This window comes from Methylotenera sp. (assembly GCF_036401095.1).
Taxonomy (GTDB): Bacteria; Pseudomonadota; Gammaproteobacteria; order Burkholderiales; family Methylophilaceae; genus Methylotenera.
On sequence record NZ_DASWWA010000021.1, the window covers coordinates 115,343 to 173,013 of the forward strand.

Annotated in this window: 53 protein-coding genes and 1 tRNA gene (2 of these 54 running past the window's edge); 33 read left to right on the forward strand and 21 right to left on the reverse strand. The window is 43.9% G+C overall.

Annotated elements, in window-relative coordinates; translation table 11 throughout:
- Both VGD82_RS10735 and VGD82_RS10740 read right to left on the reverse strand, forming a co-directional pair.
- Positions 1-253, reverse strand: partial view of a DMT family transporter gene (locus tag VGD82_RS10735; protein WP_331020384.1) — the 5' portion only. The gene continues 620 nt to the left of window position 1, outside the view; only the first 253 of its 873 coding nucleotides appear in the window; the start codon lies at positions 251-253; the stop codon falls past the left edge of the window.
- Between the two features lie 24 nt (positions 254-277).
- Entirely contained in the window at positions 278-1,387 is a 1,110-nt protein-coding gene (locus VGD82_RS10740) for an aromatic ring-hydroxylating dioxygenase subunit alpha (RefSeq protein ID WP_331020385.1), read from the reverse strand.
- Between the two features lie 346 nt (positions 1,388-1,733).
- Between VGD82_RS10740 and VGD82_RS10745 the strand changes: the two genes are divergently transcribed.
- The 3 genes from VGD82_RS10745 to VGD82_RS10755 all read left to right on the forward strand — a co-directional run bounded on the left by VGD82_RS10745 (position 1,734) and on the right by VGD82_RS10755 (position 5,210).
- Positions 1,734-2,915: an aspartate aminotransferase family protein gene (locus VGD82_RS10745; RefSeq protein WP_331020386.1), complete on the forward strand. Its 1,182-nt coding sequence runs from the start codon at positions 1,734-1,736 to the stop codon at positions 2,913-2,915.
- 59 nt (positions 2,916-2,974) lie between these two features.
- Complete coding sequence (gene argF / locus VGD82_RS10750; RefSeq protein WP_135276503.1) at positions 2,975-3,889, forward strand: ornithine carbamoyltransferase; 915 nt, start codon at positions 2,975-2,977, stop codon at positions 3,887-3,889.
- A 100-nt stretch (positions 3,890-3,989) separates the two neighbouring features.
- The gene (locus tag VGD82_RS10755) at positions 3,990-5,210 is read left to right on the forward strand and encodes an argininosuccinate synthase (protein ID WP_331020387.1); all 1,221 of its coding nucleotides are present in this window, start codon (positions 3,990-3,992) and stop codon (positions 5,208-5,210) included.
- Between the two features lie 177 nt (positions 5,211-5,387).
- On the opposite strand, the gene VGD82_RS10760 is transcribed toward VGD82_RS10755, so the two are convergent.
- Positions 5,388-6,665, reverse strand: a complete 1,278-nt coding sequence (locus VGD82_RS10760) for a carbonic anhydrase (protein ID WP_331020388.1) — start codon at positions 6,663-6,665, stop codon at positions 5,388-5,390.
- A gap of 287 nt (positions 6,666-6,952) precedes the next feature.
- Here VGD82_RS10760 and rnhA point away from each other — a divergent pair, with 287 nt between their 5' ends.
- Genes rnhA through rfbD form a run of 6 tightly spaced genes read left to right on the forward strand, consistent with a single transcriptional unit; the run spans position 6,953 to position 11,624 of the window.
- Complete coding sequence (gene rnhA / locus VGD82_RS10765) at positions 6,953-7,432, forward strand: ribonuclease HI (protein WP_331020389.1); 480 nt, start codon at positions 6,953-6,955, stop codon at positions 7,430-7,432.
- Complete coding sequence (dnaQ, locus tag VGD82_RS10770) at positions 7,429-8,112, forward strand: DNA polymerase III subunit epsilon (protein WP_331020390.1); 684 nt, start codon at positions 7,429-7,431, stop codon at positions 8,110-8,112. Before rnhA ends, dnaQ begins: the two co-directional genes overlap by 4 nt.
- Positions 8,113-8,166: 54 nt before the next feature.
- Complete coding sequence (gene rfbB, locus VGD82_RS10775) at positions 8,167-9,252, forward strand: dTDP-glucose 4,6-dehydratase (protein WP_331020391.1); 1,086 nt, start codon at positions 8,167-8,169, stop codon at positions 9,250-9,252.
- On the forward strand, positions 9,249-10,124 hold the full coding sequence (rfbA, locus tag VGD82_RS10780) for a glucose-1-phosphate thymidylyltransferase RfbA (RefSeq protein WP_331020392.1): 876 nt from the start codon (positions 9,249-9,251) through the stop codon (positions 10,122-10,124). Before rfbB ends, rfbA begins: the two co-directional genes overlap by 4 nt.
- On the forward strand, positions 10,125-10,685 hold the full coding sequence (gene rfbC, locus VGD82_RS10785; protein WP_331020393.1) for a dTDP-4-dehydrorhamnose 3,5-epimerase: 561 nt from the start codon (positions 10,125-10,127) through the stop codon (positions 10,683-10,685).
- Positions 10,686-10,700: 15 nt separating this feature from the next.
- Positions 10,701-11,624 carry a dTDP-4-dehydrorhamnose reductase gene (gene rfbD / locus VGD82_RS10790; protein ID WP_331020394.1) on the forward strand — a complete coding sequence of 308 codons (924 nt, stop codon included), beginning with the start codon at positions 10,701-10,703 and terminating at the stop codon, positions 11,622-11,624.
- On the opposite strand, the gene queD is transcribed toward rfbD, so the two are convergent.
- The 7 genes from queD to VGD82_RS10825 all read right to left on the reverse strand — a co-directional run bounded on the left by queD (position 11,625) and on the right by VGD82_RS10825 (position 19,185).
- Positions 11,625-12,065, reverse strand: a complete 441-nt coding sequence (gene queD, locus VGD82_RS10795) for a 6-carboxytetrahydropterin synthase QueD (protein WP_331020483.1) — start codon at positions 12,063-12,065, stop codon at positions 11,625-11,627.
- A 128-nt stretch (positions 12,066-12,193) separates the two neighbouring features.
- Positions 12,194-13,957, reverse strand: a complete 1,764-nt coding sequence (locus tag VGD82_RS10800) for a GGDEF domain-containing phosphodiesterase (RefSeq protein ID WP_331020395.1) — start codon at positions 13,955-13,957, stop codon at positions 12,194-12,196.
- Between the two features lie 17 nt (positions 13,958-13,974).
- Entirely contained in the window at positions 13,975-15,582 is a 1,608-nt protein-coding gene (locus VGD82_RS10805) for an HD-GYP domain-containing protein (protein ID WP_331020396.1), read from the reverse strand.
- A gap of 161 nt (positions 15,583-15,743) precedes the next feature.
- Positions 15,744-16,667: a histone deacetylase family protein gene (locus VGD82_RS10810; protein WP_331020397.1), complete on the reverse strand. Its 924-nt coding sequence runs from the start codon at positions 16,665-16,667 to the stop codon at positions 15,744-15,746.
- A gap of 20 nt (positions 16,668-16,687) precedes the next feature.
- The gene (gene rsgA / locus VGD82_RS10815) at positions 16,688-17,659 is read right to left on the reverse strand and encodes a ribosome small subunit-dependent GTPase A (RefSeq protein ID WP_331020398.1); all 972 of its coding nucleotides are present in this window, start codon (positions 17,657-17,659) and stop codon (positions 16,688-16,690) included.
- The gene (locus VGD82_RS10820; protein ID WP_331020399.1) at positions 17,601-17,909 is read right to left on the reverse strand and encodes a c-type cytochrome; all 309 of its coding nucleotides are present in this window, start codon (positions 17,907-17,909) and stop codon (positions 17,601-17,603) included. The genes rsgA and VGD82_RS10820 overlap by 59 nt, the downstream gene beginning before the upstream one ends.
- A 25-nt stretch (positions 17,910-17,934) precedes the next feature.
- On the reverse strand, positions 17,935-19,185 hold the full coding sequence (locus VGD82_RS10825; protein ID WP_331020400.1) for a M48 family metallopeptidase: 1,251 nt from the start codon (positions 19,183-19,185) through the stop codon (positions 17,935-17,937).
- A 110-nt stretch (positions 19,186-19,295) separates the two neighbouring features.
- Between VGD82_RS10825 and orn the strand changes: the two genes are divergently transcribed.
- A complete protein-coding gene (gene orn / locus VGD82_RS10830; protein WP_209308726.1) occupies positions 19,296-19,856 on the forward strand; it encodes an oligoribonuclease in 561 nt (186 codons plus the stop codon).
- Positions 19,857-20,045: 189 nt separating this feature from the next.
- On the opposite strand, the gene glgA is transcribed toward orn, so the two are convergent.
- Positions 20,046-21,503 carry a glycogen synthase GlgA gene (gene glgA, locus VGD82_RS10835; RefSeq protein WP_331020401.1) on the reverse strand — a complete coding sequence of 486 codons (1,458 nt, stop codon included), beginning with the start codon at positions 21,501-21,503 and terminating at the stop codon, positions 20,046-20,048.
- A gap of 95 nt (positions 21,504-21,598) precedes the next feature.
- Between glgA and crcB the strand changes: the two genes are divergently transcribed.
- Together crcB and VGD82_RS10845 are read left to right on the forward strand one after the other, a co-directional pair.
- The gene (crcB, locus tag VGD82_RS10840) at positions 21,599-21,994 is read left to right on the forward strand and encodes a fluoride efflux transporter CrcB (protein WP_331020402.1); all 396 of its coding nucleotides are present in this window, start codon (positions 21,599-21,601) and stop codon (positions 21,992-21,994) included.
- 75 nt (positions 21,995-22,069) lie between these two features.
- Positions 22,070-22,630 (forward strand): glutathione peroxidase, encoded by a 561-nt coding sequence (locus tag VGD82_RS10845; RefSeq protein ID WP_331020403.1) that lies wholly within the window; start codon positions 22,070-22,072, stop codon positions 22,628-22,630.
- A gap of 71 nt (positions 22,631-22,701) precedes the next feature.
- Here VGD82_RS10845 and VGD82_RS10850 read toward each other — a convergent pair whose 3' ends face one another.
- Together VGD82_RS10850 and ppsA are read right to left on the reverse strand one after the other, a co-directional pair.
- Entirely contained in the window at positions 22,702-23,517 is an 816-nt protein-coding gene (locus VGD82_RS10850) for a pyruvate, water dikinase regulatory protein (RefSeq protein ID WP_331020404.1), read from the reverse strand.
- A gap of 26 nt (positions 23,518-23,543) precedes the next feature.
- Positions 23,544-25,913 (reverse strand): phosphoenolpyruvate synthase, encoded by a 2,370-nt coding sequence (gene ppsA, locus VGD82_RS10855; protein WP_331020405.1) that lies wholly within the window; start codon positions 25,911-25,913, stop codon positions 23,544-23,546.
- A gap of 405 nt (positions 25,914-26,318) precedes the next feature.
- Between ppsA and VGD82_RS10860 the strand changes: the two genes are divergently transcribed.
- The 11 genes from VGD82_RS10860 (at position 26,319) to hxlB (ending at position 37,997) form a co-directional block, all read left to right on the forward strand.
- A complete protein-coding gene (locus VGD82_RS10860; protein WP_331020406.1) occupies positions 26,319-27,308 on the forward strand; it encodes a beta-ribofuranosylaminobenzene 5'-phosphate synthase family protein in 990 nt (329 codons plus the stop codon).
- Between the two features lie 62 nt (positions 27,309-27,370).
- Positions 27,371-28,288 (forward strand): NAD(P)-dependent methylenetetrahydromethanopterin dehydrogenase, encoded by a 918-nt coding sequence (locus VGD82_RS10865; RefSeq protein ID WP_135276430.1) that lies wholly within the window; start codon positions 27,371-27,373, stop codon positions 28,286-28,288.
- Positions 28,289-28,386: 98 nt separating this feature from the next.
- Positions 28,387-29,451: an ATP-grasp domain-containing protein gene (locus VGD82_RS10870; protein ID WP_331020407.1), complete on the forward strand. Its 1,065-nt coding sequence runs from the start codon at positions 28,387-28,389 to the stop codon at positions 29,449-29,451.
- A gap of 44 nt (positions 29,452-29,495) precedes the next feature.
- Complete coding sequence (gene mch / locus VGD82_RS10875; protein WP_331020408.1) at positions 29,496-30,476, forward strand: methenyltetrahydromethanopterin cyclohydrolase; 981 nt, start codon at positions 29,496-29,498, stop codon at positions 30,474-30,476.
- Between the two features lie 54 nt (positions 30,477-30,530).
- Complete coding sequence (locus tag VGD82_RS10880) at positions 30,531-31,421, forward strand: RimK family alpha-L-glutamate ligase (protein ID WP_331020409.1); 891 nt, start codon at positions 30,531-30,533, stop codon at positions 31,419-31,421.
- Between the two features lie 2 nt (positions 31,422-31,423).
- Entirely contained in the window at positions 31,424-32,278 is an 855-nt protein-coding gene (locus VGD82_RS10885; RefSeq protein WP_331020410.1) for a triphosphoribosyl-dephospho-CoA synthase, read from the forward strand.
- A 123-nt stretch (positions 32,279-32,401) separates the two neighbouring features.
- Positions 32,402-33,088 (forward strand): response regulator transcription factor, encoded by a 687-nt coding sequence (locus VGD82_RS10890; protein WP_331020411.1) that lies wholly within the window; start codon positions 32,402-32,404, stop codon positions 33,086-33,088.
- A gap of 270 nt (positions 33,089-33,358) precedes the next feature.
- Entirely contained in the window at positions 33,359-35,395 is a 2,037-nt protein-coding gene (locus tag VGD82_RS10895) for a CHASE2 domain-containing protein (RefSeq protein WP_331020412.1), read from the forward strand.
- Positions 35,396-35,480: 85 nt separating this feature from the next.
- Positions 35,481-36,434, forward strand: a complete 954-nt coding sequence (gene tal, locus VGD82_RS10900; RefSeq protein ID WP_331020413.1) for a transaldolase — start codon at positions 35,481-35,483, stop codon at positions 36,432-36,434.
- Positions 36,435-36,698: 264 nt separating this feature from the next.
- Positions 36,699-37,331: a 3-hexulose-6-phosphate synthase gene (gene hxlA / locus VGD82_RS10905; RefSeq protein WP_331020414.1), complete on the forward strand. Its 633-nt coding sequence runs from the start codon at positions 36,699-36,701 to the stop codon at positions 37,329-37,331.
- A gap of 126 nt (positions 37,332-37,457) precedes the next feature.
- Positions 37,458-37,997 (forward strand): 6-phospho-3-hexuloisomerase, encoded by a 540-nt coding sequence (gene hxlB, locus VGD82_RS10910; protein ID WP_294841027.1) that lies wholly within the window; start codon positions 37,458-37,460, stop codon positions 37,995-37,997.
- 76 nt (positions 37,998-38,073) lie between these two features.
- Here hxlB and VGD82_RS10915 read toward each other — a convergent pair whose 3' ends face one another.
- A complete protein-coding gene (locus tag VGD82_RS10915; RefSeq protein ID WP_331020415.1) occupies positions 38,074-38,802 on the reverse strand; it encodes a HisA/HisF-related TIM barrel protein in 729 nt (242 codons plus the stop codon).
- A 294-nt stretch (positions 38,803-39,096) separates the two neighbouring features.
- Between VGD82_RS10915 and VGD82_RS10920 the strand changes: the two genes are divergently transcribed.
- Genes VGD82_RS10920 through VGD82_RS10940 form a run of 5 tightly spaced genes read left to right on the forward strand, consistent with a single transcriptional unit; the run spans position 39,097 to position 43,625 of the window.
- A complete protein-coding gene (locus VGD82_RS10920; RefSeq protein ID WP_331020416.1) occupies positions 39,097-40,065 on the forward strand; it encodes an ATP-grasp domain-containing protein in 969 nt (322 codons plus the stop codon).
- Positions 40,062-41,114 carry a hydantoinase/oxoprolinase family protein gene (locus tag VGD82_RS10925; RefSeq protein ID WP_331020417.1) on the forward strand — a complete coding sequence of 351 codons (1,053 nt, stop codon included), beginning with the start codon at positions 40,062-40,064 and terminating at the stop codon, positions 41,112-41,114. The genes VGD82_RS10920 and VGD82_RS10925 overlap by 4 nt, the downstream gene beginning before the upstream one ends.
- Positions 41,111-42,538, forward strand: coding sequence for an aminodeoxychorismate synthase component I (gene pabB / locus VGD82_RS10930; protein ID WP_331020418.1), 1,428 nt, complete (start codon positions 41,111-41,113; stop codon positions 42,536-42,538). The genes VGD82_RS10925 and pabB overlap by 4 nt, the downstream gene beginning before the upstream one ends.
- Positions 42,539-42,572: 34 nt before the next feature.
- Positions 42,573-43,220, forward strand: coding sequence for a uridylate kinase (locus VGD82_RS10935; protein WP_331020419.1), 648 nt, complete (start codon positions 42,573-42,575; stop codon positions 43,218-43,220).
- Between the two features lie 27 nt (positions 43,221-43,247).
- Positions 43,248-43,625: a 4a-hydroxytetrahydrobiopterin dehydratase gene (locus VGD82_RS10940; protein ID WP_331020420.1), complete on the forward strand. Its 378-nt coding sequence runs from the start codon at positions 43,248-43,250 to the stop codon at positions 43,623-43,625.
- Between the two features lie 50 nt (positions 43,626-43,675).
- On the opposite strand, the gene VGD82_RS10945 is transcribed toward VGD82_RS10940, so the two are convergent.
- From VGD82_RS10945 to VGD82_RS10960, 4 genes are all read right to left on the reverse strand, one after another.
- Positions 43,676-46,807, reverse strand: coding sequence for an efflux RND transporter permease subunit (locus tag VGD82_RS10945; RefSeq protein WP_331020421.1), 3,132 nt, complete (start codon positions 46,805-46,807; stop codon positions 43,676-43,678).
- Positions 46,808-46,961: 154 nt separating this feature from the next.
- The gene (locus tag VGD82_RS10950; RefSeq protein WP_331020422.1) at positions 46,962-48,026 is read right to left on the reverse strand and encodes a hypothetical protein; all 1,065 of its coding nucleotides are present in this window, start codon (positions 48,024-48,026) and stop codon (positions 46,962-46,964) included.
- Between the two features lie 46 nt (positions 48,027-48,072).
- Positions 48,073-49,482: a TolC family protein gene (locus tag VGD82_RS10955; protein ID WP_331020423.1), complete on the reverse strand. Its 1,410-nt coding sequence runs from the start codon at positions 49,480-49,482 to the stop codon at positions 48,073-48,075.
- A gap of 66 nt (positions 49,483-49,548) precedes the next feature.
- On the reverse strand, positions 49,549-49,797 hold the full coding sequence (locus VGD82_RS10960; RefSeq protein ID WP_135276447.1) for a hypothetical protein: 249 nt from the start codon (positions 49,795-49,797) through the stop codon (positions 49,549-49,551).
- A 224-nt stretch (positions 49,798-50,021) separates the two neighbouring features.
- Between VGD82_RS10960 and VGD82_RS10965 the strand changes: the two genes are divergently transcribed.
- Positions 50,022-50,106, forward strand: a tRNA-Leu gene (locus tag VGD82_RS10965).
- A 132-nt stretch (positions 50,107-50,238) separates the two neighbouring features.
- Here the strand turns inward: VGD82_RS10965 and VGD82_RS10970 are convergent.
- Complete coding sequence (locus tag VGD82_RS10970; protein ID WP_331020424.1) at positions 50,239-51,648, reverse strand: HAMP domain-containing sensor histidine kinase; 1,410 nt, start codon at positions 51,646-51,648, stop codon at positions 50,239-50,241.
- A gap of 23 nt (positions 51,649-51,671) precedes the next feature.
- Complete coding sequence (locus VGD82_RS10975; RefSeq protein WP_331020425.1) at positions 51,672-52,379, reverse strand: response regulator transcription factor; 708 nt, start codon at positions 52,377-52,379, stop codon at positions 51,672-51,674.
- A 197-nt stretch (positions 52,380-52,576) separates the two neighbouring features.
- Between VGD82_RS10975 and VGD82_RS10980 the strand changes: the two genes are divergently transcribed.
- Entirely contained in the window at positions 52,577-53,107 is a 531-nt protein-coding gene (locus tag VGD82_RS10980) for a Spy/CpxP family protein refolding chaperone (RefSeq protein ID WP_331020426.1), read from the forward strand.
- Between the two features lie 130 nt (positions 53,108-53,237).
- Here VGD82_RS10980 and VGD82_RS10985 read toward each other — a convergent pair whose 3' ends face one another.
- Positions 53,238-53,876: a hypothetical protein gene (locus VGD82_RS10985; RefSeq protein WP_331020427.1), complete on the reverse strand. Its 639-nt coding sequence runs from the start codon at positions 53,874-53,876 to the stop codon at positions 53,238-53,240.
- Positions 53,877-54,631: 755 nt separating this feature from the next.
- On the opposite strand from VGD82_RS10985, the gene tig reads away from it, so the two are divergent.
- The 3 genes from tig to clpX form a co-directional block, all read left to right on the forward strand.
- Positions 54,632-55,936: a trigger factor gene (gene tig / locus VGD82_RS10990; RefSeq protein WP_331020428.1), complete on the forward strand. Its 1,305-nt coding sequence runs from the start codon at positions 54,632-54,634 to the stop codon at positions 55,934-55,936.
- Complete coding sequence (gene clpP / locus VGD82_RS10995; RefSeq protein ID WP_015832262.1) at positions 55,937-56,581, forward strand: ATP-dependent Clp endopeptidase proteolytic subunit ClpP; 645 nt, start codon at positions 55,937-55,939, stop codon at positions 56,579-56,581.
- A gap of 97 nt (positions 56,582-56,678) precedes the next feature.
- A protein-coding gene (gene clpX / locus VGD82_RS11000; RefSeq protein WP_331020429.1) for an ATP-dependent Clp protease ATP-binding subunit ClpX crosses the window boundary here: on the forward strand, positions 56,679-57,671 show its 5' portion. The gene runs 288 nt beyond the window's last position; the window shows 993 of its 1,281 coding nt (coding positions 1-993); it begins with the start codon at positions 56,679-56,681; its stop codon lies off the right edge, out of view.

Consider the following 57,671-nt stretch of genomic DNA (forward strand, 5'->3'; position numbering starts at 1 on the left):
TCAGGGCAGTAAAACCAACCGCTGAGCGCGACATTTGTTTGCGCATTACGGGCGTGGCAAGCGGTAGTTTATTGTAGACAATGAACATGCCGATAAATACCAAACCAAATAAAGAACGATAAAACACAAGCTCGGCGCTGCTGAACTTCTGGGCGCCAAGCTTGACCAGCGCACCCATGATAGCAAAGCCTAATGCGGCAACGAGCATCCATAAACTACCTAAATTAGGGAGTTTAAAGCTAAGCTTTTTCATGCATATGCCCAGATAGCTTCATGCTTAAGCGGGCGTGAGATGTTGCTGCATTTGTTTGCGATACCATTGGTGAAAGTGCTCCATACCTGTTTCCATCGGGTGTTGGTATGGACCACGCTCGTCAATGCCTTGCGCAAACAGGGCATGACGCCCATCGTGCATACGTTGGCAGATGTCATTGTCTTCCACTGCGGTTTCATCATAAGCGGCTTGTTGCGCAGCAACGTATTCACGCTCGAATAAAGCAATGTCTTCCGGATAGTAAAATTCAACGACATTGGTGCACGCGTTAACGCCACGTGGGATGATGTGTGATACTACCAATACATTCGGATACCATTCAATCATGAGGAATGGGTAGTACACCATCCAGATTGCACCGTACTTAGGTGTTTTGTCGCCATGGTATCGTGCAACCTGCTCTTGCCATGCCTGATAAGTTGGTGAACCCGCTTTGTTAACTGACGGTTTAAATCCTACCGTTTGCACGCTGTAGTTAGCACCAAACTCCCAGTTCAGTTGGTCGCAGTTTACAAATTGGTTAAGGCCTGGGTGAAAAGGGCCAACATGGTAGTCCTCTAAGTACACTTCAATAAAGGTTTTCCAATTGAAGTTGTACTCTTCGACTGCCACGCGGTCCAGCATGTAGCCTGTAAAGTCAAAATCTTGTTTGCTGCCTAGGCTTGCTAGGTCTTTTGCAATGTCGCGTTTGGTGTCAAACAGTAAACCTTGCCAATTTTGTAAGGTTTTTTTGTCAAGATTCAAGCAAGGGTTTTGCTCAAAATGCGGTGCACCTAGCAACTTGCCTTCCAGGTCATAAGTCCAGCGGTGCAGGGGGCATACAATATTTTTCGCATGTCCGCGCCCTTTTAGCATTAAAGCTTGGCGATGCCTGCATACATTACTCAGTACATTAATGCCATCTTGTTGGCGTACCAAACTCTTAGCTTGCCCCATCCAGTCTAGTACATGGTAATCACCAACGTTAGGTACCATTAGTTCATGGCCAAGGTAGTGCGGTGCATTGGCGAATAAATGCTGCTGCTCTAGGGCGTAAGTGTTTTCATCAACATACCAAGAGACTGGTAGTTGAGATGCTGTGTCTTGTGGGGAAACCAAAGTTAAAGATGCCATAAGAAAAAATGATTGGCAGTTAAAATTTTAGGGATGGCGATTTTTGCCTAAATTGCTATTTTTATCAAGTCATTATTATATAATTATCTATAAGTTTTGTGCTGTAAAACTTGCCAATGTTGAGGTTTTCGGCTACTCTCGTGAGAGTTTCCTTACCCTTCACTTAAAATTTAAATACCATCTTTTTAAATTAAATAAACCAGAGATGTTGTCGCGATTCTTAATCAATTTATGAATTGCGGGATTTTTATTTTTGTAGGATTCAGCAATGCGGCCTGTAGTGGGGTTTTGCATTGCCTAATAACTAGTACGTCTAAAATAACTTGTATTTGAGTAAATAAAAAAAATGTCAGACCATTTAATGAATACCTATATGCGTCAGCCTGTTACCTTTATTAAAGGTAAAGGCGTTTGGCTATGGGATAACCATAATGAACAATATCTTGATGCATTATCAGGCGTAGCGGTAAACGGCTTAGGCCATGCGCACCCTAAATTGGTAGATGCCATTGCCAAACAAGCCGCCAATTTGATTCATGTTTCTAATATCTATCAAATTGCAGAGCAATCAGCACTGGCTGATAAGCTATGTGAAGTGTCTGGTATGGATAAAGTGTTTTTCTGTAACTCTGGCTGTGAAGCCAATGAAGCGGCTATTAAGTTAGCGCGTTTATACGGGCACAACAAGGGAATCCATAACCCTGAAATTATTGTGATGGACCAGTCTTTTCACGGACGTACATTAGCCACACTGTCTGCAACTGGTAACCGTAAAGTGCAGGCGGGCTTTGACCCCCTTGTGAGTGGTTTTATCCGCGTTCCTTATGACGATGTTGACGCAGTGAAGCAAGTAGCATTGCACAACCCGAATGTGGTTGCGGTGCTCGTGGAGCCAGTGCAAGGCGAAGGCGGTGTGAATATTCCTAAAGATGCAGGTGCGTATTTAGAACAGTTGCGTGCGATATGTGATGCAAATGACTGGTTGCTTATGCTGGATGAAGTGCAAACGGGCATTGCACGCACCGGTACTTGGTTTGCATTTCAGCATACCAATATTAAACCGGATGTCATGAGCCTAGCTAAAGGTTTGGGTTCTGGCGTGCCGATTGGCGCCTGTGTTGCTAGCGGTAAAGCGGCTGAAGTATTTACCTACGGTAAACATGGCTCAACTTTTGGTGGTAATCCTTTAGCTACGGCTGCAGGTTTGGCGACTCTTAATATTATTGAAGAAGAGAAATTACGCGAGAATGCCGAAAAGATTGGCAATTTAATTCGCGAAGGCTTTGCTGCGGAGCTTAAAGGTGTTCTAGGTATCGTGACTGTGCGTAATGCAGGCATGATGATCGGTATTGAGTTCGATCGCCCATGTGGTGATTTAGTGAAAATGGCCTTGGAAGCTAAATTACTCATTAATGTGACGGCAGAAAAAGTGGTGCGTTTATTACCTCCGCTTGTGATGAACGAAGCTGAAGCAAAAGAGCTTGTGAAGCGCTTATCAGCCTTGATCAAAACATTTTTATCACAGTAAATCATTTACAACATAACTAACTGTAGTCTGTTTTAATAAAACTTGAACTACCAAAGATGATGGCAATAAAACACTTTTTACAATTTAATGATTTAAACCGTGACGAGCTTGAGTATGTGTTCGAGCGTACTCGTTGGATCAAAAGCCAATTCAAGGATTATCAGCAATATTGGCCATTACAAGACCGTACATTGGTGATGATCTTTGAAAAAGCCAGTACACGTACACGCCTGTCATTTGAGGCTGGTATGCAGCAATTAGGTGGATCAGCTATTTACCTTAACACTAGAGACTCGCAGTTAGGTCGTGGCGAGCCGGTGGAAGATGCAGCACAAGTTATCTCACGTATGAGTGATTTGGTGATGATTCGTACCTTTGAGCAAGAAATCATTGAGCGTTTTGCCGCCAACTCACGCGTACCGGTGATTAACGGTTTAACCAATGAGTATCATCCGTGCCAGATTCTGGCGGATATTTTTACTTACATTGAGCACCGTGGCTCTATTAAAGGTAAAACCGTGGCTTGGATTGGTGACAGCAATAATATGTGTCACACTTGGCTACAAGCCGCTGAGTTATTAGACTTTAACGTACACGTGTCTACGCCGCCAGGTTATGAGGTTGAACCTGAGCGCGCTAACTTATATGGTACTGACCACTTTGAAGTGTTTGCTGACCCAATGGACGCCGCCCGCGGTGCTGACTTGGTAACTACCGATGTATGGACCAGTATGGGTTTTGAGGCTGAGAACGAAGAGCGTATGCGCGACTTTGCTGATTGGCAGGTAGACAGCGACATGATGCGAGTAGCTGCGAAAGATGCTTTATTTATGCACTGTTTGCCCGCACACCGTGGTGAGGAAGTTTCTGCCGAAGTAATTGATGGCGTGCAAAGTGTAGTTTGGGATGAGGCTGAGAATAGGCTGCATACCCAAAAAGCACTGATGGAATATTTGTTGTTAGGAAAGCTTTAGTTAACAATTGACAGGCTGTTGCGTTGAACACGGTGTTTGCAAACATGTGTATTTAACCCTTGGCAGTGAGTTGCGAAATATCTATAGATAGAAAGAGATCATGAGTAAAGTAAATAAAGTAGTGTTGGCCTATTCAGGCGGTTTAGATACTTCAGTTATTTTGAAATGGCTGCAAGATGAGTATAAATGTGAGGTTGTGACTTACACGGCTGATTTGGGTCAGGGTGAAGAGTTAGAGCCTGCACGCGCAAAAGCAAAGGCAGCTGGTGTAAAAGAGATTTTTATTGATGACGTGCGTGAAGAATTTGTACGTGATTTTGTATTCCCAATGTTCCGCGCTAACACTGTGTATGAGGGCGAGTATCTGTTAGGTACGTCTATTGCACGTCCGCTTATTGCTAAGCGTTTGATTGAAGTGGCACGTGATACTAATGCTGATGCGATTTCACATGGTGCAACCGGCAAAGGTAATGACCAAGTGCGTTTTGAGCTTGGCGCTTACGCATTAAATCCTAACATTCAAATTATCGCTCCGTGGCGCGAGTGGGATTTACTGAGCCGTGAAAAATTGATGGCATATGCTGAAAAACACGGCATCCCTGTCGACATGAAACACAAGCAAGGTGGTAGCCCATACAGTATGGATGCGAACTTGTTGCATATTTCCTATGAAGGCCGTCATTTAGAGAACCCAGCTGCAGAGGCTGAAGATTCTATGTGGCGTTGGAGTGTGAGCCCAGAGAAAGCGCCAGATGCAGCTGAGTATTTAGATATTGAATATGTAAATGGTGACCCGGTAAGCTTAAACGGTGAGCCAATGAAGGCACACGAGTTACTTGCCCATTTAAACAAAATTGGCGGTAAACACGGCGTAGGCCGTTTAGACCTAGTTGAAAACCGCTATGTAGGCATGAAGTCACGCGGTTGCTATGAAACACCCGGCGGTACTATTTTGCTTAAAGCGCACCGCGCGATTGAGTCTATTACCTTAGACCGCGAAGTAGCGCATTTAAAAGATGATTTGATGCCACGTTACGCCAGTATGATTTACAACGGCTACTGGTGGAGTCCTGAGCGTCTTGCCTTACAAACGCTAATTGATCATACGCAAAAAACAGTCAACGGCTGGGTGCGCGTAAAACTATACAAAGGCAATGTGATTGTGACGGGCCGTGATAGTAAAACTAACTCGCTCTTTGATCCTAACATCGCTACTTTTGAAGATGATAAAGGCGCTTACGATCAAAAAGATGCAGGCGGCTTTATTAAGCTGAATGCATTGAGAATGCGTATCGCAGCAAACTTAAGAGATAAAAAGTAGACACAAAAAAAGTGCTGGTATTTAAAGGGTGATTGCTCTGTGTAAATCACTCTTCAAAATAGAATGCAGCCATACACTTAAATTAGTAGTTAATACTTAAAATAAAAAAGCACCTAGTTAACGCTAGGTGCTTTTTTATTAAGCTCGCGGTGTATAGGTTAAGTAGTGATAGTGAACTTAATCAACAATCAGACGACCATTTAATGGTTGCAGCGGACGATTGTTATGCTGTGTAAGCGCAGTTAATGCATCGATTTGCTCTTTACTTGCAGTCATTGGGGTTTTAATTAATATCCAGCGTACACCTTCAGTGCAAGGCGGGGTGGTGAGTGAGCCACTAAAGCGGTAGTAGTCTTGATTGCTCGGCATCATTTCACTTGCAAGTAATCTTGATTTTAGCGTAACGGTTTTGTTACTCTCGTTAGGTAGCTGTTTTAATATTTTGTCTAAAGCAGGGTTAGGCCTGCCTTCTCTAAATAGCACGGTTACAATTGCGGTGCTGCCTTTAATGTCGGTATGTAAAAACTGCGCTTCCAACGGGAATGATTTGCCTTGGATGCTATGCTCGCTCGGCGTATGGAAATTGGCCTGTTTTAGTTTGAAGGTGATATTGTCAATTGCAACAATATTGCCATCTCTAAAGTTTAGCTGTATTGAGTGGTTGGTTTGCAATACTTCTTTTGCCGGAAATTTCTGCAGAAGTTTCAATGGTTTTAAATTTGCATCCAGACTATCTTCGATATTAATCGGTGATTGCGTGCTGCCAGCGCTGCACATGGAAAATTCCTCACTCAGCTTTCCCCAATGCTCCGGGCCTTCTTTGCCATCGTAACTCCAGGCCACAGGCTTTTTGGTTTCTTCTGCTTTTTTGTTACCGGGTTTAGCCGGGTTTTTTTCAGTAGGTTTGGTCTCTACAGGTTTTGTCTCTGTTGCTTTGCTTTCTGCATCTGCAGGTTTAGCAGCTGTGCTAGCATCGGACTTTGTTTCCGTAGCGGGTGGCACTTTGGCTGGGTTGGTTGTCACGGCTTTGGGTGTAGCGTTTTTATGGCTTGTGCATACATACTGCATGGCACGATCAAAGTCTGATTCCGGCACTGGTTCGATAAATTTAGCCTTTTTAACATCATCAATACTAGCCGAGTGCACAAGCTCATTATTTAGGTATTGAAACACCTGAGTCGCCGCAGACTTCTGTGATGGGCAATCAAAGTACCACAGTAATTTAGAAAGGTTATATTGTGTATCTGGTGACTCCAAGTTTTTTTGAACAGCTTTGTATTCAATTTTCACCCAGGCACGCTTGAGTTTATCTTTTTCTAAGATAGATTGTTTGTCTATCATGAGTTTAGATGTGCTGTTCTCATTAATTTTTGCCCAATTAGCGGCCGAGCATGTGCCAATGCTTATAAAAAAACAAACGAGTGATAGCGTGAAGTAAGTTACTGCTTTTTGCATATTACGTTCCGACTTTATTATTAATGCCTATCGTTGATTAACTTTTAACTTAATGAGGCACTGATTTAGTATTGGTGAAAGCGATATTCAGTTCATCTATATTCAGTTAACGGCTGAATTGCGCATTTGTTTAATAAAAATTACATATCTTTGCCATACAGATTAAATGCACAAATTTTTGTATTGAAATTGATGATGACGGTATGAATATTTAAACGCTTTAGCCATGCTAGGCGCTGTGATGTTCTATAATCATTATTAATTTAGAGCAAAGTGAAATTTGATAGATGACAATAGAAGTGGCAGCTAAGCGTTCCCTCGTGGAAATTTATGCAGATGGCGCATGTAAAGGTAATCCTGGTCCCGGTGGCTGGGGGGCATGGATCAGTTACGATGGACATGAAAAAGAGTTATTTGGTGGCGAGTTGGTCACAACCAATAATCGTATGGAGCTTACTGCGGTGATCCGTGCCTTAGAAGCATTAAAGCGCACATGCCATGCAAAAGTATTTACAGATTCCGTCTATGTGCAAAAGGGAATCTCTGAATGGATCATTGGCTGGAAAGCCCGTAACTGGCGTACTGCGGATAAAAAGCCGGTCAAAAATGATGATTTATGGCGCGTACTGGATGTATTGGCGCAGCAGCATACCGTGGAGTGGATATGGGTCAAAGGCCATGCCGGTAATGCAGGCAACGAGCGTGCGGATATGCTTGCCAATAAAGGGGTGGAACAGATACTGCAAAAAGGGGCTAGTGCATCATGAGACAGATCTTTTTAGATACGGAAACCACTGGTTTGTATCATGCTCAAGGGCATCGTGTGATTGAAATCGCAGCGGTTGAGGTGGTAAACAGGCGTTTAACCAAACACCATTTTCATTATTATTTAAATCCAGACCGTGATATTGATCAAGGTGCGCAAGAGGTGCATGGTATATCTTTAGAGTTCTTGCAGGATAAACCACGCTTTGCTGATATTGCCAATGAGTTGATTGCATTTATCGCAGATGCTGAACTTATTATGCATAACGCACCATTTGATGTGGGTTTCTTGAATTGTGAACTTGGCTTAATCGGGCAAAGAAAAGTAGAGGCTATTACTGCTAAAATTACAGATACGCTCAAAATTGCAAAAGAGATGCGCCCAGGACAACGTAATAATCTGGATGCTTTATGTAAGTATTTTGGTATAGATAACTCCAAGCGTACGTTACACGGCGCGTTACTGGATGCCGAATTACTCGCTGATGTTTATATGGCGATGACACGAGGCCAAGATAGTTTGATGATTGCACTAGATCAGCCTAGCCATGAAACAGCTGAAATGAGTGCGGTAAGTTATGCTCCTGTGCTGGTGAAGCCTGCCAGCGATACTGAGCTGGCGGAGCATGAGGCATATTTGGCAGGCCTTGCAAAATCAGGTAACTGTGTCTGGAATGGTTAACTAGCAGTTATCTAGTAGAACGAATGATTAGTAAATTTAGGAAAGTAGCAAATAATGAATAATACAGTTCTTGTCACGGGTGGTGCGGGCTTTATCGGCTCTAATTTTGTACTGGCTTGGGTAAAGCAGGGGCTTGGCACTGTGGTCAACTTAGACAAGTTGACCTATGCCGGTAATTTAGACAACTTAGTGAGCTTAGAGCATAGTGCGCATCATGTATTTGTGCATGGTGATATTGGTGATCAGCATTTGGTTGCTAAATTATTAGAAGAGCACAAACCGCGCGCAGTAATTAATTTTGCGGCAGAAAGCCATGTAGACCGTTCCATCCATGGACCTGAAGACTTTATTCAAACTAACATTGTGGGTACCTTCCACTTGTTGGAAGCTGTGCGTGCTTACTGGAGTGCTTTAAACACTGCTGATAAAGCAAACTTCCGTTTTCTGCATGTATCTACCGATGAAGTTTATGGTTCATTAGGTAAAGACGACCCTGCATTTACTGAAACTACGTCGTATGCACCGAATAGTCCTTACTCTGCCTCTAAAGCATCCTCAGACCACTTGGTGCGTTCTTATCATCACACCTATGGCTTACCAACCTTAACCACTAATTGTTCAAATAACTATGGGCCGTATCACTTCCCTGAGAAGTTAATCCCTTTAGTCATTCATAACGCCTTGGCTGGTAAACCATTACCAGTTTATGGCAATGGCTTGCAAGTGCGTGACTGGCTTTACGTGGAAGACCATTGTGCGGCAATCAGGCGCGTACTGGAGGCAGGCAAGGTTGGCGAGGTTTATAACGTAGGTGGCTGGAATGAAAAAACTAATATTGATATTGTAAGAACGTTGTGCCGCATGCTTGATGCTAAACAGCCGCGTGCCGATGGCCAGTCTTATGCAGATCTCATTACTTATGTGGCTGATCGACCTGGGCATGATATACGTTATGCGATTGATGCAACAAAACTCGCAACAGAACTAGACTGGAAACCGGCAGAGACGTTTGAAACCGGCATAGAAAAAACAGTGAACTGGTATTTAGCTCATCAAGATTGGGTAAATAATATTACCAGCGGGGATTACCGTAATTGGATTCAAACACATTATTCAGAACGTGGTGAGGAAATGGCATGAAGGGAATTATTTTAGCGGGCGGCTCCGGTACGCGCTTGCATCCAGTTACACAGGTAGTGTCAAAACAGTTATTACCTGTTTATGATAAACCGATGATTTACTATCCGCTGACTACACTCATGTTAGCGGGGATTCGTGATATTTTAGTGATTTCAACACCAGAAGACACACCACGCTTTCAGCAGTTGCTGGGAGATGGTAGTCAGTGGGGAATTTCTATTCAATTTGCGGTGCAGCCGTCACCAGATGGCTTAGCGCAAGCGTTTATTATTGGTAAATCATTTATCGGTGATGATAGCTGTGCTTTGGTGCTGGGCGATAATATTTTCTACGGACATGAGTTGGCGACTAAAACACAGGCCGCGACGACCCTAAATAAGGGTGCTACTGTTTTTGCTTATCCGGTAAGCGACCCTGAACGTTATGGCGTGGTTGAGTTTAACGCGCAAGGGCAAGCAGTGAGCTTGGAAGAAAAACCTGCAGTGCCTAAATCTAGATACGCTGTTACCGGTTTATATTTCTATGATAATGATGTGATTCGTATCGCGGAGCAGTTAAAGCCATCACCACGGGGTGAGTTGGAAATTACGGATGTTAACCGAGTTTATCTTGAGCGTGGTGATTTACAAGTGGAAGTCATGGGGCGCGGTATTGCATGGTTGGACACCGGAACGCATGAATCATTACTTGAGGCGTCATTATTTATTGAAACCATAGAAAAACGTCAGGGCTTAAAAGTAGCTAGCCCTGAAGAGGTCGCTTATCGTATGCAATATATTGATGCGGCGGCGTTAGAGCAGTTGGCTAACCGTTACATTAAAAACGCGTATGGCCAATATTTAAAAATGTTGCTGACGGAACAGGTGTACTAAATGCAAGTGATTAAGACTGCGATTCCTGATGTGTTGATATTAGAGCCTCAAGTGTATGGTGATGAGCGAGGCTTTTTTTTCGAGAGTTTTAATCAGCAAAAGTTTGAGCATTTAACGGGCGTTAAAACGCAGTTTGTACAGGATAACCATTCTAAATCTGCTGCCAATGTGCTGCGCGGCTTGCACTATCAAATTGCGCAGCCGCAAGGCAAGTTAGTGCGTGTCGTGGCAGGAGAAGTTTTTGACGTTGCAGTGGATTTACGTAAGCAGTCTAAAACCTTTGGCCAATGGGTTGGCGCGATTTTATCTTCGGATAATAAACGCCAGATGTGGGTGCCAGAGGGGTTTGCGCACGGCTTTCTAGTGCTGAAAGATAATACTGAGTTCTTATATAAAACAACAGATTACTACGCACCACAGCATGAGCGCTGTATTCGTTGGGACGATGCTGATATTGGAATTGAATGGCCTACTGCTAGCTTGGTTGCTAATTCAACACCGGTACTGTCTGCTAAAGATCAATTGGGCTCTAGCTTGGCTGATGCTGACGTATTTGAATAAGGTTATACAGTAGCAATGCAATCTCCTACATATAAAAAAATATTATTGACTGGCGTAAATGGTCAGGTCGGGCACGCTTTGCAGCAAGCCTTGCTTAATCAGCCGGACTTATTTGGTGAACTGGTTTGTTTGGATAAAAGTAAGCTGGATTTATCCAATCCGCAGGCAATACGAGACGCCGTGCAGGCAATACAGCCTGATTTGATTATCAATCCAGCTGCTTACACTGCGGTAGATAAAGCGGAGTCAGAACCTGACTTAGCCTATGCAATTAACGCTATCGCGCCTGGTGTGCTGGCGGAAGAGGCGGCAAAGCTAGGTGCTAAGTTAATACATTTTTCTACAGATTACGTGTATGCCGGCAATAAAGTGGGCGCGTATGTGGAAAGTGATGCCACAGCACCACTGAGTGTGTATGGGAAGTCTAAATTAGCCGGTGAAGTGGCGATTCGTAAAGCAGGGCTGCCAGCTCTGATTTTCAGAACATCCTGGGTATATGGAGCTTACGGTAAGAACTTTTTGCACACGATTTTGCGCTTAGCTAAAGAGCGTGAACAGTTGCGCATTGTGGCTGATCAGGTCGGTGCGCCAACGAGTAGCTTCTGTATTGCGCAAGCAGTGTTGCAAGTGCTTGCAGGGTGGGATGGCGAGCGTTCTGGCGTGTATCATTTAGTCAATGCTGGGCACACGACATGGCATGGCTTTGCAAGTGCAATTGTAGAGGACTATGCACAGTTGCAGTCTGCACGCCACTGGCAGCCACTTAAAGCCGTGGTTGCTAACATTGAGCCTATTGCAACCGCTGAGTATCCAACCCCTGCGGTGCGCCCTGCTAACTCGTGCTTAGATTGTACCAAGTTAAGTACAGATTTTTCAGTACAGTTGCCAGATTGGCGTGATGCATTAATGACAGAACTTCAAGCGCTGCCCAATAGCTGATTAGCCTAATGCATCTGCCCAGCTGTTTGGCGTTTCATATAAGCGTACTTTTTCCAGCTTGAGGTGGTTGCCGTAAGTATCTTGGTAACGCGCTTTTAAAATTCTAAAAGCTTCTGCCGCCATGTTTTCTGCCGTAGGCACCGTTGGAAATACAACGGTCTTATGGTTATGCAGTGTATTCAAGAAGTTTAATACTTCCTTGTCATGCTGATAAACCAAGAACGCGTGATCCCAAACGTTGACGACTGCGTCTTTAGCAATCGCTTTTACATCAGAAAAATCCATCACCATCCCGTTATCAGATGTATTTTCAGCAGTGATAATGTCACCAGATAGTGTGATTTCAATCGCATATCGATGGCCATGCAAGTTCTTGCATTGGCTCTTATGGTTAGGAATCCGGTGGCCTGCGTCAAATTCAAGGCGGGTAGTAATGTGCATATTGATGTCATCAAACGGTAATTTTAATTGCACGTTCAAACATGTTGAACGTAGTAAACAACCGTCATTATACCCTCACTCAGTAAAGTTGTAGGCTGATAGATGATTAGCTGATGAGGCACTGGTTATTATTCATGTTTATGCGTGAGCAGTGTGGATTGATTTTGAAAGTTAGAAAGCCATATATTAAAGTCATTAGGTGACATAGATTTTGAATAGTAATAGCCTTGTATTTTGTCGCATTGCATTTCAGTCAGTATCTTTAAGCAGCTTAACTCTTCTACGCCTTCAGCTACCACGGTTTTACCCAAACTATGTGCAAGCTGGATAATGGAGAGCACAATCTCTCTATCTTGTGGAGATTGCTCGATTTGTTTCACAAAAGACTGGTCAATTTTAACCAGGCTAATCGGCATATTGCGCAGTCTGGTCATGGATGAATAGCCCGTGCCAAAGTCATCCAGCGCAAATGAACAACCTAGCTGTGAAATTCGATTAATCACAGACATGGCTTTTTTCTCATCTAACAGCAAATCACTTTCTGTGATTTCAATTACCAATGATTTGGCCGGGATGTCCCATAGTGCAATAGATTGTGCTATCAGCTCTGGCAAGTCTGCATCCAGTAGGTCAGGCGAGGATAGATTCACGGTTAATGCAAAGCTATTCTGGTGGGTGGCGATAATCTCCGCGATGCGTTGGCATGCGGTGTTGATGAGCCAGCGGATAAATATTTTACCAAAACCTTTTTTGTAGATGGTATCGATCAGGCGCATCGGCGAAATGCCGACCCATTCCGCATTGTGCCAACGTAGTAACATCTCTGCGCTTACGCAAGTTACATGGTCTGAGTCATGCTTGGGCAGGCTTACAATTGGCTGTAAATAGACTTCCAGTTCATTGTTCTGCAAGGCCTCAATAATCGCCTCTTCTAATGTGTGCGTGCTGGAGAATACGCTAGTAATGTGTTGATCATACATTTCAATCTGATAGTGATTAATCATGGCATGGTGCAACGCCAATTTCGCGCACTCATACAGCGAGTGTGCCTTAGAAGTATGTTTAAACGTGGTAACGCCACCAAAATAAGGTTTCACAATCAGGCTGTTGTTGACCAGAGGCAATGATGACTCAAAAGCGTGAATGAGCTCTGAGGCAATCAGGTTAAGTTGCGCAGGGAAATGCAAGTCTTCAATAACGATAGCGAACTCATTGGGGCCAATATGAAATAGTCTGGTATCTTTGCTTAGGTGCTGCTGAATAAGGTCAACTGCAGCCAGTGCTAGCGTGGATTGATCGGTATTTATTTTTCTTTCTTTATCTGCATTGATATTCAGATTAAGTAAAAGCAAACCCAGGTTGATGTGTTCTGCCTCAGCCTTTTTAATGAGCTTAAGCATGAGTTGGTGGTTGGGTAACCCAGTAGTTAAATCAAAGCTCTTGGAATAGTTATATCGATACTGATCAAATTCATTGGTTGCCAGTGCTAATAAATGCGTAAGCACCAGATGAAACTGATGATTGTATCGAGACAGTATTCGGTCTGTAGTAGGTTCTGCGTGCAACTGTATGGATTGACAGAGGATAAGTGCATCCCCTAGCTTTGCTCCTGCTTTGTAATCCTGTAGCCAGTTGTGCAGTAGTTCATCGATAGCCTGATTGAGTTGAGACCAGTTTAATTGCATAGGCCATTGTTGCAATACCTGTAAAAGACTACCGGTGCTAGCATTGAAACTGACTGGCGCTGTTTGCTGGTTGTAATGGTATGGCCCAGCAAGGTCGTTGGTGCTTAATTGATAAGCCTGCATGATGTTCAGTAAATCATTAGGTGATATATTCAGTGTGAACTCATGATCTATTGAACTATAGATTTCTTCTTGTAATTTCTTCATTAGGCGGTGGTGATTAGTTAGCTAAAATAATTGTTGATATTGAGGCCATAACTGTCAGGAGGCAGCCCCCTGACTATTTTGTATGGTTCACCGCTAGGTGTTAATGGTGCATTGATTAAATTGAGTGTGGGTGGGTATTCGTTTTTTGTTTTGTCTGGGTTGAGTAAGATCATGACCTTGGGTAACAGGCGGCGCACACTATTTTGCTGAATTACAACGCCCACCTCTCCAGAATTGAGCTCGACTAACGAGCTTACCGGATACATGCCTAAGAACTGCACCAATTGATCAATTAAATGTCCATCAAACTTATTGTCGCGCAGTGCATGTATTTTTTCTAGTGCAGATTGATTATAAACGCCTTTGGCATAGGCCTTATTACTGGTGAGTGCACAGTAAGTGTCAATTAAGCCGGCCATTTGTCCAGGCAGGCTGATTTGCTTGCCCTTAAGCTGAAATGGGTAGCCGCTGCCATCGATTCGTTCATGGTGCTGTGATACTGCAATCATGGTGGTGCTGGAAATGTTACTTGTGACCTCTAATAATGCTAGTGCGTAGTCTACGTGTTTTTTAAATATTTCATATTCTTCTGCTGAGATTTTCTCTTTTTTTTGCAGCAGATCTTTAGGAATTTTTACTTTGCCTATATCTTGTAATAGGCCGGCAAGGCCTAGGTCTTTAATCTGCTTTTTTGGTAGTGCCATGAAGTTGGCTAATGCCATCAGCATGATGGAAACATTGAGTGCGTGGTTGTAGGAGTAGTCATCTGTTTGTTTTAAACGTGCTAGCCACAACAATGCGTCTGAGTTACGCTCAATGCTATCGACCATGTCATTGAGAGTTTCATCTACTTTATTTAAGTCTACTAGTTGGCCCTCTGCCATTGCGTTAAAGAACTCGCGTGTGACTAGCTGCGTTTTCTCATAAGTCGGGTAAACGGTGCTAATTTCTTGCTCTACAGGGTATTTTTCTTCAATTAATGTTTGGTGCAGATGTGTGATTGTGTCTGCATCAACAAACGCTTGATTTTGTCCGACTTGTGCAGTGTTATTCATCCTTCTTTTTAAGTTTGGTCTCCAGCCCTTTAATCCTGATACAAAGCGTGATAAATCCGCTTTGATTTGTTTAGATAAGGTTAGGTCCGCGGGCGCATTTTCACCATCAAGCTCCGCTTCTTGGCTTAAGTAACTGAGGTTGACGTTTGCACCATTATGGCTAGATGTTTGCGTAGTATTCTCATTAACGTCCTGTTTGTAATCTTGAATCTCTCGAATTATCTTAAAAAAGGAAAGTTGCTCTTTGCTCTCACTAGCTATACTGCCGTTAACATGAGTGCTTGCTGTAGGTGGGCTAGCCACAGTCGAGTGAGTGATGCTATTTGATGTGTGGTGTTGCACTGCAATAGATTTCTTTTGCGGCGCCAAGTAGTGTTCACCAAGTGAAACAGTACGGTCTATATAGACAAACTCACACAAAGCCGCAAGTGTTGTAATTTGTTCTGCATCTTCAATTAATAGGCCTTCTAGTAAAAAAGGTGTGCCAAGCCAGGGCCGGTCAAGCTCACACACAAACATTCCAATTGCCAGTGCATGTACAGGAGTCTGTTCTTTACGAATATCAGTCAATTGATAAAGTCCTGAAAGTTGTTTTATACATGGCTCTGCTATATTGGTTTATCTTAAATCTTGGTATGTGTAGCTTTAAACCATTTTTGACGGCGCATACTCAAAATTGGATGCACAGTAAGCATTATCGTTTCATTCCACGCATCATTCAACGTCTTATTTTATGTCTGCATCATGACGCTGACGTGTTTGCTGACGGCTTGCGCTAATGCATGCAAGTGATAGCCGCCTTCCAATAAGGAGACGATTCTGCCTTGCGCATGCTGCTTAGCCACTTGTTTAATAAAAGTCGTTATCCACGCATAGTCTTCATTAATCAAGTGCATGCCGGCAAGCGGGTCATCGACATGTGCGTCAAATCCTGCTGATACATAAATAATATCAGGCTTGAATCGGTTGAGAGCAGGTAAGAACTCGTGGTCAAACGCTTGTTGGTATTGTTTGCCATCAGCATTTACTGGCAAAGGTACGTTAATCATCGTTGCCGTGCGCGTATCAAACCCGCGGTGCGGGTAGAACGGATGTTGGAATGTTGAGCAAAGCATAACTTGCGGATTATTTTTGAAGATATCTTCCGTGCCATCCCCATGATGCACATCAAAATCGATAATCGCAACACGCTGGACTTTGTACTGGGCTATGGCGTGTGCCACACCAACCGCAATATGGTTAAAAATACAGAAGCCTGCACTATTGGCACGGCCGGCATGATGCCCTGGTGGTCTAACGCAGCAGAAGGCGTTATCCACTTTTCCTTGCATGACCAAGTCGGTTGCCAGTACTGCGGCGCCACTGGCATGCAGCGTGGCGGATAAGCTCATCGGCCCCATGGCAGTATCTGCATCCAGCCTTACTAAGCCTGCCTTGGGCGATAGGGCGCGAATGTGCTTAATATAATCAGGGTGGTGAACCCTTGCCAATTGCGTATCGCTTGCTGTCGGTGCTTCGTAAACGGCCAGATGCTGATAAATGCCTTGCTTGACCAATGCATTCTTAATGGCAGTGATGCGTGCCGGTGATTCTGGATGATTACCATCCATGATGTGCAATAAAGTGTCAGGGTGAGTAATGAAAGCGGTTGTCATACCATACCTGTAATTAATTGCTATATTTGGTGAGTAATCTCAGTGCGTAACATTTTGTAAATCGCCAATCTTTCTGCTGATATTTTATCCTGTTCTAGTGCTGCGGTAATTGCGCAATCAGGTTCTTGCAAGTGCTTGCAGTTGTTAAACCTGCATTTTCCTAAAAATGGCCTGAACTCGATAAAAGCATGCTCCAGTTCACCCGTGCTCAAATGGTGTAAGCCAAACTCTTGTAGTCCTGGCGAATCGATGAGTTGGCTACTTGCGTCAAGGTGGTATAAATGTGCGGCCGTAGTAGTATGTTTGCCACTATCCAGCACTTGGCTGACTTCCTGTGTGCGCACCGCTTCAGATGGTAATAGCGCATTAATGATGGTGGATTTCCCCATGCCAGATTGCCCTACCAAGATAGAGATTTCATCTTGTAGGTATGGTCTCAGGCTAGAGATATCCTGTTTGGCTGATAACGGTAAGACCTGATACCCAAGTTGGGTATACAACTCCAATTTTTTCAGTGCATCATGGTTGTCTGTCAGGTCGCACTTGTTAAGTACAATTAGAGCTTTAATACCGGCCGCTTCTGCAGCAATTAAACAGCGGTTGAGCAGGGCTTCATAAAAGCTAGGCTGTGTAGCTAGTACGATAATAATTTGTGTGACGTTTGCAGCCAGCATCTTGCTTTTAAATGCATTGCTACGAAACAGTAGTGTATTTCGGGGCAGGGTAGACTCCACCACGCCCTCGTGTTTATCTGTGAGTTTGACTAAAACAAAATCACCGCAAGCAAGGTCGGTCTTTTTACCACGAGTAACGCAACTGATTCGTTGCTTGGTGTCCGTGAGTTCTACTTGGTAGCGTTTGCCGTAAGCGGCAACCACAGTGCCTTGCAAGCCTGTTTCATCTTGCGTATTAATTGAGATACTCACGTGCTCGCTATTCTGTAAATTTATAGTATTGTTGGTTAAGGTATTTTGCAACATTAAGCTCTTCATCTTCAAACCATTTTAGGCCTAGCATAGTGTTGCAATTACGTATTTGTGCAGTTAATGCGCTCGAACTTTTTACTTTGCGAAACTCACGTGTGTAAATACCCGAGCCATCACCACCAAAGCTAGCAGCATGGCAACGGATACAATGCTGTTTAACCAGTGATTGACCCGCTGCTGCATCTGCATTTTGGAAAGGCTCGGCAAACGCACTGCAACTGATGAACAGTAACACTAAATATTGCAGTAACTTCATTTTGCTCACCTTTTTTAAGAGGATGCTAGCTAGTATACGCCGTTAATTTTGAAATTCGAATACTTGCTGGTGGATGCGAATCATAAAAAGCAGAATGTAGCGGATCTGGCGTTAAAGTGGATGCATTGTCGCGATACAGTTTAACCAAAGCTTCGATCAAGTATTTAGCATTTGCATGTTGCGCGGCGTAGCTGTCTGCCTCAAATTCATTTTTGCGTGAATAGCTTGCCATGATGGGTTTTAAGATAAATAAGAACACAGGTGAAACCAGCAAAAACAATACTAATGCCATATGGTTGCTGGCTTCGCTAACGCCAAGCCCTACATAGAACCAATCTTGATTCATCAACCAGCCAAGCAATGCTAAGCCTAGAAAGCTTATAAAAAACATCATAGCAATACGTTTAATCACATGGTGGTGCTTAAAGTGACCAAGCTCATGTGCTAGCACCGCTTCAATTTCATCTGCATTTAATCTATCTAGCAATGTGTCAAAAAACACAACACGTTTTGATGCGCCAAAACCGGTAAAGTAAGCATTGCCATGGCTGCTGCGTGCTGAGCCATCCATCACAAACAGGCCTTGGGATTTAAAACCGCATTTGGTTAATAAAGACTCGATTCTTTGTTTTAATGCTTGGTCTTCCAATGGTGTGAATTTATTGAAAAATGGCGCGATAAACGTTGGGTATACCGCAAGCATAATCAAATTGAAAGCACTCCAAATTATCCAGAGATAAAGCCACCAGTATTGACCAGCACCTTGCATCAACCATAAAGCTGCAAACAAGATAGGTGCACCTAGAATAATACCTACTACACTTTGTTTTACTAGGTCGCTAAAAAACATCGCTGGCGTCATTTTGTTAAAACCAAATTTTTCATCCACGACAAATGTTTTGTAGTATTCAAACGGTAAATCAATCATGCTGCTTACTAGCATGGCGCTCACAATTACCAGCGCGCCACGTGCAATCTCATGATTTACAATCAGGTTACGCCATACGTCATCTATCCATTGTAAGCCGCCACCTATGGTGAGTGCTGCCAATAAAACCGCTTGTACTGTAGCCTCTAACAAGACTAATTTGGTTTTGTCTGTAGAGTAATCCGCCGCTTTTTGATGCGCTTCAAGTGCGATATTTTCGCTAAAGGCTTGAGGTACTTGGTTGCGATGAGATTGCACATGTGCAATATGGCGTCTGCCCAGCCATATACGTACAAATGTGGTTACAATCAACAAGCTAATGAAAGTGATGGTGAGAGTGTGAGCCATTTTATCGTTCGTTTAAGAATTGAATTAAGTTAATATACGTATTGTGAAGCATTTTATATGTGATGGTTCACCCAGTTTACTCAATAACACTCATTTTAATGGAAATCATGATGGCAGCAGCTGACAATACGACGAATCAGAATAATTTAATTTGGCTTGATATGGAAATGAGCGGTTTACTTCCAGATTCTGACCGTATTTTGGAATTGGCAGCGGTGGTGACCGACGCAGATTTAAATGTATTAGCTGAGTCCCCAGTGTTTGTTGTGCACCAAACTGATGAGGTGTTAGATGGTATGGATGCTTGGAACAAAGGCGCACACGGACGTTCTGGTCTGATTGATAAAGTAAAAGCGTCTACTTTGAGTGAGGCTGAAGCTTCAGCGCAAATGATTGAATTCCTCAAGGCACATGTACCTTCAGGAAAATCACCAATGTGTGGCAACTCAATTTGTCAGGACAGACGATTTATGGCACGCTACATGCCAGAATTAGAGAGCTTTTTCCATTATCGTAATTTAGACGTAAGCGTGTTTAAAGAACTGGCACGTAGATGGAAGCCTGAAATTTACTCAGGGTTTAAAAAGGCGAGCCGTCATGAGGCATTAGCTGATATTTATGAGTCAATTGATGAGCTTAAATATTACCGCGAACACTTTATTGTGAAGTAGTGTGGGCTTAGGTAGTTAATATCTAAAGTAACGTATTCATTACTTAATTGATACGTTACTGAAATTACAGATAAAAAAAGGCGCCAACTAAAGGCGCCTGAAGGGGAGAAAACGGCTTAGGAGATATGTAAGCTTGATTTTATATATGCATCAAGCGTGCCAACTTTCCCCCTTATGCTTTTAATATATTTAAATTAATGTTTTGTATAAAGCCAAGTACTCTTGAGCGCTTTTACCCCAGCTTAAATCCTGAGACATGCCCGTTGTTTGCAGCTGTTTCCATACTTTTGGTTCAGTTCTGAACATTTCTAATGCGCGCTGAATACTGGCGATTAAACCATCGGCACTTGCTTCTACCATCACAAAGCCATTAGCTGTTTTATTTGCCAAGTGTGTTGCATCTGCATCAATAATGGAATCTGCAAGTCCGCCAGTAGCATTAACGATAGGCGGTGTGCCGTAGGCTAGGCCATATAGCTGATTCAGGCCGCAAGGCTCAAAACGTGAAGGCATTACAAACATATCGCAGCCCGCCATGATTTGGTGCGACAGTGGTTCGTTATAGCCAATCGTCACGCTGGCACTGTTAGGGTTTTGTGCTGCAATTTCTAAAAATGCTGATTCCAGCGCAGTTTCACCACCACCTAATAATGCAAACTGGCAGCCTTGATTAATTAGGTTTTCCAGGTGAGGTAGTAGCATATCCAAACCTTTTTGGTGGGTAAGACGGCTAACTACGCCCAATAACGGTGCATCTGCATCGATATCGAGCCCAAGTTTCTGTTGCAATGCCTTTTTAACTTGCTTCTTACCTGCTAATTTGGATGCGCTGTAATGCTTGGTTAAATACTGGTCAGTTGTCGGATTCCATTCTTCGGTTTCAATACCATTTAGGATGCCTTTGATTTCATGGCCACGCTTGCTAAGCAGGCCTTCTAGACCAAAACCAAAAGCTGTTGTTTGGATCTCCTGAGCATAGCGCGGGCTCACTGTAGAGATAGCATCAGCATAGAATATACCCGCTTTTAAAAATGAGAGCTGGTTGTGATATTCAAAGCCCTCTATCGTGAAGTTGGCACTAGGTAAGCCCAAACTTATCACCCAATGCGGCGGGTAGCAGCCTTGAAACGCCATGTTATGCAGGCTGATGATGGATTTAGCACGCGCGTGCTCTGTGAGCTTCATATAGGCAGGCGTTAACCCTGTTTGCCAGTCATTGCAATGGACAATGTTAGGTTGCCAATCGTTAAGTGGTGAGTGGTCGCTAGCCAGTATCGCTGCAACTTTTGATAGTACGCCAAAGCGCACCGGGTTGTCATGCCACTCAAGGCCTTGCGCATCTGCATATGGTCCGCCATCACGCTCGTAAATATCAGGTGCCTTAATCACCAATACTTGGATTTGCGTACTCTCAATTGTGCCAAGCTGTAACTCAGCTTGGTCAATATGCGGTAGATGATCTAGCCATGCAATAGTTTTTAAGTCTTTTAATGCTGCCAATACAGCAGGGTAGCCTGGCACCAGTATACGAATATCAACACCCAATCCCTGTAACGCAGTGGGCAGGGAGCCGCTAACGTCTGCTAATCCACCGGTCTTAATCAGTGGAAAAACCTCAGAGCTCACAAATAACACTTTCATTGCCATGATTTTCTCGCTAAAGTTCTTATGTTTATTTTAGTATTGGCTAAAACTGATAAAAAGATTTTACTATACGACGATGCTAATCTGGATTTAAGAATATGAATTCCGCAATAAATTTTACAAATACCTTAGCTGTGGGCTTGGGCGCTGCATTAGGTGCTTGGAGCCGTTGGGGCTTGGGGATTGCCTTTAATGCCATATTACCCAATCTGCCGCTAGGCACGCTTATTGCTAATCTAGGTGGCGGCTTGCTGATGGGGATGGCAATGGGATTGATTGGGCTAGGGGAGCTAGATAATCCTAGTTTACGTCTATTTGTGACGACTGGTTTCTTGGGTGGCCTGACTACGTTCTCAGCCTTTACCGGGGAAAGTTTATCTTTGTTGCACCGGCATGATTATTATTTGGCTGCGCTCCATGCCTTTACTCACATGTTTGGGGCTCTGATCATGGCTGCATTAGGGGTTGCTGCAGTGCAGTACCTTAAGCATTAGGAATGGTGATGGAATTTAATATCAAAACCCCAGTCACAGTATCATCTATATTATTGATTGTTTAAGTGAGTAGAAATGTACTTTTCATCTAGTGCTTTAAAAACCGGCTTATTAGCGTTACTTTCAATAGGGATGTTATCACTGACAAATATGGCGAATGCTGCTTGCTCTGCGTTGTACAACCATCAGTTTTCCACCTTGCAGGGCGGAAAAATCAATCTGTGTGATTATCAAGATAAACCTATTTTAGTGGTAAATACTGCAAGTAAGTGTGGGTTTACCCCGCAGTTTGAGGCGCTCGAGAGTTTGTATAGCAAATACAAAAGCCAAGGTTTGTTAGTGATAGGTTTTCCATCCAATGACTTTAAACAAGAGTTGAGTGACGACAAGCAAATCAATGATTTTTGTAAGCTAACTTACTCAGTTAAGTTTCCAATGATTAGCAAGTCTTCAGTGAGCGGTAAAACGGCAAATCCATTTTATCAGCAGCTAATCGCAAAAACAGGGCAGTCGCCGAGTTGGAATTTCTTTAAGTATGTCATTTTGCCAGGTGGCAATGATGTATATGCTTTTAGCAGTGACGTAAAGCCAAACGCAGCGGAAATCTTGAGTAAGATTAAACCGAGCTTAAAGTAGTTACGGATTATTCAATACAAAAAAAGGTGCGATAAGCACCTTTTTTATTGTCTGCGTTAACGCTAAGCTGATTATTTGCTAATGGCAGGGTGTCGCATTTTTTCTAAAATAATTGCAGAAAGCTCTTCTACCGAGCGGCTGGTTGAGTCTGCCCACGTAATGCCGGCATTGCGCATGAGAGTCTCCGCCGTTGCAATTTCCTGACGGCAATTATCTAATGAGGCATAAAAGCTGCCAGCTCTGCGCTCGTTACGCACAGCGTGCAGGCGTTCAGCCTTAATGGTTAATCCAAAAATCTTACCTAAATGTTTATTGAGCACAGCGGGTAGTGTGCCGCGTTCAAAGTCTTCAGGGATAAGTGGGTAATTTGCTGCCTTCACCCCAAACTGCATAGCAAGATACACGCTGGTTGGCGTTTTGCCGCAACGTGATACGCCCACTAAAATCACTTCAGCTTCTTCCAGGCCGTTGTTAGTCATGCCATCATCATGGTTAAGCGTAAAGTTAATTGCTTCCATACGCTCATTGTAGCTACTGCCCATGACACTATGGGCAATGCCGGCGCCAGTCAGTGGCTTCTGTTCAAGCTCTAAGCCTAAAGGGTCAATAAACGTATTGAATAGATCAATAAAGTAGGCGTTACATTGCTTGAGCGAGTTACGCAAAGCAATGTCGCCTAAAGTCATAATCACGACTGGGCGGCCACCGTCTTCTTCTGTCGCATGCACAATCGCCTCTTGCGCAAGTTTAATTTTTTCTAGCGTGTTGGTGAACGGTAAGCGCACTTGTGTAAAGTGAGTGCTGGGAAAATGCTCCAGCAACTTACCTAGTGCGCCTGCCGTAATACCTGTGCCGTCAGAAACGAAGAATGCGGTGCGCTTGATCATGACAGTCTATCCATTTTGTTGGTTGACTATTTTGTAAGGCGCTGCCAAGTTGCAACAACGGTATCAGGGTTAAGTGATACAGATTGAATGCCTTCCGCTACTAACCATTCCGCAAAATCTGGATGGTCTGATGGGCCTTGACCGCAAATACCTACATATTTGCCTAAACGGTTACAGGTGCTGATTGCCATTTTGAGCAATACTTTTACTGCGTCATTACGCTCGTCAAAGCCATCTGCAAGGATGCCTGAGTCTCGGTCCATACCCAATGTGAGTTGGGTAAGGTCGTTTGAGCCAATTGAGAAGCCATCGAAGTAAGCCAAGAACTGCTCTGCAAGTAATGCATTAGATGGAATCTCGCACATCATGATCAGGCGTAAGCCATTTTCACCACGTTTAAGCCCATTAGCCGCCATGATTTCAGTCACCGCTTTAGCTTCAGCTAAAGTGCGCACGAAAGGAATCATCAACTCAACGTTAGTTAGCCCCATTTCATCACGTACTTTTTTCATGGCGATACATTCCATCGCAAAACACTCTTTGAAGTCTTCTGCCATGTAACGTGCCGCGCCACGGAAACCAATCATTGGGTTTTCTTCATCTGGCTCGTAGATCTCGCCGCCAACTAATTTTTTGTACTCATTTGATTTGAAATCAGATGTGCGCACAATCACTGGTTTTGGGTAGAACGCCGCTGCAATAGTCGCAACGCCTTCTGCTACTTTGTCGATATAGAATTGTTTAGGTGAAGCGTAGCCACGTGAGCGATTTTTAATTGTGGTTTGAATCGCGCTCGGCATTGCATCCATGTTTAAAATTGCTTTTGGGTGGATACCAACCATGTTGTTGATTACAAACTCTAAACGCGCCAAACCTACACCGTCATTTGGTGTTTTAGCAAAGCTAAATGCCATGTCTGGGTTGCCAACGTTCATCATGATTTTGCATGGTGCAGTTTTAAGTGCAGCAGCAGCTTGTGTGCTTACGTCGTATTCGATTTCACCATGGTAAACAAAGCCTGATTCGCCTTCTGCACATGATACGGTAACGACTTCACCTTCACGTAAAACATCCGTTGCGTTTACAGCGCCAACAATCGCCGGGATGCCTAATTCACGCGCAATAATCGCTGCGTGGCAGGTACGGCCGCCGCGGTTGGTCACTAAAGCGCTAGCGCGCTTCATCACTGGTTCCCAGTTAGGGTCTGTCATATCAGCTACTAATACATCACCTGGTTGTACTAGGTGCATATCAGCTGGGTCTAGCACAATACGTACTGGGCCTACGCCTACTTTTTGTGTTACTGCACGACCCACAACTAATGGTTTTTCGCTGTGTTTGTTGAGCTTAAATGTCTCTGTGACATTGTTAGCTGCTTCTTGTGATTTAACTGTTTCAGGGCGAGCTTGCAGAATGTAGAGTTTATTGTCTACGCCGTTTTTACCCCACTCAATGTCCATTGGACAGCCGTAGTGGGCTTCAATCGTCATTGCGTAACGTGCTAGTTCTAGCACGTCTTCATTTGATAATGAGTAGCGGTCGCTATCTGCTTGATCCACTTCTACAGTGTGTGTGCTTTTACCAGCGCGTGTTGCATCACTAAATACCATCTTAATGAGTTTAGAGCCCATGGTGCGGCGCACGATAGAAGGTTTGCCTTGTGCTAGTGTTGGTTTGTGTACATAGAATTCATCAGGGTTCACCGCACCTTGCACTACTGTTTCACCTAAGCCGTATGATGATGTGATAAATACAACATCCTTAAAGCCTGATTCAGTATCAATGGTAAACATTACGCCTGCGCAGCCAATATCGCTACGTACCATTTGTTGCACACCAGCTGAAAGTGCAACGTCAGCGTGGACAAAGCCTTTATGTACGCGGTATGAAATTGCACGGTCGTTGTATAAAGAAGCGAAAACTTCTTTAATCGCGTGCAGAATGTTATCTAAACCATGGATGTTCAGGAATGACTCTTGTTGGCCAGCAAATGATGCATCTGGCAAATCTTCTGCAGTTGCAGATGAACGAACAGCAAATGTAGCGCCGTTACCTGATTTAGCAATCAGGATTTCATAGTTTTCTGCAATTGCCTTTTCCAGTGCAGCAGGAAATGGTGCAGCCATAATCCATTCGCGCACTTGTTTGCCACAGGCAGCGAGGGCTTGCGTGTCATCGACGTTCAGTTTATCAAGCTCAGCATTGATTTTGGCATCCAAGCCATTTTGAGCTAAAAATTCACGATAGGCATCTGCTGTAGTAGCAAAGCCAGTAGGGACCCGTACTCCTTTTGCAGACAGCTGAGAAATCATTTCGCCTAGCGATGCATTTTTACCGCCGACTGATGGGACGTCTACGTTGCGTAAATTTTCAAATGGAATAACGTGGGCTGACATGATAGTTCCTTAGTTTCAAACAAATGATTAATTTTCTAACTATATTACTCAATACTCGCGCTTCAATTAAGGCTTGTTACCCCGTTAGGGTGGTGCCTTGTAGGTAAAAGGGGAGGTTAATGCGTTAGATTATTTTAATAATCCCTCATTTTGCCTAATTATGTTGGGGTTGTCACCTGAAAAACTGCACATTGAATAAAATCTTTGGTTTTTTAAATGCGCTTTAACACTAAAATTATTGGTAGATGTAATGTTATACCGTAGGAAAATTGCTTAGCCTAAGCTAAAATAAAACAAGAAACTAAATTATCATTATCAATACGATCATCACTATGCAATCTTACACAGAACAAAGCGCAGTAACTAAGCGCGTTCCATTAAAAATCAGTTCAGTAGGAATGATTAATGACCGCTAGTGTTGAGGTGTCAACCAGTGGTCGCTTGCACATGGGTTTTTTTGATTTACATGGTGGGCTAGGGCGCAAATTCGGCAGTATAGGCTTGAGTCTTACTGAGCCCAATCTGGTATTAAGTGCTAAGCGCTCTAAATCGTTACAAGTATCAGCGGCAAGCAATGTGCCGGAGTCTGTGATTGCGAGAATTTCTAAAGTATCGCAGCAGATTTTAAGTGCAATGAATATAACTGAGTCAGTTGAAATCAATATCAGCGAGGCTGTACCTGAACATTCAGGTTTGGGCTCTGGTACCCAAATGGCGCTGGCTACCGGTTCTGCAATTAGCCATTTGTATCAGCTTAATTTAACGAGCATGCAGATAGCTACATTAACTGGGCGCGGCAGGCGTTCTGGGGTTGGTATCTCTGCATTTGATTATGGAGGTTTACTAGTGGATGGTGGGCGTGCAGTGTCCGCTTCACATTCAAGCCCTCCGCCAATGTTGGCTAGGTATGATTTTCCTGAAGAGTGGGCTATATTATTAATTTTTGATGCAAGTGAGCCTGGCATTCATGGAGAGCAAGAGAAAGTTGCGTTTAATGAATTGCCAACTTTCCCAGAAAGTCTGGCAGCCCATTTGTGTAGGCACGTACTAATGCAAGCCATGCCGGCACTGGTAGAGCGTGACTTAATTGCTTTTGGGCAAAGTATCCAGGTGCTGCAACAGCATGTGGGAGATTACTTTTTACCGGTACAAGGTGGTAGGTACGCAAGCCGATTGGTAAGTGCTGTGCTTGAGCGCCTAGAAGCCATTGGAGTGCCATGTTTTGGGCAAAGCTCTTGGGGGCCGACCGGTTTTGCTATATTTGCGAATAAAAACCAAGCAGAGCAACATTTGCAGCAGTTAAAATCAACTTTCACCGATAGCGCACTTTCATGGAAAATTTGCAGTGCGTGCAATCATGGTGCAAAATTCAATAAATTCGACGTAACCGTATAAAACTGTGAATGGTTAGGTTAGTGAAAATTAACACAAACAAACTAAAATTAAGGAAAGTAACAATGGAAAAAGCTAGCATTTTGCATGTATTCACGGCCGCTAAGAACGCAAGTCCGTTCGATGTCAATATGGCCTTTGACGCTGGCTTTGATAAAATTGTGCCGTATACCAATGTTGAACTCTCTGAGGTAACTGGTTTAACGCAAGATGCAATTTTCTCACGCGGCCTTTCTGGCGTTAAACGTGAAGGTATTTTTATTGGCGGTCGCGATATTGATTTAGCAATGGATATGCTAAGCGCGGCTAAAAAAGCAATGTTCGCACCTTTTGCATGTTCAGCATTTGCTGACCCATCAGGCGCATTTACTACTGCAGCAGCGATGATTGCAAAAGTAGAAGCACACCTTAAAGAAAACTTTGGCGAGAGCTTGACTGGCAAAACATTAAGCGTATTTGGTTCTACTGGTCCAGTTGGTAGCTGTGCATCAATTATTGCAGCCCAACAAGGCGCTAATGTGCAAATGGTTGCGCATAGCTCAGTGGCTTCTGTAGAGCCTAAAGCGGCTGCTTGGAATGAAAAATACCAAGTGAGTATGAAAGTGGTTGACGGTACAACTGAGGCTAAAAAAGAAGAAATTCTTGCACAGTCTGATATCGTGATTTGCTCAGCAGCTGCTGGTATTCAAGTGATTAGCAAGGCGCAGTTGGCACTTGCTAAGAACTTAAAAGTGGTTGCAGACGTTAATGCTGTTGCACCGCTTGGCGTAGAAGGCGTGAGTGTAAGTGATGACGGCGTAAAAATTGAAGGCACTAATATTTACGGCATTGGTGCAATTGCTGTAGGTCAGTTGAAGTACAACACGCAACATCAACTGCTTAAACAAATGCTGCCAACAGACCAGCCGTTTGAAAAACCAAAATACTTGGAGTTTTCTGCAGCATTTAAGTTAGCGCGTGAGTTATTAAAAGTTCACTCTTAATCATAGCCTTATCAGCGCGGCCTTTTGTTGAGGCCGCGGTTAATGCTGGCTACAGAGTTGTAGCGATTGATGCGTTTTCTGATGCACAAACCGTTGCTTTGGCAGACACTGCGCTGATAGTGAAATATGATGATTTTGGGTTTGATGCTGAGCATCTATTGCAGACGCTCCATACGCTAGAAAATAAAAGCTCAGATAATCTTGCATCGCAGTTAAGTCAGTTTGCAGGTTTCGTTTACGGAAGTGGGTTTGAAGCACAGCCAGAGTTGCTGCAAAAGGTGGCTGCGTTAATTCCAGTGATTGGCAACTCCTCTGCCACTTTGGCCGCCGTCAAAGATTTAAGTGTGTTTTTTGCAGTCATGCAAAAACTTAATATCAAACATCCTGAGACTTTTGAGCAGTTACCTGCTGATGTCGATGCAAGTTTGTATGTGCGTAAGTTTTCTGGGGGCTGTGGTGGTGTGCATATCAAGCCCGCAGCGTCAGCACCGCATCATTGGCTAGAACGGTATTACTTTCAACGCAAGCTTGAAGGCTTGCCAGTTTCGCTATTATTTGTAGCCAATGGCACAGAGGTTGATGTAGTCGGCTTTAATGAGCAGTGGGTTAGTGCCAGTGCAGACATGCCGTTTCGTTATGGCGGTGCGGTAAGTCATGCAGCTTTATCTGTTATTGTGCAGGAGCAGTTGTTAGATGCAGCTAAGCATTTAACTGCTAAATTTGACCTGCTAGGGCTAAATAGTTTAGATGCAATTGTGCATAAAACAAGCGCAGGTGCAGAGCAGGTGTATGTGTTGGAAGTTAATCCGAGGCTTAGCGCAACGGTTGATTTGTACAATAATGATGGCGTTTTATTTGAGCGTCATGTGCAAGCGTGTTTGTGCAGGCAATTGGTAGGTGCTGGCCAGCTTCAAGATGTTTATGAAGAGGTATCTAAGGCGCATGCGATTGTGTATGCCGATGTTGATGTAATGTTAAATACAGAAATGATTTGGCCAGACTGGGTAACCGATACACCTGTTCAGCTAAAAACGCCATTAAATATTGTTGCTGGTGCTCCAGTTTGCAGTGTGCTTGCCTACGCAGATAGTGCGGATGCGGCAAAAAAAGAAGTGCTGGCTAGAGTGCAGCAGATTAAAAATTTATTACAATCTACTCATTAAAAAACTTGCCTCAGTGAGGCTGATGAGTAGTGCAAAGGAAAAAAATGCAAAATACCTCTTCAACACAAACATTGGCGACAAAGCCTAGCGTTAACCAGCTTAGCGCGCCATTGGTAAAAAGGCTAATAGAGCAGGCGGAAACTTTACACGTTGGCGTATCTAAACATGCTACTGACTGTACCATCGTTGATGCAGGTATCCAGTTTCCTGGCTGTGCTGAAGCTGGCCGCTTAATTGCCGAAATTTGCATGGGCGGTTTAGGTGAGGTAAGTTTACAGGCGGATGACCGTTTTGCTGATTGGCACGACGCGATTGCAGTGAGCTCAACACAACCTGTATTTGCTTGCTTAGCTAGCCAATATGCAGGTTGGGCACTTAGCCATGAGAAGTTCTTTTCATTAGGTTCAGGCCCAGCGCGTGCATTGGCACAGCGTGAAGATTTATTTAAAGAGTTAGCTTACGTAGATAGCGGTACCAGCACATGTATCGTGTTGGAAACAGATAAAGTGCCACCGGTTGAAGTGATTGAAAAAATCTTGCGTGACACGAAAATGTCAGGAGAGCAATTAACCATTATTTTGACGCCAACCACTAGCGTTGCAGGTGTAGTGCAGATTGTAGGTCGTGTATTAGAGGTTGCCTTACATAAAGCGCATACCTTGCATTTCCCGCTTGAGAACATCGTGAGTGGTACAGGTTTAGCAGTATTGCCACCTGTGGCCAATGACTTTATGACAGGCATGGGGCGAACCAATGATGCTATCTTGTTTGGCGGTTTTGTTAGCTTGCAAGTGAAGGGTGATGATGCGGCAGCAGCGAAGCTGGCACAAGACTTACCAAGTAGTGCATCTAAAGATTACGGCAAAACATTTGCTGAAGTGTTTAAATTCTACGAGATGGATTTCTACAAAATTGACCCAATGTTGTTTAGCCCAGCTAAAGTGGCTGTGACAAACATTGACACTGGCAATGTGTTTGAAGCTGGTCAGTTGAATGCGGATTTGATTAACATCTCATTTCGATAAGTGTTAGCGTGTGGATTAAGCCCTGAGTCATTTTAATTATTAGTTTACGCACACTTGAATATACCTATTTTTACCGATGATGCTGGTTGGCAGGGCAACCAGCTAAAGCTTGCCTTTGCAAAGCGTGGGGTTGAAACCAGCTTTGTATCACTGCAAGACTGTGTGATTGACCTTTCACAGTCTCGTTCACAGATTCATATTCCTGGTTTTGATACTAACCCACATGCGGCTTTTGTGCGCGGTGTGGCAGGTGGTAGCTTGCAGCAGGTGATTACACGCCTAAATGTGCTGCATCTCTTAACCATGCAAGGCGTGCGTATTTACAATCAGGCGCGTGCCATTGAGCGTACCGTAGATAAAGCCATGACCAGCTTCCTGCTGCGGGACCATCAGGTGATGACGCCAGCTACATGGGTATGTGAGTCTAGGCATCACGCTGAAATGGTGCGTCAGCGTGCAGCGGAAAATAATCAGCAGTTAGTACTAAAGCCGCTGTTTGGCTCGCAAGGTCAGGGCGTACGTAAATTAGAAGCAGAAGAGACTTTGCCTGTTCCTATGCAGCAATACGTGGATGGAGTCTATTACTTTCAGGAGTTCATCGAAACAGCTGATGCACCGCATGATTACCGTGTGTTTGTTGTGGCTGGCAAAGTGATTTCTACTATGCGTAGATTAGGCAGCGGGTTTGTCAATAACGTTGCGGCTGGTGGGCGTTGTGAAGCAGTTGAGGCAGATGATGCAATGGTAGAGATTGCCTTAAAAGCCGCCAAAGCGGTTGATATAGACTATTGTGGTGTTGATGTGATTCAGGCAGCCACTGGTGAATATTATGTGCTGGAAGTTAACAGTATTCCTGCGTGGCGCGGTCTGCAAAGTGTGACAAATTTTAATATTGCAGAAGTGTTAGTGGATGACTTTCTGCAAAAGTTGGGCGAGGGTAGATAGTGATGACTCATCAACTGACACCTGTGCAATTAGCACAAGCCTATAAAAACGCATGTATGGGCGAGCTGCAAGCATTAAAGCCTGGTAACGTGCACGCATTTTCAGATGGTCACGGCATGACGATTCAGGACTTTATTCAAAGTGCTGATGTCACGGCAGAGCCTATTGCTAGAACCGGGCTTTCTGTAGGTGAGCGTGTTTTTTATGCGGTAGAAGCAACCCAAAAGGCGGTTGGACAAAACACTAATTTAGGCATGCTGTTGCTATGTGCCCCACTACTGAATGCGGCTTCAGCTCTGCAAGCTAACCAATCACTATGGGGTCAGCTACAGCAAACATTAAATCAATTGAGTGTCGATGATGCCGTTTGGGTTGCAAAGGCAATCGTGCTGGCTAATCCAGGCGGTTTGGGTGCATCTAATCAGCATGACGTACACGAGGCTCCTCAAGTTAGCCTGCTGGAGATGATGCGTTCAGCGCAAGATAAAGACCGAATCTCCTGGCAGTATGCAAATCAGTTTCACGATATAGTAGATTTTGGCGTTAATTTATATGCCGATGCTTTGCTGAAGTGGGAAAATTCGGCCTGGGCAACCACTGCCTTATATTTAGGTTTCTTGACCAGATATGCCGATACACATGTGTTGCGCAAGCATGGGGAACAAGTTGCCAATCTCCTGATGCAGGAAGCTAAGGAAATGGAGTCTAACTATTGGGCTACACATAATCCCAAGCTGATGCAGAAGCAATTGTTAGTTTGGGATGCCTCACTTAAAGCAAGGAAAATCAACCCTGGCACCAGTGCAGACCTAACCGTGGCTACTTTGCTAGCGAGCGACTTGGCGCTTGCAACATAAATAGCACCTCATCATAATTACCTCACTTTAGCTTAGCTACTTACTGTCAGGCGCTAGTCAAATACCTCAAGTCGTTAAGTTTGTTTAAGCAGTAAATATCAACAATTCGGAATAAAAATATAAATGAAAATTGCATTGTTGGAAGATGATCTGGCCTTTGCCGAAGTACTGATTGATTGGCTACAACAAGATAACTTTGAGGTGGATCATTTTAAAACTGGGTTAGATTTTTTACGTCAGTTTTCACATGAGCAATATGATTTATGTGTGTTTGATTGGGCTTTGCCGGACATGGAGGGGCCTGATGTCATGGTGAGTATTAAGCTTAGAGCTAAAAAGCTGCCTCCAATCATTTTCTTTACTGGCAGGTCTGAAGAGCAGGATATTGTTCGTGTGATTGAAGCGGGCGCTGACGACTATGTGGTCAAGCCTGCTAGCCGTCCTTTATTAATGGCGCGCATTCATGCATTGCTAAGACGCACATCGAACCAACCGATTGACCAGACGAATTACGAGTTTGGTACCTTAACGTTTGACACCAAGCTGAGAGTCGCAAATCTTGCCGGAGAAGAGGTTAGGTTGACCGATAAAGAGTTTGATTTGGCACTGTACTTCTTGAAAAATGAAGGCGCTTTATTATCAAGAGTACATTTGATGAATGTGGTGTGGGGTGCTAGTTCAGAGGTTGAGACGCGCAAGGTGGATGTGCATATTAGCCATTTACGTACAAAGCTAAAGCTAACCTCGGAGTATGGTTGGAGATTAACTTCAGTCTACCAGCAGGGCTATCGTTTAGAGCGCAATCGCTAGGTAGTAACTACCATTTGTTGCAAGCAATTTACAAAACTTAACAATCCGCATTGCTTGATATTGAAAAAAATAGGTTGGTTCGTGGTATTTTGTGCACCAGTTACAGTTTGAAAAATTAACTTGCATGATAACCATAAAAATAAAAAAAACTTCCTACTGTGCGGTAGCTTTACTATTGGCTTTGGCAAGTATTGCCTTTGCTGATGGCGTGTTGCAGCCTAGCGTTACAGTAATTCATTTATCTCACTCATCTAAGCCTGTAATTGATTTATGCAAATAAATGACAGGTTGTTTACCGCCATTGCACTTGCGCTAATCGCTTGTATATTTACTGTAAGTGAAGTTTTAGTTCGGTTTGATTATTTTTACTACGACTTAGGGCAGCGACTAAGTTTCAAAAGTGCACCAAGCAATATCGTCATCGTTGCCGTTGATGATGCGAGTATCAATGCAATTGGCAGTTGGCCTTGGTCTAAACAGTTCCATACTGAACTCATCAATCATTTAATCAATCAGAAACCTAAAGCGATAGGCTTGGGGGTTGTTTTTTCTGAGCCAGAGCGCGATGCTAAAGAAGTAGATTACGCCTTTGCGCAAGCCATCAAGCGTGCCGGCAATGTTGTTTTGCCTGTTTTACTTGAGGCGCCTTATGTAGGCGGTGCGATTAAGCAAAGCTTACCTATTCTGCCCTTGGCTACAGCTGTGGCAGGCTTGGGGCGCCTCAATGTTTCATTGGATGCCGATGGCGTTGCACGCAGCCTATACCTATGGGAGGGAGTATCCGCAGCGGACTTATCTACAGTAGGCTTGCCGCATTTTTCACAATCAGTATTGCAAGTGGCTCACCTTCTCCCTGCTTATATCAGCACTACACCTCCTGTTATTCATCCGTCGAAGTTGAGTGCGCTAGGTTATGGTGGAGATGTTGCGCAGCGTTTGATTTCTTATGCGCCACGTAAGGTTGATTTCTTCGGACCACCAGGACACTTTAATCAGATATCCTATCTAGATGTGCTGGCCAATAAATATTCATCCGGTTTTTTTAAAGATAAAATTGTATTGATTGGCGTGACAGCGTTAGGTGTGGGTGATGTGTTGTCCACGCCCACTTCAAGCTATTCGCAGCCGATGCCAAGTATAGAGTTTCATGCAAACGCAATTGCAGCTATGCAAGGCTCTACGTTGGTGGTGGATGCACCAAGCTGGTCTGTCAGCTTGTTATGTGCATTATTGGCAATGCTGCCTTTGTTATGGCTGCCTAAACTGCCCACTTTAAAATCTGTGGCGCTGATTGCCATATATTTCTCTACGATTATCTTAGCTTCACTTTCTATTATGCACTGGTGGAGTGTGTGGATTCCTACTTCTGGTGCTTTGGCTGCGATATTGTTGGCGTATCCGGTCTGGAGTTGGCGCAAGCTTAACTCTGCGCAGCTATCATTAGATAAAGAGTTGCAGCGCTTGCGTGATGAGCTGGCAGCTTTGGGTATGGTAACGGAAGATAGTTTGGAGGAGACTACTGTAGATCCGTTGCAATCAAGAATTCTAAAAGTGAATCTAACTGCACAGCACTTGCGCAATTTACACAAAAGTAGAAATGATACGTTGGCGTTTATTTCACATGATATTCGAGCACCGCTTGGAGCAGCGATGATGTTGCTGGATAAGTTTGAAGCCAATAAGTATTCCCAGCGGATGAGCAAAATGCTAATCCGTGCGCATAGTATGGCTGAAGGCTTTTTACAGGCATCACGGGCGGAGATGGCAAATGTGAACAGGTTTCATGAACTGGATATGATTAGCCTAACGCAGCAGGCAATTGATGATGTGTATGAAATATCGATGGCAAAGAAACTTAAGCTGCATAAAGATTTCCCTGATGAGTGTGTATGGGTAAGAGGGGATTTTGGTTTGCTGCTGAGGGCGGTTTCTAATCTTTTGTTGAATGCAGTTAAATACTCGCCAGAAAGTGGCGTCATCAGCGTAATCTTAAAAAGCAATGAGCAATCTATAGAGCTGAAAGTGATTGATCAGGGACCAGGAATACCGTCAAAAAAAATCGCCAAAGTATTTAAACGCTTCAGCCGTGCCGAAGGCGAGCATCAGGCGCAAGAGGGCAGTGGTTTAGGTTTATATTTTGTGAGTGTGACCGTCAAGAAACATCGTGGCAGCGTCACTGTTCATAGTGAAGATGGGCGTGGAGCAACTTTCATTGTTTCGCTACCGTTGGAGCGTCGTAAAAATAATCGGCCTGTTGAACATGAACGTAGAAAGCATCATGTATCGCCATTTAATGACACCATATAGTTTTTAACATCATTACTTTTAAGATATAATCTTGCTCTTGATTTTGTATATGAGTTGTATTCAGATAATTTTTTAGGAGGCAGTAATGGCTAATTTGTTAGAGCAATTAAAATCTATGACCACTATCGTGGCAGATACTGGTGATGTTGAGGCGATTAAGGCTGTTAAGCCTGTTGACGCAACAACAAACCCATCATTAGTGCTAAAAGCAAGCCAATTGCCACAATACGCACCTTTAATCGAGACTGCTGTTGCTTATGCGAAAGCACAAGGCGGTACTAAGGCTGAGCAAATTGACAATGCTGCCGACAAATTGGCTGTGTTGATTGGTGCAGAAATCACTAAAGAAGTACCAGGTCGCATCTCTACTGAGGTGGATGCACGTTTGTCATTCAACTTGGATGCGATGGTAGCTAAAGGCCGTAAATTGATTAAACTTTACGAAGAGTCTGGCATCAGCAAAGACCGCGTATTGATTAAACTTGCTTCAACATGGGAAGGCATCAAAGCTGGTGAGATTCTTGAAAAAGAAGGCATCCAATGTAACCTAACATTGTTGTTCGGTTTCGGCCAAGCACGTGCTTGTGCTGAAGCTGGTGTATTCTTGATCTCTCCATTCGTTGGTCGTATCTTAGACTGGTACAAAGCTAAAAACCCAACAACAGAGTACACACAAGAAACAGACCCAGGTGTGGTTTCAGTACGTGCTATCTACCAATATTACAAAGAGCATGGCTACAAAACAGTAGTTATGGGCGCTTCATTCCGTAACACTGGCGAGCTAATTGCTTTAGCTGGCTGCGACCGCTTAACTGTTTCACCAAACTTGTTGCAAGATTTGGCTGCTACAGAAGGTACATTGACGCAAGTGTTGAAAGATACTGGCGCAACTAAAGCCGCTCCAGCAAAAATGACAGAAGCTGAGTTCCGTTTTGAATTGAACCAAGATCCTATGGCAACTGAAAAGCTTGCAGAAGGTATCCGTGGTTTCGTTGCTGACCAAAACAAACTTGAAGCAGCATTAAGCGAAAAACTTTAATACCTTGGTATTATTTTTGTAATTAAAGCGTAATCATGTCGCTTTAGAATTGACATAAAGTAGCTGGGCATTTAACATAAGTGTCCAGTTTTTTATGAGGCCGAATTTAGGCACTTAAATTCGAACTAGTGAAAGTCGAAGCGCAGTCAGGCTTAGTTGAGTATTTCGTAGTAAATTGCGAATTTTAATTAAGTGTGAGGTGAGGCGAGTTTTGCAAAATAGCAATAAAATGTAATTCTTAAAATTATTAAACGGAGAAACACCATGGCATTAACACAAATGGCATTAGATTCATTAGATTTCGACGCAACAGTTGCATTAGCAACAACAGTTGCTCCACACGTGGACATTCTTGAAATCGGTACACCATGCATCAAGCACAACGGTATCAAATTGCTTGAAACATTACGTGCTAAATTCCCAAACAACAAAATCTTAGTTGACTTGAAAACAGCTGACGCTGGTTTCTACGAAGCTGAGCCATTCTACAAAGCTGGTGCTGACATCGTTACTGTATTAGGTATTTCTGATATGGGTACAATCAAAGGTGTAATCGATGCTGCTAACAAATACGGCAAAAAAGCACAAATCGACTTGATCAACGTTGCTGACAAAGCTGCTGTTACTAAAGCTGCTGCTGCTGCTGGCGCACACATCATCGGCGTGCACACTGGTTTAGACCAACAAGCTGCTGGTCAAACTCCATTTGCTGACTTAGCATTGGTTGCTGGTTTGAACCTAGGCGTTGAAATCTCAGTTGCTGGTGGCGTTAAAGCTGCTACAGCTAAACAAGTTAAAGACGCTGGCGCAACAATCATCGTTGCTGGTGCTGCAATCTACGGCGCTGCTGACCCAGCTGCTGCTGCTGCTGAAATCACAGCTATCGTTCACGCTTAATTTAAGCTCTTTTCAATAAGTTTTTATTGAAATGAACGATTAAAGAATCCTGACTCAGTAATGGGTCGGGATTTTTTTTGGCATTTTAAGTATTCTCTAAAATCATTGATTCGATAAGGAAATATCATGAGTAGTAGTCAAAAATTAATTTTAGACAAATTAACAAGCATCCTAGCTGAAACAGACAATTCTAAATCAGCTGAGCTATTGAAGCTGGTTGAAGGCGCAGGCCGCACATTTATCGGTGGCGCTGGCCGTTCTTTACTTGTATCACGTTTCTTTGCAATGCGTTTAGTACACGCTGGTTACAATGTAAGCATGATCGGTGAAGTAGTTACACCAGCAATCAAAGCAGGTGATTTGCTAATCTTGGTTTCAGGTTCAGGCGGTACAGAAACACTATTGCCATTCGTGAAAAAAGCAAAATCTGTTGGTGCTAAATTAGTAGTTATTTCTATGAAGAAATCTTCACCAATGGCTGACGCAGCTGACTTAACAATTCAAATTGGTAATGACAGCAGCTTCCCGTTAACTAACGGTATGCCAATGGGCTCACAATTTGAGCTTTCAACATTACTTTTCTTAGAAGCTACTATTGCTGATTTGATCTTTGCAAAAGGCTTAACTGAAGAAGGCATGCGCGCTATCCACGCAAACCTTGAGTAGTTGCAAGGTCGCAAGCTGCTATAGCTGTAAGCTGTAGTGGATTTAGTCGTAAAAAAGCCCGAGTAATCGGGCTTTTTTATTGTTGCAGTGAAGCTAGTTGCTGCTGTGTGAGTTGCTTGCTATGCAGGGCGGTAGCGATGAGTGCACCATGGATGCCTGAAGCGCTGAGTGCATTTAAATCTGCGATATCCCTAACGCCACCGGCGGCATATAAGTTAAAATCGCCGCCAGCCTGTGCTTTAAGTTGTGCTAGCAGTGCTTGATTGACACCTTGATTCGCGCCCACATGTGCAAGCGACATGACAATCACCTCTTGCGGCCAGTAAGTATTACTTGCTAATAGCTCTTGAGGCCCCTGATAGCGGGTAGGCATAAAATCTAATGAGAGTATGCTTTGTGTGCCAATCGCCTGAGAGATAGCTAAGTATTGTTCTATGCTGGAAAAGTTTTCACTGCCCAATATCAACTTTATCGGTAGAGATGCCCATAAATCAAGTTCTGCCTGATTGCTGATACCTGCATCTACCCAAAGTGTGAGGTTAGGATAATGCTGAGCGATAGTTGTAATCACGCTTAAGTTGTTTTGCTGCGAGTCGTTGTGCGTATTAGGAAGTTTTTGTATTGCATTGAGGTCTGCAATGTATAGCTGCTGAAAAGGAGATAGTGTCATTAAAGCGGCTACAATATCTAAAGGCTGGCTAGTGGGGGTAAGTGCAGAAACGATTGCCTGATAGCGTTGACGCTCACCTTTTTTTGCGTGAACGACAACGCCATTTAGTAGATCAATCACTGGAATTATTTGCATTTATCTCTCAAGAAACTTAATGTGTTGGCTGTAGCTGATAACGGTGTTGGGTGTTTTGTAGTTACTGTCTTAGCCTACATCTTAAATGGCTATAGGCTTTGTATTTACGGCATATTATCCCAGCTTCTGTGTGGTTTGCGTGCCCTTAATTTTTGCGGCTTTTAATTAAAACAAAGCAGAACTCATCATGCAGTTAAAAATTCACGTAGGTAAAAAGGAATAGTCATCATCGAAGCATTAAAAAAAATATTAGTTTGTGAGTATATTACTGGTGGGGGCTTAAGTGATGAGGCGTTGCCAGAGTCTTTGGTGAATGAAGGTTCGCTGATGCGCGATGCCTTGTTGCGCAATCTGGCCGAGATGAATCAATTCGAAATCGTGACCTTGCATGATGACCGGTTGCAGCCACCAGTATTAGCGGCTCATAGCCTAGCCGTTGCGCCGGGTCAGTTTAATCATGTGTTTACCGAAGCATTAGCTAGTGTGGAGTTAGTGTGGTTGATTGCACCGGAAACAAATGGCGTTCTCCTGGAGTTGAGTGAGTTATGTTATGCCAGTCATGACAAGGGTGCGTTATTCTTGGGCTGTGGCTTTGATTCTACCTTAATTGGCACCAGTAAGACTTTGTGCTTTGAAGCGCTGCAGGAAGCGAAAATACATACTTTACCTGTGTATGCCGGGGAAGACCTGGTGGCAGGCAAGCACGAGCAGCTAAATACAGAAAATATCAGTGTTTGGGTCGCCAAACCAGAAGATGGTGCAGGATGTGAAGGCATTGAGTTATTTGATTCAATAGATGACTTAACGCATTGGATTAAGCAGGACGAGCGTTATTTGACCTATTTAGCACAGCCTTATCAGGCTGGTGTCGCGGCCAGTTTTTGTATGCTGTGCCGCAATGGCAAGGCCTGGCTGTTAAGCTGCAATGAGCAGCACATCACGCGAGAGAGTAATCATTTTAGTTTGTCAGGCATCACCATTAACGGTATGTCTGCCTACTGGCAGCGTTTTGAAACCATTGCCAGAAAGATTGCCAAGATGCTGCCGGATGCGCTGGGTTATGTGGGTGTGGATGTAATTGTAGATACTGCGCATGGCGATAAGATTTATGTGATCGAGATTAACCCGCGCCTGACCACCAGCTATGTAGGGCTGGAGCAGGCGATAGATTATAATCCTGCTAAATTAATCATGGACTGTGTATTGAACGACAAATTTTCTATGCCAAATCTAGCCAGAAAGCAGGTAGTCATTCCGCTATGAGTCAGCAACGTATCATAGGTTGGGATGTGGGGGGGGCGAACCTGAAAGCGGTGTTAACCAACGAGCAAGGCCATGTATTGAATGCCAAGCAGGTCTATTGCCCTTTGTGGCGTGGGCTCAATGAGCTGGATTCAGCCATAGATGCTATTTTGCTTGAAATGCAGGCTGAATCACACTCAGTGACCATGACTGGTGAATTAGCCGATATATTTACAGATAGACACAGCGGCGTGTTGGCGATTGCGCAGACTATGCAGCGCAAACTCAGCGCAATTAATAGTGAAGTGCAGCTTAAGTTTTTTGCAGGGAACAAAGGCTTTGTAGCGCTTGATAGTGTTGCATCGGTGACGAGTGATATTGCCTCGATGAACTGGCTAGCCAGCATGCAATATTTAGCACAAAAGTCACACGAAGCAATATTCATTGATATTGGTAGCACCACTACAGATATTGCCCTGTTAAATGATAGTAAGCCTCATGTGTTGGGGTTTACAGATGCAGCGCGTATGCAGTTTGATGAGTTGGTTTATACTGGAGTGGTGCGTACGCCATTAATGGCTTTGGCGCAAAAAATCCCGTTTGCGGGGCAAGTGGTGAATGTAGCTGCCGAGCATTTTGCGACAACCGCCGATGTTTACACCTTAACTGGTGAATTAGCACCAGAAGATAATATGGCAGATACAGCCGACGGCGCGGATAAAAGTGTAGCATCCAGCGCGCGGCGTATTGCCAGAATGGTGGGATGGGATGCGCATGATGCCCCCTTGAGCGCTTGGATAGAACTAGCTAATGCCTTTAAACATGCGCAACTTAACCTAGTGCGGCAGGCGGTATTAACGAAGTTATCCTCTCAACAAAATACTGAGGCTACTTTACAATTGATAGGTGCAGGTGCTGGTGAGTTCTTAACCGCATCACTTGCACAGCAGTTAGGTGTTCCCTATAGCTCAGTCAGTGATTTTATTAGTGCAGAAAGTGGTTTGATCAAGAATATGGCGAAGGTTTGTTTCCCAGCTTTTGCAGTCGCTTCACTGGGGCTGTCCAGATGAGTTTGTTAACGCATCAATTGCATTATCTTGCAGATAGTGCGCAGTATTTTGCGCGCATTGCACACATGCCTTGGGCTATGTTTTTAGATAGTGGACAGTTGCCAGACCCGGTAACGGGTAAGACCGGTAGTCAATATGGCCATTATGATATTTTAGTGGCTAAGCCGTTTATCACGTTCACCAGTAATGGTGAGCATACAGAAGTGGTGAGCAAGGATAAAAAGCACATATCGCTTGAGGATCCATTCAAGTTAGTGAATGATGTTTTAGCACCGCACCATGCTGACCAATCCGCATGGCCGTTTGCAGGCGGGGCGGTTGGTTATTTTGGCTATGATTTAGCCAGACGGCTAGAAAAGCTAGAAAATACCGCAGCAGATGATGGCTTAATTGCACAGATGCAAATCGGTATTTATGACTGGGCAGTGATCGTGGACCACCGTGCTAAAACAGCGCACTTGGTTTCCAATGGCTTTGATGCGCAAACCCATGATGATTGGCAGTCGTTATGTGCATTATTTGACGGCGTGAGTGAGGCGGAGGCGATGCAATCGGCTAGCTTTGAAATCACGTCTACAGTAAGTTCCAATATGGATAAAGTGGCTTATACCGCAGCTTTTAATGCGATCAAAACCTATATTCATGAAGGTGACTGTTATCAGGTAAACCTGGCGCAGCGATTTTCGGCAGCAGCGCATGGTGATGCTTGGACTTTTTACCGTAAATTAAGAGAAATAAGCCCTGCGCCATTTATGGCTTATATGAATTTTGGGCATATGCAGGTGGTTTCCGGCTCACCAGAACGATTTTTACAGGTGGTAGATGGGTATGTGGAGACCAGGCCGATTAAAGGTACTAGGCCGCGCGCTGCTGATACAGTGCAGGATGCACTGTATGCAAAAGAGCTACTCGAGAGCCTGAAAGACCGTGCAGAAAATCTGATGATTGTAGACTTGCTACGCAATGATATTAGCAAGAACTGTAAGACGGGTTCGGTTAAGGCCGATAAGCTATTTCAACTGCAAAGTTTTGCCAATGTACATCACTTGGTAAGTATAGTCACGGGTGAGCTGTTGCAAGGTAAAACTGCAATTGACTTATTGCGTGGTTGTTTTCCTGGTGGTTCAATTACCGGTGCGCCCAAACTACGTTCCATGCAAATTATTGAAGAGTTGGAACCGCATCAGCGTGGCGTGTATTGTGGTGCGATTGGTTATATTGGCTTTGATGGCAATATGGACACCAATATTGCGATACGGACGGCAGTATATGTGGAAAAACAAGATGGCGAAGGTGAAATTAGCTTTTACGCCGGTGGTGGTATTGTTGCGGATTCAGATGTTGAAAAAGAGTATGTGGAAACTTGGGATAAAGCCTCCAGTATGCTAAAAGTAGTGGAGTGTTTCAGCCGTAAGGCTGATTAACTTGAAGCCCTAGTTTTAAATCAAGGGGTTGCCTATGTGGGTAGTAAAATTAGGGGGTAGTTTACTGGGCTCACCAGAACTGCCGCGCTGGCTGGAGATGCTGGTTAAAATCAGCGATGGCAAAGTCATTATTGTCCCAGGTGGCAGCGTGTTTGCCGATGCTGTGCGCGTAGCGCAGCAGCGGTCCGGAGTGAGCGATGCCATGGCTCATCATTTGGCGCTGCTGGCCATGGATCAGTTTGGCTTGCTGCTCACTGGTATTAACCCCGGTTTAGTCACGGCGAGTAGCGAGTTGGAGCTTGCAGAGCGTGGCTGGCAACATCGGGCGATTGTATGGTTGCCGAGTAAAATGGTCTTGGCTGATGATGCGATTGCTAAAAACTGGCAGGTGACTTCTGATAGTTTAAGTGCATGGTTAGCCCATAAAATTGGTGCTGAACGATTGCTGCTGGTGAAATCCAAACCCCTGAGTGATTACGCAAACTCAACATCGGTGTTGCTACAAACCTTGGTGCAAGATGAGTTAGTGGATACTGCATTTAGTGACTATTGTCTTGAGCAGCGTTTTCAAACTTATGTGGTGCATAAAACTAATTATGCCGCGGTTGAGCCTATATTGAGTAAACGTCGGGTGGATGATGCCAGCGTTGCTACGGACCATGTGCTACTTGTTAATTATTAACTAGGCTTGTTAAAAGAAAGTTTTATTATGTCTACAACCCCTGTATTTTCTGAGCAAGAAGTCGAAGCAAGATTAGCGGCGGAACTTCCGCACTGGTATTTAGAAAATGGCTGGATACGCCGTAAGTATAAAACCAGCGGCTGGAAAGCCACGCTCATGGTAGTGAATACTGTCGGGCATTTGGCAGAGGCGGCATGGCATCACCCTGACTTAACTGTTTCTTATGCGTTTGTTATCGTGAAATTATGCACGCATGATGCAAAAGGCATTACTGAAAAAGATTTTGAGTTGGCAAAAAAGATTGAGTCTGTAATTGCTTGGCAGCCAGCGAAAGAGGGTGGCGCCTTAACGGGTACGCCAAATGATGATGTGCGTTTCAAATATATCAAATACGACGATAAATAGTATTAATCCGCATTGCGGTGCTTAGATTTACCGTCGTATTGGAAGTTATATTAGAACTTGGCGCTACGCTCAAACTTACCAAAGTGCAGCATAATCGTTGGCAGTATCAATAAGTTAAGTATCGTCGAGGTGACCAAGCCACCGACGATAATCGTGGCCATTGGTCCTTCAATCTCACGGCCCGGCTCGCCGCTACCAACTGCTAGTGGCAATAAGCCCAAGGCCGTTACTAGCGCAGTCATCAAAATGGATGGCAGGCGTTCAGATGCGCCGCGGATACACGTTTCTAGGCCCCATACGCAATTTTCCTCATCGACCAAGTGCTGAAAATGTGATGCCATCATAATCGAGTTACGCAAGGTAATACCGAACAGCGTTACAAAACCCACCAATGAGCCTAATGAAATCCAGCCTCCTGTCATCATCACGGCAAGTACGCCGCCAATTAAGGCAAAGGGTAGGTTAGCAAAGGTAAGTAGCAGGTTGCGTAAGCGCCCAAATGCGACATACAGCATTAAAAATACACTCACGCCGGCTAGTGCCGATTGTAGAATGAGTTTCTCCCTGGATTTTGCATTGGCCTCTGCTGCACCGGTAAACTCTAAGTAAGTACCTGGTGTCAGTGTTAGCTCTGAGTTTAAGCGGGTTTTTAGCTCGCTGGTGAACGAGTCAATATCGCGGCCAGAGACATTGGCTGTTACAGTCTGAATGCGCTTAGCGCCAGCATGCAGGATTTTGGAACGACCGTTTTCTTGTACGATATCTGCAACATCACGTAATCTAAACAACTTACCTTCAGCGTTAAATAGTGGCAGATTGCCTGCCTCTTGTACGTCATCTCTCGCTTCTAAATCCAATACGACGCTGACACCAATTACGCGGTTACCTTCGTAAACTTGCGTGACAGGCACGCCTTCATAAGCAGCTCTAATATTGTCTAGCACGTCTGTTGGATATAAACCCAGTTGCGCCATTTTTTCTGGCCGTAGACGCACAACCAGTTGCGGGGTGCCAGGGGGCGACTGCACGGTGACATCTGCCGCGCCTTTAATATCATTTAAGATTCTGGCAATGCTATTCGCATCGCTATCTAATGCATCCAGATTTTGTCCGTAAATGTTAATCACTGTGCTGGCAGCGTAACCGGAGATGGTTTCTTCAATACGCTCAGTTAAAAATGTATTAATCGCAAAATTGACTCCTACAAAGCCAGTTTCGGCGACGCCGTCACCATCATGGTCAATATCTTCGCCAGAAAGCTCTTCCCGAATATCTGTCAGAATACGGCGTTGCTCATGGCCCGAGATTGCGCCGATTTCAATTTCAAACTCGCTATAGTGCGTACCAAAGGTATCTGCGGCGTTAGGTGCACGACCTACCCACTGAGTAACTGATTTCACACCTTCAATCTTACGTATGGTTTCAGAGACCTTTTTACCAATACGCAGCGATTCTTGCTCAGAGGTACCAGGTACTGCAGTCATATGCATAATGTAATGACCTTCATGCAATGCAGGTATAAACTGGCTTTTAAATAACGGTAAAGTGCCTAAGCCGATGGCGATTAAAATGAAACTAGTCGCAATTACTACTTTGTAATGCGCATCCACTTTCATCAGGATTTTTACATAGACACTTTTGAATATGTGAATGAGTGGTGGGTCTTTTTCATCTAGTTCAGCGTTGCCCAGCATGAGATAACACAGTGCCGGTGTCAGCGTTAGCGCAACAAACAGTGAGGCCATAATGGCCGCAATATATGCCAGACCAAGCGGCGCAAATAGTTTTCCGGCAACGCCGCCTAAAGTGAGTAGAGGCAGGAAAACTAATGCCACAATAAATGTTGCGTAGACGACAGAAGTACGCACCTCCATTGATGCATTAAATACCACTTGATAGGTAGGCAATGGCTGTTCAAGTAAGCGGTTTTCACGCAGCCGCCTAAAAATGTTTTCGGTGTCGATAATCGCATCGTCCACCACTTCACCTAGCGCAATGGCAAGGCCGCCTAGTACCATAATATTTAAACCAATATTAAAGTAGCTCATGATCACAATGGCTGTGAGCAGTGATAGTGGAATAGCTGTTGCAGAGATAAAAGCGGTACGTACGTTAAACAAAAATAAGAACAGAATGGTAATCACCAGCACCGAGCCAATTAAAATATCTGCACGCACACCGCTGATGGCTACTTCAATAAAGTTGGCGGGCCTGAATAAGCCTTGGTGCAGTTTGATGTGTTCAGCGGTCAGGTTAGGTTCAAGCTCCTTTAGCGCGCGCTCTACCGCCAGCGTTACGCCATGAGTATTAGCGCCAAGCTGGCCTTGTACTGAAAGGTAAACGCCGCTTTCTTCATTAATAGCCGCTGCACTGATCGATGGTGCCGCGCCATTCACTACATTGCCAATATCTCCCAGCCTGATGGTTTGCCCATTTTTATGCAGCAATGTGACCAGTGCCAGTTTTTCCGGGGTGGTGGATTGCCCCTCAGTGTTAATCACGATGCGCTGGTTCTTATTCTCAATATAACCACTGCCGCGCACACCTGTCGCCTTCTTAACCGCTTCTTCCACTTGCAAGAGTGATATGCCGTAACGGATCATTTTTTCAGGGTCAACCTGTACTTGTAGCTGTTTGACCTTGCCGCCAAATACGTTAACATCGGCTACCCCGGGAATGGCAAGCAAATGCGGCACAATGGTCCAATCCACCACCGTGCGGATTTCTGTAAGCGTGCGCGTTTTTGATGTCAGGCCGAAACCTAGAACGGTGCTTGCGGAGGAGGTGAGCGGTGTAATGTTAGGCGTGATGCCTTGTGGTAATTTATTAGCTAGCGTTGCAAGGCGCTCTGCAATTACTTGGCGGTTACGGTAAACATCTGTTGCTTCATCAAATATAATTGTGACGATTGACAAGCCTGGAATCGACTGCGAACGCATGCTTTTAATGCCAACCGTGCCGGCGGCGCTTATTTCGATGGGTTGAGTGACTAAGCTTTCTACCAACTCTGCTGATAAGCCTGGCGACTCGGTTTGAATAATAATCTGGGTTGGTGCAAATTCTGGGAATACATCAAGATTGCTGCGCGTTAGGCTAAATAAGCCATACACAATAATCAGCGATGCTAAACCAATAATGACGCCACTAAAGCGGATTGAGAAGCGAACTAATGCCTGCATCATAGTGAGCTAGCCTCAACTAACGTTTGGATGCAATCTAAATGATGGAAGCGGTGAGCTGAAGTAATTGTTCGCATGGCTAATCCCTTGTTTTTTTTCAGCGTCATGGCTGGATGCGCTGTATTATTTTTATCTAAATGCAGGTTAAAGCGGCTGTTTAATCATCATTTTCGTTCATGATTTGTGATTTAAACTCTTCAGACAGCAATAGCTGCGCGCCACTGACAACAACCTCATTATTGGCTTTTAGGTCACCTTGATAGAACCAGCCGTTTTCCACCTCAATATCGGTATGGATAGGTTTACGTCTAAACCCATCATTCCCGGTTTTTTGGTAAACCCATGGTTTCCCGGCATACCAAACGATGGCATTATTCGGGATAACGACGCCGCTGCTTTTTTTACTGGAAGTGGCAGTAATAGCATTAACTTGCATGCCAGTACGTAACTCATTAGTCACCGCGTGGTAGAAATAGGTTTTGCCTTGTATCGTGCTGTTGGTAAGGGGGGCAGGTGAGATGTAATCAGCACGCATGGTGTGTGATGGCGCAGCGGTTGGTGCAATGGTGATGCTGCTGTTTAACTGTGGTTCAGCTGCATCAAACGGCAGCGTAGTTTGAATCAGCACCTTTTTATTCGAGATTAGCGCTTGCAGTAAATCACTGGTTTTTGGATTGGTCGCATGTTGTGCAAGCGTATCGCCCCACAGTTGGCGCATACTGTCTGCAATGTTTTTAGCATTGGACTCGGCCGCTGCGATTCTTGTTTCATCGGCTTTGGCATTGGCCGCTGCACTAGCCACTACTTTGTCTGAAACGTTTTTGTTATCCTGATTCAGTGTTTTGAAACGTTCTAGTTCATTTTTATTATGATTAAACGAGGCTTTTAAAATATCAATTTCTGATTTTATTGTCAGATAACGATTACGTAGTTCAATGAGGGTGTCAATGTTCACTACGGTGCCATACGTGCTGATGCTGGCTTGGTGTGAGCTAGCTTTGAGTGGTGCGGTGAAAATATCACTTTGCTTTTGCGCGGCAGGGCTAATGTTAACGACTGTAAGCCCATCTTTATTAGCAACACGATTGATCGTTTCAATCTCTTCTTCTGTTTGTTCTGAAATGGCCTCAAACTCATCTTTGCCGTAAAAAACCAGCAGCCAAAACAGTATGACAATTAAAAAAGCTTGTAAGCCAATAATAATGGCAAGTTTACGATTCATTCAGTTTATCTCCATCTTGCGGCTAATTTTTACACTGCAAAGCTCATTAATCCTTGTGTACAGCATTAAAAGCATTAGGTTGAATAACGCGTTCATTCAAAGGGTGCTGTAATGTGTTTTCCAGATTGTTAATGGATGTGTATAGCTGGAAGTTGGCGAGAGCTAAACTTTTTTGAGACATTAAGTCTTCAAGTTTTGCCATGGTCAGTTCCAATCGGTCAATTTCACCGCCAGCAAATAAGCGTTGCATGCGATTGGTATTGTCTTGTTGTAGTGTGTACAGCCGTTTGTAGTCCGTCAGCGCTTGCTGGGTTTGTGTCAATTTAGCTCGTGCCGCATGCGTTTCGCTAATCACGCGGCTCTGTAAAGACTCAAACTGTGCTGCTTCAACCTCACGTAATTGATTCGCTTCAGCGATGGCGTATTTATTTTTATTCAGTATGCTCATTAAACTAGATAAACCTAATGACCATACTTGACTGCCAAATTCATAAGTATAGGAAGGGCTCACGGTAATGTCTGGGTATTGCTTTGCGATTTCAAGTTTGAGTTTGCCTTCTGCAAGTGCATAGCGCTCAAGCGCAATGCGTAAATCTAAGCGGTTTAATAGCGCAGTTGATTGTGCATTGGTGACCAAGCTTGGGTTTGCGTTCGCAATGATATTTTCGGCGCTGGGTGCATCTGAAAACGTCATTTGTTGTACCAAACTTAACGGTAAACCTAAATTACTCGCTAGCTTTGCAGTGAGCACCACTTTATTTTGTTGCTGGGTATTTAAATCAGTATTGGTGCTTTGCAGTAGCAGTTTAGCGTGGCTTAATTCAACTTTTGAGGCTAGCCCTAGGTCTTGTCGCTTTTGATACATGGCAACAATATTTTGTCGGTAGGCCAGCTCTTGCGCTAAAGCACGTAATTGCGCTTGGTTAAATTGAAGTTCGTAATAGGTTGTGGCTACTTGTGCGCGTAAATTCCAAGCGGTTTGCGCCACTTCTAGTTTGGCAGATTCAGATAAATGCTGTGCGTTCTCAATACGGATGCTACGCTTATTTGCTGTAACAACTGGTATATCGATACTTAAGCCATAAGTGTAGGGGCTGATATCATCATTGGCGTTATCGCTTTTGCCATAATTACCACTTAACGTGGGCAATGGCCTAGCACCTGCAGTTGCTTGTGCGGTTTCTGCCGCATGCCACTGTGCGCGTGCAAGGTCTAAGTTAGGGTGAAAAAACAATGCACAATAGATAAGTTCATCTAAATTCCATTGCGTAATTGGAAAAGTGCTGGGAGTGTAATTATTATCGGCCAAATATTGCTTGAACTCGGCACTGTCGGGACTCTTACTTTCAATCTTATGTATAAGTGCTTGCTGGTCAATTGGTTTGGCAATGTACTCCAGAAAGCCGCATGCAGATAGTGCCAGTGGCAGGCATACCAGCCAAAGTCTAGTATGCATAAGCTGAAATCTAACTTTGCTAGAGATTAAATGCATGCGCTGATTGCGTTAGTCGTGCTTTTAAAACTAACTTACAATTTCTGCATGTACTGCATCCAATGCATCCTGTAGCGTTTCTTCATTTAATTGATTGATGGATGTTGCAAGAATATCAGCTGCTTCAACAGTAGAAATAGGTAGGTTATGACTATCCATTTCAGCAATTAGCCCAGCAGCAACGCCAGCAATCTTTAATAAAGCTTGTCGCTCGCGCATTAAGAGCTCAAGCTCAGTGCGCAGCATGTTGATTTCGTTTTGATTGATTGTGTTTGGCATAATTGAATAACTTCTATTTATAAATTGAGTATAGTACTAAGTGTATTTTCTCACAATCATTGACCGCACTGTTAGTTATTCAAGATTCAAAGTGACTTAAAATGGCAATCCGAAAATAAAATAGCATATTTTTTATATTAACCCTTTTCGGAATGGGATAACTTGATATACAATGGCGTCCTTGTTTGAACGACGGCACTTAAACGTTGATCATACACTACCTTGCGAGAGTGGCGGAATTGGTAGACGCACTGGATTTAGGTTCCAGCGCCGTGAGGCGTGAGAGTTCGAGTCTCTCCTTTCGCACCAGAATTTAGCAGTAAAAGTTAAACCCCCATTTATTTGTGACTTTTGTCATTGAATAATGGGGTTTTTCTTATTTCCAGGCTTGAATCTAATCGTCTGGCTGCTATGCGCAGTTGGTGGCAATCCTATTTGTAGCTAGTAGGGTAGTGTTATATCAACACAAAAGCCTATGGGGTTAAGGTTGTGTGCGCTAACGCGCCCGCCATGTGCCTCAATTACTTGCTTTGTAATTGCCAATCCAACGCCATGCCCCACGGTTTGGCTGCCAGAGACTCCTCTGACAAATGGTTTGAATATATCTTCCAACTCTAGTGCATCAACACCAGCACCTTCATCTGTAACGACAATGTGCAGGCAATCGTCTGCACTGTCTTTATAACAATTGATGTTAATAGCGCTATGATCGGGCCCGTACTTAATGGCGTTACGCACTACGTTTTCAATTGCTCTGTATAACAGGTCAGCTTGCCCTTGCAGGTTTTGCTCATGATCTAGCTTCATACGCAGTTTTATATCTTTGGATGCAGCTTCAAACTGAGCGTCCTCCACAATGCTATGCATGAGCTGATTTAGCGCCAACGTTTCCTTTTTAATCTGTACTGCGCCGGACTCTAATTTGGATAGCGTTAATAACTCTCCAATTAAACCATCCATGCGATTGGCTTCTAGTGTGATGCGATCAATAAACTCGGCAATCTTATGGGGTGTTTGTTTAACCAGTCCCAGTGCCATTTGTATTCTGGCAAGCGGTGAGCGTAGCTCGTGTGATACATGATGTAGTAATTTGGTTTGGCTTTGCAGCAAGCTCTCCAGACGCGATGCCATTGCGTCAAAATCATGGCCTAAATCCGAGAGTTCATCCCGTCGCCCACCCATTGCATTGGCGACACGTACATCTAATTTGCCATGAGATGCCTGCTCAAATGCACTGCGTAAAATGTTAATCGGCTTCGAAAAATACCAAGCTAACAACGCTGCAAATAAAAAGCTGACAACTACACCACCCAACAGTGGCATGGTGGGGAAGCGTGCATGTGGTTTGCGTGATACGCCTCTGTATTGTTCTATGTTTTCAGGCGGCGTTATGCGTGGGTTGCCGGTAGCGTGTAGCTGGTTGTGGCTGCGCTCTGATGGTGTAGGTCCAACGCTAGAAGCGGGGTTGCGTCCATTGTCGGGTACAAAAAGCAGAAATGATTGTCCGTTACTTAAATTTATTTGTTTCACATGCCGCTGGTACTGATCGTCGCGCGCTAATGCTAGTGCTGTATCAAAGCTCGTTTTGTTGTAGCTGCGTTCTAGTAGTTCTTTGCCATTGTTATCGATTGCCAATAGTGGTGGCATTGGGCGTTTTTGCCAGCTAATTAGCAGGTGTTTGAGCGCATCTACACCACCAAATTGTAGTGTGGACGAGGCTGCTTCGACCAATGAGCGAGCGGGCGGTGATATCTCCACCCCAGTGCTTTGCAAAGCCTCATGGCGATGTTGCAGCCAGATTGCAATGCTGACCCCTGTAACCGCAGTGAGTTGAGCCACAAGGAGAAACATAAAGAACTTCCAAAACAGCCGGTTCATGATGATTTAATCGGCAATGTTTTAATCAATTGGTAACCCATGCGGTAGACGGTTTGAATACAGTCTCTGCCGTCTTGTAGTGTGCCAATTTTTTGTCTGATACTGCTCATATGCACATCGATGCTGCGATCGAACCTTGCTAAAGGCTTACCCATGGCGAGTTTGGCTAATTCCTTTTTACTCACAACGTGTCCGGCATTTTTAGCCAGCACTTCCAGCAGGTTAAATTCGGTGCTGGTCAGGTTGATTTCGTTTCCATCTAGCTCAACACGGCGCTGTTCTGGCCATATGGTCAAGTCGCCGACGGTGAGCTGGCTGTCAACATGCAAATTGTCCTGCGCTGGTTTGGTTCGTCTTAAGATTGCACGAATGCGCGCAGTAAGTTCGCGCGGTGTGCATGGCTTAGGTACATAATCATCTGCACCTAACTCAAGCCCAAAAAATCGATCAGATTCATCGCCCCTGGCGGTGAGCATAATGACGGGAATATGACTGGTTTTACGGATAAGGCCTAGCGTTTCAATGCCGTTCATTTTTGGCATCATTACATCCAGCACCGCTAGGTCAAATTGATTGCTAAGGGCTAGTTGTGCGCCAGTAACGCCATCGTTAGCCGTTGTCACGTCAAAACCCTCTGTGCATAAAAACTCTTTAAGCATGCCAGTGAGTTCAACGTCATCATCAATCAGTAATATTTTGTGCATGGTGACATAGGGAATTGATTATAAGGAAGCAACATCATAACGATGACACTAAGCTCGCGACAATAGCATCGCCGGACATTTACCTAACTTTACTATTGCTTAACCTGCATTTACAAGCGGCCAAGGCAAAATGTAATTGTCATTTGATTGGTTATTTTCCAACCATGATACTTAATTTATCCATCAGGAGACTGTAAATGAAAATCACCACCCCAATTTTAGTATTAGCGTTAGCTGCAATGACGGTTCCATTCGTGACGCAGGCGGAGCCTGCAAAGCGAGATCGCTGCGAGCATGCTGAAAAATCATACGGTGCCGGAAAATTCTCGCATGATGCATTCACCAAAAAAGGCTTGCCGCCACATCTAGCGGCACTGAATCTGTCGGATAGTCAGCAAGATAAAGTATTCGAGTTAATCTATCCGCAAGTGCCGCAAATCAGGCAATCAGAGAAGCAGCGAGAGCAGTTAATGAGTGAGCTTAAAGCTTTGTCAAACTCTGCTGCATTTGATAGCGATAAAGCCAATCAGATTACCGAAAAGTTGGCTGCGATTGATAAAGAAGCAATGTTTAACCGTGCCGCTACGGATAATCAGATATTTTTGATTCTGAGCCAGGAGCAACGTAAGCAATTGGCGGAAATGAAACCGCATCATGCTGATGGTTTTAGCAGAAGCAGATTTCACCATGGCTCAGATCAAGCCAAAAAACTAGAGCGCTTGTTATAAGTTGCGTGCATTCTTGGCTATATTTATTGTTAACTGCATCCAAATGTTTGATGGTTGGTAGTAATCCAGCAAGCATCATGGATGCAGTATTTATTTAAAAATACATCACATAGCAATCTGTAATGCAGGTTTAAGCCGTTGTGTTAATCACGTTGCCGGATGGGCCTTGTCCTGTTAATTTACTTGATAAGGCCTGTAAGAACGCTTCCAAGTCGCTACTGGTAGAAGATTGTTTACCCAATGCGCTCATTAGCTCACTAAAGCTAGTGCTTAATACATCACTATCTGTATTGGTGTTATCTGCAGATGTGCTGCTGCTCGTGTTGCTTAATTGCGCCAGAAGGCTTTGCAGTTTGCTTTCTATATCGCCTTTGCCCATACCCATTGTTGGAGGCGGTGGGGGTGGCATATCACTGGCTTCTGCAGATGAATCCACGCCTGTGCCATTTTGTGATTGCAGCGCTGCCATAAGGTTGGTCATAAACTCACTTAGGGCAGAGCTTGCGTCAGTGGTTGGTGTTGTATCTGAGCTTGATTCTGCGTCGCTGGCTGAAGGGCTAGTGCTGTCGGCATCTTTTAATATAGATGAAAGGCCGCCGCTAATGCCTGCTGCTTTGAGCGCACTGTCAATTGCACCAAGTAATCCGCCACCATCTTTGCCTTGGCGCGATTCATCTTCTGGTTTAAATCTAGACGCTGTAGTGCCTGAACTAACTTGCGAGGTTTGGTATATGTTGCTTGTAGATGAAACACTATTAATGCTCGTCATAATAATCGCTCCTAAATGAATGAAACTTTAAAAACACTGCTTGTATTCATCAAGCAGTACGCAGTGCTTAATCTTGTGCGTTATGAGTCGCATACTTGTTTAATGAATAGCAGGTGACAATGTCGATAGTTGTTTTTTTAAAGCACGTTACGTTGAAGCTCAGTTCAAAAATAACTTGGCTATATCTGACCAGCGCTAGGTTTATGGTTGTTGACAGCCAAACTATCGACAAATCGTATCTTATTGAAATAGATGTAAACTTATGTAAGGTTATGTAAAGGTATGAGTTGCCACTTTTTAAATAGTGCTTAGGTAAGAGATGTTTGCTCGATGTTGCAGCTAAAATGCCGTGGTTTGGGCTCAAAATCAGAGCTTAAACTGCTGTTTTGCAAAAAGGGATTCACGGCGGGCATTAATTTTTATAAGTAGGCTTAACTCCTATATTTATATATGTTTTTATCTTGCTTATTTCATCTAGACTTCATGGGTTTTCTTGTGTAACATCCACAGTCTTTCAACCTTAATTGTTTAGTAAGGTTTTGAATTTTTCAGGTAACTACCTGGGTCTATTAAAACATTAAGCGACAAATAGGTTGTAGGCGTTAAAGGATAGTTTGATATCTTGATGCCATATGGCGGGATAGCAAGCGATGACTTTTTCGTCCCCACTTACTTTATAAATAGCATGATTGTAGATAGCGCTTCATAACAGACGCTTATTTGTGATGTGCAGTTAAGAATTTAGGAATGACAGCATGGCTCTGAATGTTGAAACCCTCAGCAACCTTGAACGTAGAATTACTATTAGCGTTCCTTTGCAACCGCTAGAGGCGCAAATTAAACAAAGATTAAATCAAGTTGCACGTACTGCAAAATTCTCTGGATTTAGACCAGGCAAAGCTCCTATGGGCTTGGTTAACCAACATTACGGCAATCAAGTGCGTGATGAGGTTTACTCTGCAGCGGTAGAAAAAAGCTTTGGTGAAGCGGTAGATGAAGCGAAATTGCGTGTTGCTGGCTTCCCTAACATTCAACACAAACCATTTGATGCAGCATCAGAAACGCTAGAATACACAGCAACTTTTGAAGTGTTCCCAGAAGTTGTGTTGGGCGATTTGTCAAAAGTTAAAATTGAGCGTCCAGTGCTTGAAGTTGGCGAAACTGATGTGAAAAAGACATTGGACGTACTAGTTAAGCAACGTGTGAAATTTGAGCCAGTAAAACGTGCAGCTAAAAAAGGTGATCGCGTTAATGTAACGTTAAAAGCCTTCATGGACGGTGAAGAGGTAGAATCTACAGGCGACAATGGTATTGATTTGGTGCTTGGCGAAGCTGGCCGTATGTCTGCATTTGATGATGAGTTGGTCGGCGGTAAAACTGGCGCAACTAAGAAATTTGACATTACTTACCCAGAAGATCACAACCCTGCACAATTGGCAGGTAAAACAGTTGGTTATGAAGTAACTTTTGTTTCAGTGTCTCAACCAGTACTGCCAGAAATTGATGCGGACTTTGCAAAAAGCTTAGGCGTTGAAGATGGCGATGTTGAAAAAATGAAAGCAGAAGTTGCTGAAAGCTTGAAGCAAGAAGTTGCTAAACGCGTAAGTGCAAAATTGAAAGAACAAGTATTCCAAGCATTAGTGGAGTCTGCTGATTTTGATATTCCACGTATCTTGCTGGAAACTGAAATTAATCGCATGATGCAAACTACTCAGCAAAATCTAAAACAACGTGGTGCAGACTTGGCTAATATCCAGTTAGAGCCAGCAATGTTTGAGGATCAAGCAAAGCGCAGCACTAAGTTACGCCTGCTGTTAGGTGAGTTGATTAACACTAATGGCTTGCATGCAAATGCAGACCAAGTGCGTGCAATGGTTGATGTATTTTCACAAAGCTTTGAGCGTCCAGCTGACGTGGTAACTTGGTACTATGCTGACCACAAACGTTTAGACGAACCTGCTGCATTAGCAACTGAAGAGAACGCAGTGAGCTGGGTGTTGTCTCAAGCTAAAGTGACTGATAAAAAAGTTAAATTTGATGATCTAATGGGAAACGCGTAAATGAATAAGCACCTGCAACCTCAAGCTCAATCTGAATTGATCACCACTGGGTTGGGATATATCCCAATGGTGATTGAGCAAAGTGGTCGCGGTGAGCGTTCATTTGATATCTACTCGCGCTTGTTAAAAGAGCGCGTGATTTTCTTGGTTGGCCCAGTGAATGATATGTCTGCAAACTTAGTTGTTGCGCAGCTATTGTTCCTAGAGGCCGAAAACCCAGATAAAGATATCTCGCTCTACATTAACTCACCAGGCGGCTCAGTAACAGCTGGTATGTCTATCTACGACACAATGCAGTTCATCAAACCTGACGTGAGCACTTTATGTATTGGCCAAGCGGCAAGTATGGGTGCGTTTTTATTAGCGGCTGGTGCGAAAGATAAACGTTATAGTTTGCCAAACTCTCGCATTATGATTCATCAGCCATCTGGTGGATTCCAAGGGCAATCATCAGATATCGAGATTCACGCGAAAGAAATTCTTTACTTACGTGCGAAACTGAATGATATCTTAGCCCATCATACAGGTAGAACAGCTGAAGAAATCGACCGCGATACTGAGCGCGATAACTTTATGAGTGCAGAGCAATCTGTGGCTTATGGATTAATCGATAAAGTCATCGGTAGTCGTAACGAAGCTGTTTAAACTATTAATTGGATTATCGGCGTCTAAACTCATTGAGACAACTCAGTGAGTTAGGCGCTTGTTAATCGGCGCGTAATACTACTTTAGGAAATACTAAATGGCGACTAAAGCCGACGACGATAAATTACTTTATTGCTCATTTTGTGGCAAAAGCCAACATGAAGTAAAAAAACTGATAGCAGGCCCATCTGTATTCATTTGTAATGAATGCGTGGACTTGTGCAATGACATCATTAAAGAAGAAATTCAAAACTCAGATGGATTAAAATCCACTGACACTAGCCTGCCTACGCCACAAGAAATTTGTAAAATATTAGACCAGTACGTAATCGGTCAAACACAGGCGAAGAAAAACCTAGCTGTTGCTGTTTACAACCATTACAAGCGTCTTGGTCATAACAATTTATCTAATGGCGGCCAAAAAGATGAAGTGGAAATTGCAAAAAGCAATATTCTGCTAATCGGACCTACTGGTTCAGGTAAAACTTTATTAGCACAAACATTGGCAAGATTGCTCGACGTGCCATTTGTAATGGCGGATGCGACTACATTAACTGAAGCCGGTTATGTAGGTGAGGATGTTGAAAACATCATGCAGAAACTGTTGCAAAAGTGCGACTACGACACTGAAAAAGCACAGCGCGGCATCGTGTATATCGATGAAGTGGATAAAATCTCACGTAAATCAGACAACCCATCTATCACACGCGATGTGTCAGGTGAGGGCGTACAGCAGGCATTGCTGAAACTGATTGAAGGCACCGTTGCTTCAATCCCGCCGCAAGGTGGCCGTAAGCATCCTAATCAAGAGTTTGTGCAGTTAGACACAACAAACATCTTGTTTATTTGCGGTGGCGCGTTTGATGGCTTGGAAAAGGTGATTCGCTTACGCTCTGAAAAAGGCGGTATTGGTTTTGGCGCTGAAGTGAAGAGCAAAGAAGACGTACGTGCAGTAGGTGAGGTGTTGCGCGACGTTGAGCCAGAAGACTTGATTAAGTTTGGTTTGATCCCTGAGTTTATTGGTCGTTTGCCTGTTGTTGCTACATTAGAGTCGCTGGATGAAGCCGCTTTGATGACGATTCTTACCGAA

What these genes read in the sequence shown, in the direction of transcription:
- VGD82_RS10740 (WP_331020385.1), bottom strand. Translation starts at nt 1,387, where the DNA reads ATGGCATCTTTAACTTTGGTTTCCCCACAAGACACAGCATCTCAACTA.
- VGD82_RS10745 (WP_331020386.1), top strand. Translation starts at nt 1,734, where the DNA reads ATGTCAGACCATTTAATGAATACCTATATGCGTCAGCCTGTTACCTTT.
- argF (WP_135276503.1), top strand. Translation starts at nt 2,975, where the DNA reads ATGGCAATAAAACACTTTTTACAATTTAATGATTTAAACCGTGACGAG.
- VGD82_RS10755 (WP_331020387.1), top strand. Translation starts at nt 3,990, where the DNA reads ATGAGTAAAGTAAATAAAGTAGTGTTGGCCTATTCAGGCGGTTTAGAT.
- VGD82_RS10760 (WP_331020388.1), bottom strand. Translation starts at nt 6,665, where the DNA reads ATGCAAAAAGCAGTAACTTACTTCACGCTATCACTCGTTTGTTTTTTT.
- rnhA (WP_331020389.1), top strand. Translation starts at nt 6,953, where the DNA reads ATGACAATAGAAGTGGCAGCTAAGCGTTCCCTCGTGGAAATTTATGCA.
- dnaQ (WP_331020390.1), top strand. Translation starts at nt 7,429, where the DNA reads ATGAGACAGATCTTTTTAGATACGGAAACCACTGGTTTGTATCATGCT.
- rfbB (WP_331020391.1), top strand. Translation starts at nt 8,167, where the DNA reads ATGAATAATACAGTTCTTGTCACGGGTGGTGCGGGCTTTATCGGCTCT.
- rfbA (WP_331020392.1), top strand. Translation starts at nt 9,249, where the DNA reads ATGAAGGGAATTATTTTAGCGGGCGGCTCCGGTACGCGCTTGCATCCA.
- rfbC (WP_331020393.1), top strand. Translation starts at nt 10,125, where the DNA reads ATGCAAGTGATTAAGACTGCGATTCCTGATGTGTTGATATTAGAGCCT.
- rfbD (WP_331020394.1), top strand. Translation starts at nt 10,701, where the DNA reads ATGCAATCTCCTACATATAAAAAAATATTATTGACTGGCGTAAATGGT.
- queD (WP_331020483.1), bottom strand. Translation starts at nt 12,065, where the DNA reads ATGCACATTACTACCCGCCTTGAATTTGACGCAGGCCACCGGATTCCT.
- VGD82_RS10800 (WP_331020395.1), bottom strand. Translation starts at nt 13,957, where the DNA reads ATGAAGAAATTACAAGAAGAAATCTATAGTTCAATAGATCATGAGTTC.
- VGD82_RS10810 (WP_331020397.1), bottom strand. Translation starts at nt 16,667, where the DNA reads ATGACAACCGCTTTCATTACTCACCCTGACACTTTATTGCACATCATG.
- rsgA (WP_331020398.1), bottom strand. Translation starts at nt 17,659, where the DNA reads ATGAAGAGCTTAATGTTGCAAAATACCTTAACCAACAATACTATAAAT.
- VGD82_RS10820 (WP_331020399.1), bottom strand. Translation starts at nt 17,909, where the DNA reads ATGAAGTTACTGCAATATTTAGTGTTACTGTTCATCAGTTGCAGTGCG.
- VGD82_RS10825 (WP_331020400.1), bottom strand. Translation starts at nt 19,185, where the DNA reads ATGGCTCACACTCTCACCATCACTTTCATTAGCTTGTTGATTGTAACC.
- orn (WP_209308726.1), top strand. Translation starts at nt 19,296, where the DNA reads ATGGCAGCAGCTGACAATACGACGAATCAGAATAATTTAATTTGGCTT.
- glgA (WP_331020401.1), bottom strand. Translation starts at nt 21,503, where the DNA reads ATGGCAATGAAAGTGTTATTTGTGAGCTCTGAGGTTTTTCCACTGATT.
- crcB (WP_331020402.1), top strand. Translation starts at nt 21,599, where the DNA reads ATGAATTCCGCAATAAATTTTACAAATACCTTAGCTGTGGGCTTGGGC.
- VGD82_RS10845 (WP_331020403.1), top strand. Translation starts at nt 22,070, where the DNA reads ATGTACTTTTCATCTAGTGCTTTAAAAACCGGCTTATTAGCGTTACTT.
- VGD82_RS10850 (WP_331020404.1), bottom strand. Translation starts at nt 23,517, where the DNA reads ATGATCAAGCGCACCGCATTCTTCGTTTCTGACGGCACAGGTATTACG.
- ppsA (WP_331020405.1), bottom strand. Translation starts at nt 25,913, where the DNA reads ATGTCAGCCCACGTTATTCCATTTGAAAATTTACGCAACGTAGACGTC.
- VGD82_RS10860 (WP_331020406.1), top strand. Translation starts at nt 26,319, where the DNA reads ATGACCGCTAGTGTTGAGGTGTCAACCAGTGGTCGCTTGCACATGGGT.
- VGD82_RS10865 (WP_135276430.1), top strand. Translation starts at nt 27,371, where the DNA reads ATGGAAAAAGCTAGCATTTTGCATGTATTCACGGCCGCTAAGAACGCA.
- mch (WP_331020408.1), top strand. Translation starts at nt 29,496, where the DNA reads ATGCAAAATACCTCTTCAACACAAACATTGGCGACAAAGCCTAGCGTT.
- VGD82_RS10885 (WP_331020410.1), top strand. Translation starts at nt 31,424, where the DNA reads ATGACTCATCAACTGACACCTGTGCAATTAGCACAAGCCTATAAAAAC.
- VGD82_RS10890 (WP_331020411.1), top strand. Translation starts at nt 32,402, where the DNA reads ATGAAAATTGCATTGTTGGAAGATGATCTGGCCTTTGCCGAAGTACTG.
- VGD82_RS10895 (WP_331020412.1), top strand. Translation starts at nt 33,359, where the DNA reads ATGCAAATAAATGACAGGTTGTTTACCGCCATTGCACTTGCGCTAATC.
- tal (WP_331020413.1), top strand. Translation starts at nt 35,481, where the DNA reads ATGGCTAATTTGTTAGAGCAATTAAAATCTATGACCACTATCGTGGCA.
- hxlA (WP_331020414.1), top strand. Translation starts at nt 36,699, where the DNA reads ATGGCATTAACACAAATGGCATTAGATTCATTAGATTTCGACGCAACA.
- hxlB (WP_294841027.1), top strand. Translation starts at nt 37,458, where the DNA reads ATGAGTAGTAGTCAAAAATTAATTTTAGACAAATTAACAAGCATCCTA.
- VGD82_RS10915 (WP_331020415.1), bottom strand. Translation starts at nt 38,802, where the DNA reads ATGCAAATAATTCCAGTGATTGATCTACTAAATGGCGTTGTCGTTCAC.
- VGD82_RS10925 (WP_331020417.1), top strand. Translation starts at nt 40,062, where the DNA reads ATGAGTCAGCAACGTATCATAGGTTGGGATGTGGGGGGGGCGAACCTG.
- pabB (WP_331020418.1), top strand. Translation starts at nt 41,111, where the DNA reads ATGAGTTTGTTAACGCATCAATTGCATTATCTTGCAGATAGTGCGCAG.
- VGD82_RS10935 (WP_331020419.1), top strand. Translation starts at nt 42,573, where the DNA reads ATGTGGGTAGTAAAATTAGGGGGTAGTTTACTGGGCTCACCAGAACTG.
- VGD82_RS10940 (WP_331020420.1), top strand. Translation starts at nt 43,248, where the DNA reads ATGTCTACAACCCCTGTATTTTCTGAGCAAGAAGTCGAAGCAAGATTA.
- VGD82_RS10945 (WP_331020421.1), bottom strand. Translation starts at nt 46,807, where the DNA reads ATGATGCAGGCATTAGTTCGCTTCTCAATCCGCTTTAGTGGCGTCATT.
- VGD82_RS10950 (WP_331020422.1), bottom strand. Translation starts at nt 48,026, where the DNA reads ATGAATCGTAAACTTGCCATTATTATTGGCTTACAAGCTTTTTTAATT.
- VGD82_RS10955 (WP_331020423.1), bottom strand. Translation starts at nt 49,482, where the DNA reads ATGCATACTAGACTTTGGCTGGTATGCCTGCCACTGGCACTATCTGCA.
- VGD82_RS10960 (WP_135276447.1), bottom strand. Translation starts at nt 49,797, where the DNA reads ATGCCAAACACAATCAATCAAAACGAAATCAACATGCTGCGCACTGAG.
- VGD82_RS10970 (WP_331020424.1), bottom strand. Translation starts at nt 51,648, where the DNA reads ATGTTTCTCCTTGTGGCTCAACTCACTGCGGTTACAGGGGTCAGCATT.
- VGD82_RS10975 (WP_331020425.1), bottom strand. Translation starts at nt 52,379, where the DNA reads ATGCACAAAATATTACTGATTGATGATGACGTTGAACTCACTGGCATG.
- VGD82_RS10980 (WP_331020426.1), top strand. Translation starts at nt 52,577, where the DNA reads ATGAAAATCACCACCCCAATTTTAGTATTAGCGTTAGCTGCAATGACG.
- VGD82_RS10985 (WP_331020427.1), bottom strand. Translation starts at nt 53,876, where the DNA reads ATGACGAGCATTAATAGTGTTTCATCTACAAGCAACATATACCAAACC.
- tig (WP_331020428.1), top strand. Translation starts at nt 54,632, where the DNA reads ATGGCTCTGAATGTTGAAACCCTCAGCAACCTTGAACGTAGAATTACT.
- clpP (WP_015832262.1), top strand. Translation starts at nt 55,937, where the DNA reads ATGAATAAGCACCTGCAACCTCAAGCTCAATCTGAATTGATCACCACT.